Source organism: Sphingobacterium sp. E70, from assembly GCF_019285695.1.
Taxonomy (GTDB): domain Bacteria; phylum Bacteroidota; class Bacteroidia; order Sphingobacteriales; family Sphingobacteriaceae; genus Sphingobacterium; species Sphingobacterium detergens.
In genome coordinates this window covers 776644-831000 of record NZ_CP079104.1, presented here as the reverse complement: position 1 = coordinate 831000, position 54357 = coordinate 776644, and the positions used below count along the sequence as shown (strand labels likewise).

77 protein-coding genes, 1 tRNA gene and 6 pseudogenes (1 of these 84 only partly in view) are annotated in these 54357 nt (G+C 39.4%); 51 read left to right on the top strand and 33 right to left on the bottom strand.

Features of this window, described 5'->3' with window-relative positions:
• Positions 1-433: pseudogene (locus KUH03_RS06085) on the top strand (sigma-54-dependent transcriptional regulator) (it extends 974 nt beyond the left edge of the window).
• Positions 434-661: 228 nt separating this feature from the next.
• On the opposite strand, the pseudogene KUH03_RS06080 reads toward KUH03_RS06085, so the two are convergent.
• The 7 genes and pseudogenes from KUH03_RS06080 to KUH03_RS06050 form a co-directional block, all read right to left on the bottom strand.
• A pseudogene (locus tag KUH03_RS06080) lies at positions 662-1090 on the bottom strand (HAD family hydrolase); the annotation flags it as partial.
• A gap of 190 nt (positions 1091-1280) precedes the next feature.
• Positions 1281-2996 carry a DUF3857 domain-containing transglutaminase family protein gene (locus KUH03_RS06075; RefSeq protein ID WP_257096735.1) on the bottom strand — a complete coding sequence of 572 codons (1716 nt, stop codon included), beginning with the start codon at positions 2994-2996 and terminating at the stop codon, positions 1281-1283.
• The gene (locus KUH03_RS06070; protein WP_257092033.1) at positions 2915-3181 is read right to left on the bottom strand and encodes a hypothetical protein; all 267 of its coding nucleotides are present in this window, start codon (positions 3179-3181) and stop codon (positions 2915-2917) included. Before KUH03_RS06070 ends, KUH03_RS06075 begins: the two co-directional genes overlap by 82 nt.
• Positions 3178-3837, bottom strand: coding sequence for a hypothetical protein (locus KUH03_RS06065; RefSeq protein ID WP_257092032.1), 660 nt, complete (start codon positions 3835-3837; stop codon positions 3178-3180). Before KUH03_RS06065 ends, KUH03_RS06070 begins: the two co-directional genes overlap by 4 nt.
• Positions 3838-4104: 267 nt before the next feature.
• Positions 4105-4509: a hypothetical protein gene (locus tag KUH03_RS06060; RefSeq protein WP_257092031.1), complete on the bottom strand. Its 405-nt coding sequence runs from the start codon at positions 4507-4509 to the stop codon at positions 4105-4107.
• 13 nt (positions 4510-4522) lie between these two features.
• Positions 4523-4843: a DUF3857 domain-containing protein gene (locus KUH03_RS06055; protein WP_257092030.1), complete on the bottom strand. Its 321-nt coding sequence runs from the start codon at positions 4841-4843 to the stop codon at positions 4523-4525.
• Between the two features lie 373 nt (positions 4844-5216).
• Entirely contained in the window at positions 5217-5591 is a 375-nt protein-coding gene (locus KUH03_RS06050) for a hypothetical protein (RefSeq protein ID WP_257092029.1), read from the bottom strand.
• A gap of 436 nt (positions 5592-6027) precedes the next feature.
• On the opposite strand from KUH03_RS06050, the gene KUH03_RS06045 reads away from it, so the two are divergent.
• The 3 genes from KUH03_RS06045 to KUH03_RS06035 all read left to right on the top strand — a co-directional run bounded on the left by KUH03_RS06045 (position 6028) and on the right by KUH03_RS06035 (position 7536).
• Complete coding sequence (locus KUH03_RS06045) at positions 6028-6393, top strand: hypothetical protein (RefSeq protein ID WP_257092028.1); 366 nt, start codon at positions 6028-6030, stop codon at positions 6391-6393.
• Positions 6383-6556 carry a hypothetical protein gene (locus KUH03_RS06040; protein WP_257092027.1) on the top strand — a complete coding sequence of 58 codons (174 nt, stop codon included), beginning with the start codon at positions 6383-6385 and terminating at the stop codon, positions 6554-6556. The genes KUH03_RS06045 and KUH03_RS06040 overlap by 11 nt, the downstream gene beginning before the upstream one ends.
• 122 nt (positions 6557-6678) lie before the next feature.
• On the top strand, positions 6679-7536 hold the full coding sequence (locus KUH03_RS06035) for an OmpA family protein (protein WP_257092026.1): 858 nt from the start codon (positions 6679-6681) through the stop codon (positions 7534-7536).
• 80 nt (positions 7537-7616) lie between these two features.
• On the opposite strand, the gene KUH03_RS06030 is transcribed toward KUH03_RS06035, so the two are convergent.
• The 7 genes from KUH03_RS06030 to KUH03_RS06000 all read right to left on the bottom strand — a co-directional run bounded on the left by KUH03_RS06030 (position 7617) and on the right by KUH03_RS06000 (position 11875).
• The gene (locus tag KUH03_RS06030) at positions 7617-7769 is read right to left on the bottom strand and encodes a gluconate 2-dehydrogenase subunit 3 family protein (protein WP_257092025.1); all 153 of its coding nucleotides are present in this window, start codon (positions 7767-7769) and stop codon (positions 7617-7619) included.
• Complete coding sequence (locus KUH03_RS06025; protein WP_257092024.1) at positions 7766-8248, bottom strand: gluconate 2-dehydrogenase subunit 3 family protein; 483 nt, start codon at positions 8246-8248, stop codon at positions 7766-7768. Before KUH03_RS06025 ends, KUH03_RS06030 begins: the two co-directional genes overlap by 4 nt.
• Positions 8241-9059 carry a GMC family oxidoreductase gene (locus KUH03_RS06020; protein ID WP_257092023.1) on the bottom strand — a complete coding sequence of 273 codons (819 nt, stop codon included), beginning with the start codon at positions 9057-9059 and terminating at the stop codon, positions 8241-8243. The genes KUH03_RS06025 and KUH03_RS06020 overlap by 8 nt, the downstream gene beginning before the upstream one ends.
• A 66-nt stretch (positions 9060-9125) precedes the next feature.
• Positions 9126-9986, bottom strand: a complete 861-nt coding sequence (locus KUH03_RS06015) for a GMC family oxidoreductase N-terminal domain-containing protein (protein ID WP_257092022.1) — start codon at positions 9984-9986, stop codon at positions 9126-9128.
• 297 nt (positions 9987-10283) lie between these two features.
• A complete protein-coding gene (locus KUH03_RS06010) occupies positions 10284-10742 on the bottom strand; it encodes an ATP-binding cassette domain-containing protein (protein ID WP_257092021.1) in 459 nt (152 codons plus the stop codon).
• Entirely contained in the window at positions 10739-10966 is a 228-nt protein-coding gene (locus tag KUH03_RS06005) for a hypothetical protein (protein WP_257092020.1), read from the bottom strand. The genes KUH03_RS06010 and KUH03_RS06005 overlap by 4 nt, the downstream gene beginning before the upstream one ends.
• Positions 10967-11236: 270 nt before the next feature.
• Positions 11237-11875 (bottom strand): ATP-binding cassette domain-containing protein, encoded by a 639-nt coding sequence (locus tag KUH03_RS06000; RefSeq protein ID WP_257092019.1) that lies wholly within the window; start codon positions 11873-11875, stop codon positions 11237-11239.
• Positions 11876-12148: 273 nt separating this feature from the next.
• On the opposite strand from KUH03_RS06000, the gene KUH03_RS05995 reads away from it, so the two are divergent.
• Positions 12149-13489: a sigma-54 dependent transcriptional regulator gene (locus KUH03_RS05995; protein ID WP_257092018.1), complete on the top strand. Its 1341-nt coding sequence runs from the start codon at positions 12149-12151 to the stop codon at positions 13487-13489.
• Between the two features lie 423 nt (positions 13490-13912).
• On the opposite strand, the gene yiaA is transcribed toward KUH03_RS05995, so the two are convergent.
• Positions 13913-14356, bottom strand: coding sequence for an inner membrane protein YiaA (gene yiaA / locus KUH03_RS05990; protein WP_257092017.1), 444 nt, complete (start codon positions 14354-14356; stop codon positions 13913-13915).
• 162 nt (positions 14357-14518) lie between these two features.
• Between yiaA and KUH03_RS05985 the strand changes: the two genes are divergently transcribed.
• The 4 genes from KUH03_RS05985 to KUH03_RS05970 all read left to right on the top strand — a co-directional run bounded on the left by KUH03_RS05985 (position 14519) and on the right by KUH03_RS05970 (position 16022).
• On the top strand, positions 14519-14713 hold the full coding sequence (locus KUH03_RS05985) for a hypothetical protein (protein WP_257092016.1): 195 nt from the start codon (positions 14519-14521) through the stop codon (positions 14711-14713).
• A gap of 26 nt (positions 14714-14739) precedes the next feature.
• Entirely contained in the window at positions 14740-15534 is a 795-nt protein-coding gene (locus KUH03_RS05980) for a hypothetical protein (RefSeq protein WP_257092015.1), read from the top strand.
• Positions 15535-15571: 37 nt separating this feature from the next.
• On the top strand, positions 15572-15823 hold the full coding sequence (locus tag KUH03_RS05975; protein WP_257092014.1) for a hypothetical protein: 252 nt from the start codon (positions 15572-15574) through the stop codon (positions 15821-15823).
• A 61-nt stretch (positions 15824-15884) separates the two neighbouring features.
• Positions 15885-16022, top strand: coding sequence for a hypothetical protein (locus KUH03_RS05970; RefSeq protein WP_257092013.1), 138 nt, complete (start codon positions 15885-15887; stop codon positions 16020-16022).
• On the opposite strand, the gene KUH03_RS05965 is transcribed toward KUH03_RS05970, so the two are convergent.
• Positions 16016-16636, bottom strand: a complete 621-nt coding sequence (locus KUH03_RS05965) for a murein L,D-transpeptidase catalytic domain family protein (protein WP_257092012.1) — start codon at positions 16634-16636, stop codon at positions 16016-16018. The two genes, KUH03_RS05970 and KUH03_RS05965, sit on opposite strands and share 7 nt — an antisense overlap.
• Positions 16637-16698: 62 nt before the next feature.
• Positions 16699-17556, bottom strand: coding sequence for a DUF695 domain-containing protein (locus KUH03_RS05960; protein WP_257092011.1), 858 nt, complete (start codon positions 17554-17556; stop codon positions 16699-16701).
• Between the two features lie 606 nt (positions 17557-18162).
• Between KUH03_RS05960 and KUH03_RS05955 the strand changes: the two genes are divergently transcribed.
• The 19 genes and pseudogenes from KUH03_RS05955 (at position 18163) to KUH03_RS05860 (ending at position 29216) form a co-directional block, all read left to right on the top strand.
• The gene (locus KUH03_RS05955) at positions 18163-18639 is read left to right on the top strand and encodes a BON domain-containing protein (protein ID WP_257092010.1); all 477 of its coding nucleotides are present in this window, start codon (positions 18163-18165) and stop codon (positions 18637-18639) included.
• Positions 18640-18681: 42 nt separating this feature from the next.
• Positions 18682-18807, top strand: a complete 126-nt coding sequence (locus tag KUH03_RS05950) for a hypothetical protein (protein WP_257092009.1) — start codon at positions 18682-18684, stop codon at positions 18805-18807.
• Entirely contained in the window at positions 18804-19100 is a 297-nt protein-coding gene (locus KUH03_RS05945) for an SH3 domain-containing protein (RefSeq protein WP_257092008.1), read from the top strand. The genes KUH03_RS05950 and KUH03_RS05945 overlap by 4 nt, the downstream gene beginning before the upstream one ends.
• A gap of 180 nt (positions 19101-19280) precedes the next feature.
• A complete protein-coding gene (locus KUH03_RS05940) occupies positions 19281-20009 on the top strand; it encodes a hypothetical protein (RefSeq protein ID WP_257092007.1) in 729 nt (242 codons plus the stop codon).
• A 229-nt stretch (positions 20010-20238) separates the two neighbouring features.
• Positions 20239-20391, top strand: coding sequence for a hypothetical protein (locus KUH03_RS05935; protein ID WP_257092006.1), 153 nt, complete (start codon positions 20239-20241; stop codon positions 20389-20391).
• Positions 20392-20463: 72 nt separating this feature from the next.
• A pseudogene (tyrS, locus tag KUH03_RS48205) lies at positions 20464-21634 on the top strand (tyrosine--tRNA ligase).
• 161 nt (positions 21635-21795) lie between these two features.
• Positions 21796-22209 carry a hypothetical protein gene (locus KUH03_RS05920; protein WP_257092003.1) on the top strand — a complete coding sequence of 138 codons (414 nt, stop codon included), beginning with the start codon at positions 21796-21798 and terminating at the stop codon, positions 22207-22209.
• Positions 22155-23552: an aromatic amino acid hydroxylase gene (locus KUH03_RS05915; protein WP_306429704.1), complete on the top strand. Its 1398-nt coding sequence runs from the start codon at positions 22155-22157 to the stop codon at positions 23550-23552. The genes KUH03_RS05920 and KUH03_RS05915 overlap by 55 nt, the downstream gene beginning before the upstream one ends.
• 160 nt (positions 23553-23712) lie before the next feature.
• Positions 23713-23991, top strand: a complete 279-nt coding sequence (locus tag KUH03_RS05910; RefSeq protein WP_306429703.1) for an S-adenosylmethionine decarboxylase family protein — start codon at positions 23713-23715, stop codon at positions 23989-23991.
• Between the two features lie 14 nt (positions 23992-24005).
• Positions 24006-24794 carry a hypothetical protein gene (locus KUH03_RS05905; protein ID WP_257092002.1) on the top strand — a complete coding sequence of 263 codons (789 nt, stop codon included), beginning with the start codon at positions 24006-24008 and terminating at the stop codon, positions 24792-24794.
• Between the two features lie 68 nt (positions 24795-24862).
• Positions 24863-25429 carry a hypothetical protein gene (locus tag KUH03_RS05900; RefSeq protein WP_257092001.1) on the top strand — a complete coding sequence of 189 codons (567 nt, stop codon included), beginning with the start codon at positions 24863-24865 and terminating at the stop codon, positions 25427-25429.
• A gap of 14 nt (positions 25430-25443) precedes the next feature.
• Positions 25444-25662 (top strand): DUF350 domain-containing protein, encoded by a 219-nt coding sequence (locus KUH03_RS05895; protein WP_257092000.1) that lies wholly within the window; start codon positions 25444-25446, stop codon positions 25660-25662.
• 106 nt (positions 25663-25768) lie between these two features.
• Positions 25769-26992, top strand: coding sequence for a polyamine aminopropyltransferase (locus KUH03_RS05890; RefSeq protein WP_306429702.1), 1224 nt, complete (start codon positions 25769-25771; stop codon positions 26990-26992).
• Positions 26989-27165, top strand: a complete 177-nt coding sequence (locus tag KUH03_RS05885) for a hypothetical protein (RefSeq protein ID WP_257091999.1) — start codon at positions 26989-26991, stop codon at positions 27163-27165. Before KUH03_RS05890 ends, KUH03_RS05885 begins: the two co-directional genes overlap by 4 nt.
• Positions 27143-27352 carry a hypothetical protein gene (locus KUH03_RS05880; protein WP_257091998.1) on the top strand — a complete coding sequence of 70 codons (210 nt, stop codon included), beginning with the start codon at positions 27143-27145 and terminating at the stop codon, positions 27350-27352. Before KUH03_RS05885 ends, KUH03_RS05880 begins: the two co-directional genes overlap by 23 nt.
• Positions 27331-27735 carry an FAD/NAD(P)-binding protein gene (locus KUH03_RS05875; RefSeq protein ID WP_257091997.1) on the top strand — a complete coding sequence of 135 codons (405 nt, stop codon included), beginning with the start codon at positions 27331-27333 and terminating at the stop codon, positions 27733-27735. The genes KUH03_RS05880 and KUH03_RS05875 overlap by 22 nt, the downstream gene beginning before the upstream one ends.
• Entirely contained in the window at positions 27687-28412 is a 726-nt protein-coding gene (locus KUH03_RS05870; protein ID WP_257091996.1) for a hypothetical protein, read from the top strand. Before KUH03_RS05875 ends, KUH03_RS05870 begins: the two co-directional genes overlap by 49 nt.
• Positions 28394-28768 carry a hypothetical protein gene (locus KUH03_RS05865; RefSeq protein WP_257091995.1) on the top strand — a complete coding sequence of 125 codons (375 nt, stop codon included), beginning with the start codon at positions 28394-28396 and terminating at the stop codon, positions 28766-28768. The genes KUH03_RS05870 and KUH03_RS05865 overlap by 19 nt, the downstream gene beginning before the upstream one ends.
• A 295-nt stretch (positions 28769-29063) precedes the next feature.
• Positions 29064-29216, top strand: coding sequence for a hypothetical protein (locus KUH03_RS05860; RefSeq protein ID WP_257091994.1), 153 nt, complete (start codon positions 29064-29066; stop codon positions 29214-29216).
• Here KUH03_RS05860 and KUH03_RS05855 read toward each other — a convergent pair.
• Positions 29188-29769 carry a flavin reductase family protein gene (locus KUH03_RS05855; protein WP_257091993.1) on the bottom strand — a complete coding sequence of 194 codons (582 nt, stop codon included), beginning with the start codon at positions 29767-29769 and terminating at the stop codon, positions 29188-29190. The genes KUH03_RS05860 and KUH03_RS05855 overlap by 29 nt on opposite strands.
• 12 nt (positions 29770-29781) lie before the next feature.
• The gene (locus KUH03_RS05850) at positions 29782-30756 is read right to left on the bottom strand and encodes a fumarylacetoacetate hydrolase family protein (protein WP_257091992.1); all 975 of its coding nucleotides are present in this window, start codon (positions 30754-30756) and stop codon (positions 29782-29784) included.
• Between the two features lie 312 nt (positions 30757-31068).
• Between KUH03_RS05850 and KUH03_RS05845 the strand changes: the two genes are divergently transcribed.
• The 16 genes and pseudogenes from KUH03_RS05845 to KUH03_RS05755 all read left to right on the top strand — a co-directional run bounded on the left by KUH03_RS05845 (position 31069) and on the right by KUH03_RS05755 (position 41060).
• On the top strand, positions 31069-31638 hold the full coding sequence (locus KUH03_RS05845) for a hypothetical protein (RefSeq protein WP_257091991.1): 570 nt from the start codon (positions 31069-31071) through the stop codon (positions 31636-31638).
• Positions 31638-32141: a hypothetical protein gene (locus tag KUH03_RS05840; protein ID WP_306429466.1), complete on the top strand. Its 504-nt coding sequence runs from the start codon at positions 31638-31640 to the stop codon at positions 32139-32141. The genes KUH03_RS05845 and KUH03_RS05840 overlap by 1 nt, the downstream gene beginning before the upstream one ends.
• 112 nt (positions 32142-32253) lie before the next feature.
• Positions 32254-33378 (top strand): annotated as a pseudogene (gene hppD, locus KUH03_RS48200) (4-hydroxyphenylpyruvate dioxygenase).
• On the top strand, positions 33350-33736 hold the full coding sequence (locus KUH03_RS05820) for a Glu/Leu/Phe/Val dehydrogenase dimerization domain-containing protein (RefSeq protein ID WP_257091986.1): 387 nt from the start codon (positions 33350-33352) through the stop codon (positions 33734-33736). Before hppD ends, KUH03_RS05820 begins: the two are co-directional and overlap by 29 nt.
• Before the next feature lie 28 nt (positions 33737-33764).
• On the top strand, positions 33765-34082 hold the full coding sequence (locus KUH03_RS05815) for a hypothetical protein (protein ID WP_257091985.1): 318 nt from the start codon (positions 33765-33767) through the stop codon (positions 34080-34082).
• On the top strand, positions 34079-34489 hold the full coding sequence (locus tag KUH03_RS05810; protein WP_257091984.1) for a hypothetical protein: 411 nt from the start codon (positions 34079-34081) through the stop codon (positions 34487-34489). Before KUH03_RS05815 ends, KUH03_RS05810 begins: the two co-directional genes overlap by 4 nt.
• Positions 34482-34616, top strand: coding sequence for a hypothetical protein (locus KUH03_RS05805; protein ID WP_257091983.1), 135 nt, complete (start codon positions 34482-34484; stop codon positions 34614-34616). The genes KUH03_RS05810 and KUH03_RS05805 overlap by 8 nt, the downstream gene beginning before the upstream one ends.
• A 786-nt stretch (positions 34617-35402) precedes the next feature.
• Positions 35403-36182, top strand: a complete 780-nt coding sequence (locus KUH03_RS05800) for an N-formylglutamate amidohydrolase (protein ID WP_257091982.1) — start codon at positions 35403-35405, stop codon at positions 36180-36182.
• A gap of 139 nt (positions 36183-36321) precedes the next feature.
• Positions 36322-36585, top strand: coding sequence for a hypothetical protein (locus tag KUH03_RS05795; protein WP_257091981.1), 264 nt, complete (start codon positions 36322-36324; stop codon positions 36583-36585).
• Positions 36582-36884 carry a hypothetical protein gene (locus tag KUH03_RS05790; protein WP_257091980.1) on the top strand — a complete coding sequence of 101 codons (303 nt, stop codon included), beginning with the start codon at positions 36582-36584 and terminating at the stop codon, positions 36882-36884. Before KUH03_RS05795 ends, KUH03_RS05790 begins: the two co-directional genes overlap by 4 nt.
• A 113-nt stretch (positions 36885-36997) precedes the next feature.
• On the top strand, positions 36998-37999 hold the full coding sequence (locus tag KUH03_RS05785; RefSeq protein ID WP_257091979.1) for a flavohemoglobin expression-modulating QEGLA motif protein: 1002 nt from the start codon (positions 36998-37000) through the stop codon (positions 37997-37999).
• Positions 38000-38012: 13 nt separating this feature from the next.
• On the top strand, positions 38013-38684 hold the full coding sequence (locus tag KUH03_RS05780) for a hypothetical protein (protein ID WP_257091978.1): 672 nt from the start codon (positions 38013-38015) through the stop codon (positions 38682-38684).
• Between the two features lie 130 nt (positions 38685-38814).
• Positions 38815-39006, top strand: a complete 192-nt coding sequence (locus KUH03_RS05775; protein WP_257091977.1) for a hypothetical protein — start codon at positions 38815-38817, stop codon at positions 39004-39006.
• A gap of 263 nt (positions 39007-39269) precedes the next feature.
• Positions 39270-40054, top strand: a pseudogene (locus tag KUH03_RS48195) (biotin/lipoate A/B protein ligase family protein).
• Positions 40018-40251 (top strand): lipoate protein ligase C-terminal domain-containing protein, encoded by a 234-nt coding sequence (locus tag KUH03_RS05760; RefSeq protein WP_306429701.1) that lies wholly within the window; start codon positions 40018-40020, stop codon positions 40249-40251. The pseudogene KUH03_RS48195 and the gene KUH03_RS05760 overlap by 37 nt, the downstream one beginning before the upstream one ends.
• Before the next feature lie 116 nt (positions 40252-40367).
• Positions 40368-41060: a methyltransferase domain-containing protein gene (locus tag KUH03_RS05755; protein ID WP_257096725.1), complete on the top strand. Its 693-nt coding sequence runs from the start codon at positions 40368-40370 to the stop codon at positions 41058-41060.
• Positions 41061-41081: 21 nt separating this feature from the next.
• Here the strand turns inward: KUH03_RS05755 and KUH03_RS05750 are convergent, their stop codons facing one another.
• The 4 genes from KUH03_RS05750 to KUH03_RS45325 form a co-directional block, all read right to left on the bottom strand.
• A complete protein-coding gene (locus KUH03_RS05750) occupies positions 41082-41294 on the bottom strand; it encodes a YbaK/EbsC family protein (RefSeq protein WP_257091974.1) in 213 nt (70 codons plus the stop codon).
• Positions 41291-41557: a YbaK/EbsC family protein gene (locus KUH03_RS05745; protein ID WP_257091973.1), complete on the bottom strand. Its 267-nt coding sequence runs from the start codon at positions 41555-41557 to the stop codon at positions 41291-41293. The genes KUH03_RS05750 and KUH03_RS05745 overlap by 4 nt, the downstream gene beginning before the upstream one ends.
• 11 nt (positions 41558-41568) lie before the next feature.
• Positions 41569-42642 carry a PHP domain-containing protein gene (locus tag KUH03_RS45330; RefSeq protein WP_306429465.1) on the bottom strand — a complete coding sequence of 358 codons (1074 nt, stop codon included), beginning with the start codon at positions 42640-42642 and terminating at the stop codon, positions 41569-41571.
• A gap of 238 nt (positions 42643-42880) precedes the next feature.
• Entirely contained in the window at positions 42881-43225 is a 345-nt protein-coding gene (locus KUH03_RS45325) for a hypothetical protein (RefSeq protein WP_306429464.1), read from the bottom strand.
• A gap of 259 nt (positions 43226-43484) precedes the next feature.
• On the opposite strand from KUH03_RS45325, the gene KUH03_RS05735 reads away from it, so the two are divergent.
• Together KUH03_RS05735 and KUH03_RS05730 are read left to right on the top strand one after the other, a co-directional pair.
• Complete coding sequence (locus KUH03_RS05735) at positions 43485-43673, top strand: hypothetical protein (protein WP_257091972.1); 189 nt, start codon at positions 43485-43487, stop codon at positions 43671-43673.
• A gap of 247 nt (positions 43674-43920) precedes the next feature.
• A complete protein-coding gene (locus tag KUH03_RS05730; RefSeq protein ID WP_257091971.1) occupies positions 43921-44601 on the top strand; it encodes a peptidoglycan bridge formation glycyltransferase FemA/FemB family protein in 681 nt (226 codons plus the stop codon).
• A gap of 8 nt (positions 44602-44609) precedes the next feature.
• Here the strand turns inward: KUH03_RS05730 and KUH03_RS05725 are convergent, their stop codons facing one another.
• Both KUH03_RS05725 and KUH03_RS05720 read right to left on the bottom strand, forming a co-directional pair.
• Complete coding sequence (locus KUH03_RS05725) at positions 44610-45398, bottom strand: hypothetical protein (RefSeq protein ID WP_257091970.1); 789 nt, start codon at positions 45396-45398, stop codon at positions 44610-44612.
• Positions 45389-45802, bottom strand: a complete 414-nt coding sequence (locus tag KUH03_RS05720) for a hypothetical protein (protein ID WP_257091969.1) — start codon at positions 45800-45802, stop codon at positions 45389-45391. The genes KUH03_RS05725 and KUH03_RS05720 overlap by 10 nt, the downstream gene beginning before the upstream one ends.
• Positions 45803-46155: 353 nt before the next feature.
• Between KUH03_RS05720 and KUH03_RS05715 the strand changes: the two genes are divergently transcribed.
• Positions 46156-46584 carry a nuclear transport factor 2 family protein gene (locus KUH03_RS05715; protein WP_120260678.1) on the top strand — a complete coding sequence of 143 codons (429 nt, stop codon included), beginning with the start codon at positions 46156-46158 and terminating at the stop codon, positions 46582-46584.
• Between the two features lie 97 nt (positions 46585-46681).
• Here the strand turns inward: KUH03_RS05715 and KUH03_RS05710 are convergent.
• The 4 genes from KUH03_RS05710 to KUH03_RS05695 all read right to left on the bottom strand — a co-directional run bounded on the left by KUH03_RS05710 (position 46682) and on the right by KUH03_RS05695 (position 47984).
• Positions 46682-46755, bottom strand: a tRNA-Ala gene (locus KUH03_RS05710).
• A gap of 176 nt (positions 46756-46931) precedes the next feature.
• Entirely contained in the window at positions 46932-47195 is a 264-nt protein-coding gene (locus KUH03_RS05705) for a hypothetical protein (RefSeq protein WP_257091968.1), read from the bottom strand.
• A complete protein-coding gene (locus KUH03_RS05700) occupies positions 47192-47578 on the bottom strand; it encodes an MBL fold metallo-hydrolase (protein WP_257091967.1) in 387 nt (128 codons plus the stop codon). The genes KUH03_RS05705 and KUH03_RS05700 overlap by 4 nt, the downstream gene beginning before the upstream one ends.
• Positions 47579-47645: 67 nt before the next feature.
• Entirely contained in the window at positions 47646-47984 is a 339-nt protein-coding gene (locus KUH03_RS05695) for a cupin domain-containing protein (protein WP_257091966.1), read from the bottom strand.
• A 590-nt stretch (positions 47985-48574) separates the two neighbouring features.
• Here KUH03_RS05695 and KUH03_RS05690 point away from each other — a divergent pair.
• Positions 48575-50119 carry an AAA domain-containing protein gene (locus tag KUH03_RS05690; RefSeq protein WP_257091965.1) on the top strand — a complete coding sequence of 515 codons (1545 nt, stop codon included), beginning with the start codon at positions 48575-48577 and terminating at the stop codon, positions 50117-50119.
• A gap of 48 nt (positions 50120-50167) precedes the next feature.
• Here KUH03_RS05690 and KUH03_RS05685 read toward each other — a convergent pair whose 3' ends face one another.
• The 4 genes from KUH03_RS05685 to KUH03_RS05670 form a co-directional block, all read right to left on the bottom strand.
• Positions 50168-50386, bottom strand: a complete 219-nt coding sequence (locus KUH03_RS05685) for a hypothetical protein (RefSeq protein WP_257091964.1) — start codon at positions 50384-50386, stop codon at positions 50168-50170.
• Positions 50387-50421: 35 nt separating this feature from the next.
• The gene (locus tag KUH03_RS05680) at positions 50422-50958 is read right to left on the bottom strand and encodes an acyl-CoA dehydrogenase family protein (RefSeq protein WP_257091963.1); all 537 of its coding nucleotides are present in this window, start codon (positions 50956-50958) and stop codon (positions 50422-50424) included.
• 160 nt (positions 50959-51118) lie between these two features.
• Positions 51119-51526, bottom strand: a complete 408-nt coding sequence (locus tag KUH03_RS05675; RefSeq protein ID WP_257091962.1) for an acyl-CoA dehydrogenase family protein — start codon at positions 51524-51526, stop codon at positions 51119-51121.
• A gap of 340 nt (positions 51527-51866) precedes the next feature.
• A complete protein-coding gene (locus KUH03_RS05670; protein ID WP_077432563.1) occupies positions 51867-52733 on the bottom strand; it encodes an AraC family transcriptional regulator in 867 nt (288 codons plus the stop codon).
• 377 nt (positions 52734-53110) lie between these two features.
• Between KUH03_RS05670 and KUH03_RS48190 the strand changes: the two are divergent.
• The 3 genes and pseudogenes from KUH03_RS48190 to KUH03_RS48180 all read left to right on the top strand — a co-directional run bounded on the left by KUH03_RS48190 (position 53111) and on the right by KUH03_RS48180 (position 54313).
• Positions 53111-53763, top strand: a pseudogene (locus KUH03_RS48190) (exo-beta-N-acetylmuramidase NamZ domain-containing protein).
• 37 nt (positions 53764-53800) lie between these two features.
• On the top strand, positions 53801-53989 hold the full coding sequence (locus tag KUH03_RS48185) for a hypothetical protein (RefSeq protein ID WP_373564647.1): 189 nt from the start codon (positions 53801-53803) through the stop codon (positions 53987-53989).
• A 6-nt stretch (positions 53990-53995) separates the two neighbouring features.
• Positions 53996-54313 (top strand): hypothetical protein, encoded by a 318-nt coding sequence (locus KUH03_RS48180; RefSeq protein WP_373564646.1) that lies wholly within the window; start codon positions 53996-53998, stop codon positions 54311-54313.
• Positions 54314-54357 lie beyond the last annotated feature (44 nt).

Here is a 54357-nt window from a genome sequence, read left to right as displayed (position 1 = left end):
TTGTGAAGAAATATGTATGGAATATGGTATTCCTGTAAAGGAAATTACAAATGCAGCGATGAGAGAATTAAGCCATCTTCCATGGACAGGAAATATTCGTGAATTGCGTAATATGATTGAACGACTTATTATTTTGAGTGATAAATCGATTACCGATAAGGATGTTGTCGCATTTGCTAATCCTTCACGTGAACCGGTAAATGGAATTGCCCAGGAAAAGGGGACGGTGAATTATGGCCTAGATATGGATTCATTTGACTCATTCCAAGATTATAAGGATCATGCGGAAAAAGAATTTATAAAATATAAATTGGAGAAAAATAACTGGAATGTTTCCAAGACTGCAGATGATCTGGATATACAACGGAGTCATCTCTATAGTAAGATTGAAAAGTTTGGTCTCAAAGAGACTAGCAAAAATAAGGGCTTCTAAAAGAAGCCCTTATTTTTTATAACCTTTGTAATAGGTTCTTTGTATTTAATCGAAGAAACACTGTTGAAATGATCCTCGTGTCAATTAAGCGATCATTTTTTTTTAAGCGGAGCTTCTATTGCAATATTGCTTTCACATTAGCTACTGAAATTTCAGTATAGTTTCTAATATATGTGTCGCTAACAGGGAGTTCTTCTTTTTTGTGGGTTGATAACACAGCAACGACCTTCATTCCTGCATTTTTGGCCGCCGTAATGCCCGAAAAGAATCTTCAAACACAATGCATTTTTCAATTGGCATACCTAGGTTTTCCGCTGATTTCAAATAAACTTCGGGATGAGGTTTGTGAAGTTTGACATCTTCACTGCTCAAAGTTGATGAGAAAAGATCCCGTATCTTTAGTTCATCCAAAATCAGATCCATATTTTCTTTAGGAGCCGATGTTGCCACCGCAAGTTTGAAGCCCTTGTCTTTTAAGTCTTTCAGAAATTCGATCAAGCCTTTAATAGGAGCAACATGTTCTTTATAGATTACTCTAAAAAGCTGCTCTTTTTCAAATTCAAGCGTACGCAATTCTTCAGGAGAGATCGGACGTTGAAAAAAATGTTGCATGATATAGCTGTTGTGTTTGCCATACATATGCTGTTCGAATTCTTCTTCAGTAGCCTGCTGTACGTTATGGTTTTTAAAAAAGCTCTGAAAGCTTCTGCATGAAAGGGATTTGTGTGGCTTATAACCCCGTCCATATCAAAATTGCCGCGTATTCTGTCATTTGGCTAATATACAATAATTGCTTTATTTGATTGTTTGGCAACTTTCATATTCCGGTAAATATTTTAAGATGATATTACAATATGCTCAGATTATAACGTCCTTTATCGGAACCACTCACTTCTTTATGAAACTGAAAGAAATCCTCATAGTTGCTTGCAGGATAATTTCCTTCGAAGAACTCCAATTTTCTATAGGTGAAAAGTTTATTTCCTTTTATCTCCGACTTAAATTCATATTTACCAAATGGTTTTTCGATCACCTTTTGTTCGGGAGTTATTGTTTTTAAAATGTTATTTGGCAGTGCAATGCTAATGCTGTCAATGTCTACAAATCCACGTTCTATAAAAATATCTTCTGTACGGTTTTTATTCTCAGATATGCTGGATTGTGTATTGAAAATATTGGGCTGAATCAGCATCTTATTGCCGTTTTTTACCGCATAGTTTTTAATGGAAATTGACAAATTCTCTTCAATAAATGGTTTATCTTGTTTGTGTTCGGTGTATTTTACCTGTTCAAAATTAATGTTGTCGATATTATAATATTCTGCCAGCAGTTTAGTTTTCTCATTATTGCTTGCCAAAAGAATTTCCATATGATTTTCATACTGCGTACCATAAAATTTGGTGTTTAAGGAGCCTTTTATACTCCCATCATCGGATAGGCTAAGCTCGGCGTTACGGAGCTGGAGATTGATGGCATTGCTATATTTGGGCGTATGCATAATCACGCCGCCATTTTCGGTACAGGCAATGACATCTCTGTCATCTGTAAAATTGCTTAGGAATCCAAAAGGGAGGTTCTGGCTGGTACATTCGAGCCAGGTCGTATCATTTTTGAATGGCAGGCATAGGATTGCATGGTTTCCATCTTGTACATTTGCAAATGTTTTATGAAAATTCTCCTTACGTTTACCCGCCTCAACCATACAGTAGTAAGATGGTATACCTACAGCAGATAACATGCTTCCCATATAATTGACCAAGGCTTTACAGTCACCATAACCTAAACGGTCAACCTCAGAGGCCGGGAAAGGCTCAAGTCCACCAATTCCAATCTGAATACTGATGTATCTCGTGTTTTTTTGCAAATAGTCATAGAGGATCTTCGCTTTTTCTTGATCCGATGAGGCGTTCTTTGTAAGTGATATGAACTTCTGCTTTGAGGCTTCAGTAAGATCTTGCTTTTTGCTTAATAATTTAGTTGAAAACCAGTCACCGTACTCTTTCCAGTCGCTAAAATTGCCTTCTTTTCCATAATAGACAAAGTTTTTGGGAACGATCAATACACTTGTTCTTTTCAGATTGGGATTGGGACTATAAGATTCCTCTTTTTTAGCTGGAATTTGTTCTGCATTCCATGTTTTACTGACTGTTTTGTCGGTTTTCTCCTCTTTGATATTACCTTTATAGTTTTTTGACTCGATACGGAATTCGCTACCGATCGGAGTGATAAATTGGTAACTGCTTTTTTCAACGGATACATTGTTTGAAACTTCAGGAGTCCATGAAGGAATGATTAAGTTTTGTTTATGCCTTACTTCGTATTGATATTCGATGGTATAGGGGTAGCTATGATAATCCGGGATATAGACCTTCATCCTCGAATCAGCAAACATTGTACTGTTGTCGACTGCACTTACATCTTTAAAATCCTTGGTTGCAATTTTTTTCTGCAATATCCCCATTTCATTATAGATCGCACCCTTTATGCTTTTGATCTCATTTGATTTGTTATAATGTATCGGAAGAGCGGCATAGTAATCCCCGTTTTTATTATAAACGGTAATGACACGTGTAACGGTTTCAGTGACCTGCTCAGGGATTTTACTTCTACTACAGTTTTATCATTTCTTACTGTTGCTACTGCCCGACTTTTTAGTGCGCCCGGAATCTGGGCAATATCGTAGTTTTCCTGAGCAATTGAAGCAATTGGAATCAGGAAATAGGCTAAATTGGCAAATAACGTTTTCATTTTTTTGTGGTTAATCTAATGTCTAATTTCTGCTGTTGTATAATACGTGAATAAAGCTCTTTTAAAGAGAAATATTCGTCTACCGTAAATATTGGTTTATTAAAACTAAGACTCCCCATAACCTCTAGTTTGGTGCCTGTTAGCTGTGTGATGTATTTATATCTTGCAGCGGACTCCGGAAGAGCCAAAGATACATTTTGTGGTTTATCGGTTACCTCGTATTGTTCGGGGATTTCCAGTTGGATATTGTATTGGAGCTTAGACTTAAATCCCATATCTACCGGATAAGTGCGGTCTTGAATTTTGAACGGATTATAGGAAATGCGATCGATGACGTTTGGAGCAAGCGATAATATGTTGTTTTCTTGCTGTTTATTAACATCTAACGTAATATCATACGTCTCGTTTAGTACCTGATCGAGTTCGTTAAGATGTTCAATTTTGGCATTGGTAAAACTGATGTTGGGCATCTCTTCATCCAGTTTTTCCCAATATTCTTCGAGTGAGTTGAATTTGGCTATATGTTGCCTTTTTAAGAGCGCTTTATTACCTTGACTACTGATGATCAGTGTACCCTTAATTTGACCTTTGTCATTCAGTACGCCCGTCAGCGTATAGTATTGTTCGGATATCTCCTCGGAGGCTAGGGGAACCAATCTGAACTCTTTTTGGAGTATATGATTCTGCCACGCTCATTGAGACATTGCAATGGCAATGAGCCAAAGGGAAGATAGCTATTCGATGCGTCCAATTTGTATTTGATTCCATCGATGTCCACGCAGGCGATTACATAGTCAAAATCAGATAATACAGGAAATAGCGAATTTGGGTTACCATTTCGTCTTGTCGATAAAATAATTGGATAAGCATCTAAATCCGCAGCCTGTAGGGCAGTAATCAGCGATAAATTTATATCACCAATATTACCAGTTCTTTTTTTCTAAGGCTTTTTCTATTCCATTTTCCGAATATTTTCCAAGATAGTTATTCCATTTTATCTGTTTCTTGATGTAATCGTAGATTTTGTTGGCCTTTACCAATTTTGAATCATTCGGAGATAAAAGCGTTGACAACGTAGTTTTGAATAGATCTGTTTTTTTGAATTGTCCACCAAAGGTCTTTTCATTCATTAATTCTGTGTCAACATCTTTCCATGTTTTACTAAATGTTTTTTTGACACCAGTGCTTGGATAAAATATGGACTCGAGTTCGTAATATATGGCGGATTTAAAATTTTTGGGAGAAGTCATAAAGTCTTCTTCAACAAAAGCCGGAATATTGGACATCGTATAGGTGAGCTTTGAACAATCCATTCTTACTCCATCCAAAAAAGATATTCCTTCAAAACTTCTCCCTTTTTTGGTCATCAAGTCTATAGGGGCCACGTAATACCACATTATAGGTAAAAGATGCTGGTATGATAGCGATATATTGGCTTTGTAATTTGGGGATATCATCCTGAAATTCCCATGTCTTAAAATTAAATAGATCCTGTTCGAGGGTTCGATAAGAAACTTCTATGATGGATCCTTCTTTAATATTTGGAAGCGTGAATTTGTTCAGATCGAGGTAAGTAGAGTAATTTTCTTTAAAAACCTTTTTATTTTCAAGTTCTGTTCGAATGATCTGTCCGTTTTCCAAATTGTAAGTAACAGCCTTCAATTCGTCTAAGTAGTCACGGATATAACTTCCTCTTTTATAGGACGGGATCTCGAAATTAGCTTTTTAAAACCCTCCTTATTATTTATACGAATGAGGACATGGTATTCGTGCATTAATTTTATGCGATGATCATAGTCATCAACGAAAACTGAGCTTTGCCCAAATTCTTTTAGCACAATAGCATTTGCATTGCTATCGAGTGCTGTAGTCGAGAAATCTGAAATAGCGACCTTACCAAAATCGAAATTCTGTCCGAAGATGTTCGAACAAAAACAAAATATTAAAAATAGCGTTAAAAATGGCGCATAACTTAGGCGTAATTTGTATACGAATATAAGTTTTTAGCCAAAATTAAACGATACCTCTAAAAATATTATTTGTCTATTTGTAGTAGATTTTCAATGACTTCGGTAATATTATCAATATCCTCACCATCTTCTAACATTGAAAATGCGAGGTAGGTTGCGTAGATCTCAGGGCTAAACTTAACATGTTTGTCTGCAATGAACTTATCAATCTGTTGTTCATTGCATTCAAAATTGATGCTTTGCAATTCATTGAACAAGTTTGTTGAGATAGTCTGGTGATTTTCTCCACAGGCAAATCCTGCGATAATATGGAATAGAAATTTATCGGTTATTTCATCATCTTCCTTTTTGAACATAGCACGAATATGCTTATAATCGAATTTAGTTTTTGCACTATTGACGATAGTGTCCCAAATCTGATACTCCGCTTTTGTCTCCATAGCTCACTTTAAATTTATATTGGTATAAGCAATATACTAAAAATAATTCTATTCTAAGCAAGGATGACGACAAGATTTCTCTGAAAAAGACATACAGGTTGTAGGTCTTTTCCTTTGTCCCAGCTGAGTGTAGGTTAAGACTGTAGAAGTTTGAAAACCATTTCACCCAAGAGACAACCCAATAGAATTCCAAAAAGAATGGATAGACTTACTTTGAACCATACGGGGCTTGTTTTTAATGCTAATTTCATGGCGCAAAATGGGTTAAAAATATCCTTTTGTAAAGAAATTTAGCGAGGAAAAAGCCTCCTGTAGTGATATGATGACAAGAGATTTTAGGCTTTGTGGTATGATAATTGAAAATTAATATTTGAATTCGATTTTTTTAGTAATTTAAGTCGGAAAATGAATTTTTGAAAAAGCCTGATTTATAATTATGATGACACGAATAGTATTGACAGTATTTCTATTTACCATAGCAAAGATGGGACTGGGACAGCAGCTGAATATTGATAAGATCCGGAAAGATTATGCGGAGGCAGTAAAGGACGAGGATCTGTGTGAACGTAATTTTGAAGTACTCGATGACGGGGCTAAATCCACTACAGAGAAGGTCTATCGTGCCGCCTATGAGATATTAATAGCAAAACACATGGGCAATCCATTTAAAAAAGTAAGCCAATTTAAAGAAGGTAAAAAGCATCTGGAGGAGTTGATCAAAGATAACCCCAATCATATCGAAGCAAGGTTTATTCGATGGAGTGTACAGGTCCATGCGCCGTCTTTTTTTTTTGGGTTATAAAGATAATATCATAGAAGACAAAAACTTCTTGGTCAAAAACCTGCATAAGTTGCCCAATGAAGAGGCGAAATCAATTATTTACAATTATCTGAAAGGAGCTAATCCTTATTTGAAAGGTGAGCAGATATTCACTAATGTAGAATTAAAGGAGTTGGCACAATAGACGTTAAAGGATGTTAATTCGATAGGATCCTATTTTTTTGGCTGAAATATTGCTTTATCTTGGTTCAACGAATTAATTCAACATCTACAAAATTAGAATGCTATGAAGAATATAGTTTTCCGATGTCCATACTGACCGCAAGCTTATTTTTTACGGGATGTGGTGTCAGTAAAAAAACATATATAGGTTTGCAGACAGAGTATAAAAATCTGCAGACACAATATCAGGATAGTCAGCTTCAATTGACTGAAAGTCGGACAAGAATTAAGAGTTTGGAAGATCAGTTAGCTTCAGAACGGCAAAATAATGCTGATCTTAAAGCTGCTTATGCTGCGTTGCAGGGTTCTTTGGATAAGAGTATCAATCAAAACTCACAGGGAAATGTCAATATTTCCAAGCTTGTTGATGAAATCAATGCTTCAAATAAATACATTAAACACCTTGTTGAGACCAAGAACAAGTCTGACTCGTTGAATTTGGTATTGACAAATAATCTGACCCGCTCACTGAGTCGTGAGGAATTACAGGAGGTTGATGTGCAGGTGTTAAAAGGTGTCGTTTATATTTCACTTGCAGATAATATGCTATACAAGTCTGGAAGTTATGAAATCAGTGATCGTGCTGATATGACTTTAAGCAAAATAGCGAAGATTATTCAAGATTATAGAGATTATGAAGTGCTGATAGAAGGTAATACGGATACAGACCCGATTTCGAAACCAAATATTCGGAATAATTGGGATTTAAGTACATTGCGGGCGTCTTCTGTCGTTCAGGCGTTACAGACCAAGTACGGTGTTGATCCGAAGCGACTGACAGCCGGTGGTAGGGGAGAGTATAATCCTGTAGCTGACAATTCAACGGCTCTTGGAAAACAACGCAACCGGAGAACACAGATTATTATTACACCTAAGTTGGATCAATTTATGGAATTGATCGACAAAGCTCCAGAGCCGACTGAGGTTACACCCGTACAATAATGAAAATTGGATAAATAGCTGTCACTTCGATATTGTGTACAGGATAAAAAAATCCTTTCCAAAAGCTGGAAAGGATTTTTTTATCCAAAGAATTTAGTTGGATCAAAACCATGTTCTTTCAGTACATCGTCCGGAACACCATTCCATACGCCTGGTTTGTTGCCGGCATATCCGATATCTTTGATGCCAATTTCGCTGGTATAGAATCCAGAAGACGTCAGGTTGCGTATCAATGAAAAAAGGCTGCTCCTTGCTGCATTTCAGGTTTTGCCAACTCAGGATAGGCAATTTCATCAATGAGCGCAAGCTGATCCTTTGTGTCGCATTTTATAAATACATTACCATGTCGTCTTTTGGTCTGAAGATCGAGCCAGCGTAGTCCACCGCGCATCGGGATTTTATTGTCGGGCAAATCCTTTACTATAAACTCGATAAAATCCGGAACACCTGCCTCGGAAGCGCTGCCTGATTTGCTGTCCTTTGGAATAATGATGTCGGCTAAAACGGTAATTGTTGCCATTTCATGTTCATCAAAAAACTTTTCCTCTTTTAGCCGTGCTGTCCGTTCATATTCAAAATCTTGGACACCGGGTAGTTTATCTGCATTTGCGGCTGTTGTATTTTTTGCGTCTTTTGTGTTACAAGCTGCGGTTAAAAGACCTGATCCAGCAGCAATAAAGCCTAATGCTTTTAGCGATTCTCTTCTATTCATGCTTTAACCATTTAATTTTTTTCTTTTCCTGCAATATATATTCTGCGGTACGCATTGATAGCGCTAAAATTGTCCATGTCAGGTTTTTATCCCCTTGTTGTACAAATGGGCCCGCATCGACCACATAGAGGTTTTTACAGTCATGTGCCTGCCCCCATTTGTTTAATACCGAGGTTTTCGGATCGTTACCCATTCTAGTGGTGCCACCTTCGTGAATAATTTTTCCGGGAGCCTCCAAACCATATAAGGTGTCCGCACCTGGAATCTTTGATGTGATGACAGCACCCATTTCATGCATAATAGATTGGAATGTCTCCTGCATATGCTTTGCTTGGGCGATTTCTTCATTTGCCCATTTATAATTGAAACGGAGTACAGGGATACCAAATTTATCAACTTGGCTCGGGTCGATTTCACAGTAGTTATCTTTTCTTGCCAATGCAGTGCCACGTCCAGCCATACCAACATTTGCGCCATAGTAACTACGGTAGTCTTCTTTAAGCGCTGAGCCATATCCACCCTTTGGTTTTGTTTTTCCATCGCCACCTTTTCCGGCGTCATTTACCTTTGGTACCCAATTTAGGAATCCATAAGAAGGCATATGCAGACCGCCACCATATTCAATATGGTATCCTCTCGGGAAATTCAGTTTCGCGTTGTCTTCCCACCAGGGCGAATAGATATGGACACTTCCAACGCCGTCTTCGTTATATCTTTTGCGGTCGAGTAATTGTGGCAAATAACCAGAGAGACTGGCTCCAGTGGTCATGGAGGTACCTACCGACCAAGCCGCTGCTGTTACCCACACCACCCGGATGTGCTTTAGATTTTGAATTTAACATAATCCGGGCGCTTTCACAGGCGCTGGCTCCAAGAATTACAGTTTTCCTTTTACCGTATATTCCTGTAAATCTTTTGTGTCAACATAGGACACACCGATAGCCAACCCTTCGTCGTTGGTCAATACTTCCCGTACCATTGCATTGTCGATTACCTTTAAATTCCCTGTTTTCATCGCAGGAATGACCAAGCAGGATGAGGATGAGAAATCACCATATACTTTACATGCACGACCACATTGGCCACAGTAGAAACAAGTGCCTCGGTCTTTAATATCTTTGGATACTTCGGTTAGCACGGCACCCCGTCCCGGAATGACAGGTACACCCGCTTTCTTAGCCCCTTTTGCAATATATAGTTCATTAAGACGAGGCTTAGGAGGTTTCATAAAAATACCATCAGGTTCATTATGGATACCCTCGGCTGTACCATAAATACCGATCATACGGTCCACGCGATCATAAAATGGTTTGACTTCATCATAAGTGATAGGCCATTCATCGGTGGTACCATCTTTCGGTTTGAAATCATCTGGACCCATACGTAATGAAATGCGGCCCCAGTGATTGGTTCTACCACCAAGCATCCTTGCTCTGAACCATTCGAATTCGGTTCCACTAACTTTACTGTAAGGTTCTCCTTCGATTTGCCAGCCACCAAAGGCCGCATCGAAATCGCCAAAAGGTCGTGTGGTACCAGCTCCTCTCCGGGGTGATTCCCAAGGCCAACGTAACTGCAACGAATCTTTTGCGGGATCGTAAAATGGGCCAGCCTCCAGCATCAATACTTTGAGACCCGCATGTGCGAGGATATATCCGGCCATACCTCCACCTGCACCTGAGCCTACGACGATAGCGTCAAACAATTCGGGATTCTCTTTAATTTGATAATTTGACATAATTAAATTGAGTAATTAATTGAAAAGTCTGCGAGATACATTTTTTGAGAAATGCTATATCTGCGGGAAGGTTCAACTAATTGATGGTTATTGTTTCATGTTTAAAATCATCGTGAATATATTGATAAAATTTTATTTTTTTCAATTTAATTTATCGTTTTAGCATTATTCCAAATAAAGAATAGGAGATTGTTACAAAACAATGTGTAGTTCGCTGGAATGAGACTCGATTGGTTGAGTATGCTGAGATAAAAATTGAGCCGATATCAGTGCATCAGAAATATCGGCTTTTTTGTTTTACCTAATTTTTAAGCTGATCGTTCTGTCTATGCCGATATCATCTTGAAACACTTCATCATGGGAGATGACAAGAAGCGTGCCTTTATAATGTTGAATCGCTCGGGTAAGGATACGAATGTTTTGAATATCCAGATTATTGGTCGGTTCATCTAATACAATAAGATCCGGAGCCTGTTGTCTAATCGTTAAGCAGCATAGGATCAGGCGCATTTTTTCGCCACCACTTAAAAGTCGACAAGGCTTGTCCCAGTCATCCTTCCCAAATAAAAAGCGGTTGAGTCTGATTTTGATCTCATGTTCTGGTAGCGATTCACTATTATAATATTGAGCCTGCTCATAAACACTCAACCGGAGATCAATAAGCGAATACTCCTGGTCGAGATAGATAGCGCTAAAGCGCTGTCGCTCAACCTGACCTTGAGAGGGGGAGAGCTGACCTAACAGAATTTTGATCAATGTGGTTTTACCGGAACCGTTTTTTCCTGCAAGATAATACGCTCCCCGCTGAATATTTGCAGATCGATATTTTCCTGCCAAAGCTCATCTGTATTGTATTTGAAATTGATTTTGGTCGCTTTTATCATACTTTTTCCGCGTGGGAAGTCGCTGTTTCCTAAATCAATTTTCATTTCATCTAAGGCCGCTTTCGTACCTCTAAGTTCTTGCAGATTGGATTTCATGTCTCCAATTTTGTCCTGATGGACACTTTTGATTTTGGCCGTACTTTTTCGGCATTATTCCGTAGTGTATTCATCATGATCCGGGCAACACCTGCTTTTTCCTGTTTTTTTGACCACGATTGTTTAATCTGTTTTGCCGTTCAATCGTCTCTCTTTCTTTCTCTTTGGCTATTTTGATCGCTTTTTCCTGATGATGGATATCCTGTTCTAGTGCATAGCGTTCTATTTCTTTTTGAGATTCATAAAATGCATAGTTTCCACCGTATCGTTTTATACCCTCGGCGTCATTTCTAGTGTGTCCTCCAATAGATTGAGCAGTGTTCGGTCATGGCTGACAACAACGATGGTTTGTTTTGAAGACTGTATCCATTGATAAAGCAGCTTTTTACTGTCAATATCCAGGTGATTGCTGGGCTCATCCAACAGGATAAGCTCACATTCGTGAATTTGGATCCCTGCCAACAAAACTTTTGCCTTTTGGCCACCACTGAGATCCGACATTTTCTGCGTCAAATGAATTTCAGGCAAATTCCAATATCCAAAAGCCTCTTGGCAGCGTTCTTCCAGCGTCCAGTCATCTTGAAGGATATTAAAATTTTCCTCAGAGGCATTGCCCGCTAAGATGGCATAAAAAGCATTTAGTTTTTTGTCAATACCAAGAGCCTGTGCGACCGTTAAATCATTGTATTGTCCGGTAATTTGTGGCACATAAAAAGGGCGGGTATCACTATGCATACCGCCTGTTGTGGGTAATAGATCTCCGGCGATCAGGCGTAATAATGTTGATTTACCAACACCGTTGTTGCCAATTAATGCTATTTTCTCGTGTGAGTTGATTGTTAGACTTATGTTTTCAAACAATAAATCTTTATTCGGATGTATATAGGATATCTGTTGTAATGAAATCATGCTAAAATTCTTTATAATGTTAAAAACAGGCCATTTCGGTAAGTTATTTACCGTTGGTATTTATTACGCTCTAAAGAATCTTAATCTTACATACAGTTTTTATTCGAGTTTAAGAGCCACAAATATACCAGTTTATTTCTAATCTCAAAACAACTGTTTTTATCTATAGTCAAATCCCTTAATGTTTAAACATATATTTGTGTAATAGTGCCCCAAATTTTGAATGTAAATTATTGCTATTTGCGTTGAACAAATCGTAATTTTGAAAAAAACATGGTGAATAAAATACTTATTATTGATGACGAAGAGAAGCTTCGTAAACTGCTTGCTAAGATCATCAGCTTGGAGGGTTTTGAAGTAATCGAAGCTGCTGATATCAAATCTGGTTTGAAAAAGCTTGATATTTTCGACGTCGATGTAGTATTATGCGATGTTAAGTTGCCTGATGGCAACGGTGTGGAGACTGCGAAATTGATTAAGGAGCGCTATCCAATTGTTGAAATCATATTATTGACTGCCTATGGTAATATTCCGGATGGAGTTCAGGCGATTAAAAATGGTGCTTTTGAGTACATTACCAAAGGTGATGACAACAACCGGATTATTCCTTTACTCTATAAAGCCTGTGAGAAAGTAGCATTAGCGCGCAGGGTAAGACAGTTGGAAAAGCAATTAGGTAATAGGCTTTCATTTGACAAAATTATAGGAAGTTCTGTTGCGATTAAATCGGCTATTGCGCTTGCGCAAAAGGTATCCGTAACAAGTACGACGGTCCTGTTAACAGGGGAAACAGGGACAGGTAAAGAGGTATTTGCACAAGCGATTCATCAGGCCAGCCCACGCAAGGAGCGTAGTTTTGTCGCTATTAATTGTGCGGCTTTCACAAAAGATCTGTTGGAAAATGAACTGTTTGGACATAAAGCAGGGGCTTTTACAGGAGCGACAAAGGACCAGCGTGGTCTATTCGAAGAGGCTCATTTGGGAACTATTTTTTTGGATGAGATCGGTGAGATGGCGATTGAACTCCAAGCCAAAATTCTGCGTGTACTGGAGACCGGTGAATTTTTAAAAGTAGGTGATTCCAAGCCGACGAAAGTGGATGTCCGTATTATCGCTGCAACAAATCGAGACCTTGAAGCTGAAATCGATTCAGAACATTTTAGAAGCGATTTATTTTATAGATTGTCCGTATTTACAATTCAACTACCACCCCTACGTGAGCGTATTGAGGATATTCGCTTGCTGGCTCAATATTACGCAGATATTTTTGCGGTAAAATCGAATATCAAACCGCTAAAAATGACGGCTGAATTTGTTGCTGCTCTTGAACGAAATCCTTGGCGGGGAAATATCCGTGAATTGAAAAATGTGATTGAACGTAGTGTCATACTGAGTGAAGATGGGCAGCTTGATCTGAGCAGTCTTCCTTTTGGAATGAATAGTTTGAAATCGGAACAAGCGCTGTCTTCCGGTTTCTCTATGGCAAATATAGAACGTCAACACATTCAGCGTGTATTGCAACACACAAATGGGAATAAAGCCGAAGCTGCACGATTGCTGGAGATCGGTGTAGCAACATTGTACCGGAAAATTGAGGAGTATAAAATGCAATAAAACAAGACTAAACACAATTCGTCTTGTTGCATTTGTTTTCTTGACTTTGAGGCTGTTTTGTCGGTATTCCTTACACCTTGCTGGGACCAGCATGCTACTTGGCTTGCTATTTCTTTGCCGTTTGAAGCCTGTTTTATTGCCATTATAGCAGAGAAACACCAAAGAAACACCAAAGAAACACCAAAGAAACAGCAAAGAAACGGCAAAGAAAACCCAAGGAAAGTCCCTAGAAAGCCCAAAGAAGCTTCGAAGAAACGGCCTAGAATAAGCAAAGAAATAGCAATAAATAAGCAAAGGAAAAGGGACATATATCTTAGCTTCATTTGTCAAATCTGCTTTTCAATACAGTCCCTTTTGTTCCCTTTAATGATTTACAATAGATCCTGCGGCATGGCAGCCAGCGGCCACAGGATCGGCAAACCGCTAAAGTTTTATCTCGTTGTCATCAATAAGTTTAGCATCCCGTGTATTTTTCTGAACGGCGATCGCAGAGAATATACTTAGTGAAAAAGACATGGCGTAGAATCCTTTTTCGCTCAGTAGCAGATCAGCATTCCATAATCCGATAATCAATAAGACTACCGCAGCAATTGTTGCGAACCAACTTAGACCATAGTAAAGTTCGGTGACAGCAAGCCCTTCAGCTTTATCTCTTACACTTTTTTGAACAGAAATAACAGCAAATAGGGCAAACAATAGAATGGTAAAATAATATCCCTTTTCATTGAGCGCCATAGTCGCATTCCATAACCCCACACAGTAACCAATAGTTCCTACCAATAGCGCTGTCCACGATGCGCCAATGAAGGCTCCTGTAGGTTTGAAAGGATTTCTTGTGTTCGAATCCTTTTTGAAATTTTTCTTCAATCATGTTTTTTAGCGGTTCCATAATTTTAATTTTTTATTGTTGTTTTTGTTATTTGTTGATTCAAATATCAGGAGTATTCAATAGGATATAAAATCAATTTGTAAAAATACTGATGATATATTTTTATTTATTAAATTTGATTTTCTGCTAAATTTGGCGATATGGATTCAATTGTAGAGCTTATTAGTGTATTAGATAATGATGATATTAAGGACTTTAAAAGCTTCCTGAAAAGGAAAAATAAGCGGAATGATGTCAAGAATATCAGGTTGCTCGAAATTTTAGAAACTGATGATATAAATAGGTTAAAAAAACTCTATGGATCTTCAAAAATAAAGACGCTTATCATGCATTAAGGAAAAGATTACATGATAGCCTACTATTGTTTATTTCAAATAAAACCTTTGAACGGGATAACAGTGAGGCGCATGAAGCCCTGAGACTGCTTATTGTTGGACGTTTTTTGTTGGAGAATGATCTGATAAAACCTGGATTTAAATGCCTTCAACGGGCCGAACAAAAGGCTTTACTTCTGGAGCAGTTTAGCTTGCTCAATGAAATCCTGCAATTGAGGTTGCAATATGCATATGTGGAATCCAGACCTAATTTAGAATTGCTGATTGATCGTTTGATGGCAAATCAACATAAAATGCAGCAAGAGGTGAAATTCCAAATTGCCTATGCATTTCTAAGGGTCGAATTGCAAGATATTCATTTGAAAGGGAAGATCGTTGATCTAAATCGGTTGGTGATCGATACAATTGGCAAGTATGATATTTCATTACGGCAACTATTGTCTTTTAAGTCGCTATATCAGCTATTGTTTATCGCCAATGAATATGCTACGATACATCAGAATTATGCCTTAGTTCTGTCGTTTTTGAAAACAAGTGATGAGTTTATAACAAAGCAAAAGGTAAATTCGGTGCACCACCTGTTTTACTATCTGCATATTCTCTATTACCTCGCTAATTTCAATTTGCGGAATAGATTATTTCACGAAAGTTTAGCGTATTTGGAGCAGCTGATTGCTGGTTGTTCTCCGGGAGTGTTCATCGGGTTCAGTTTCATTTACGTTATTATTTGCTCAAGGCACTCAATTACCATTACATGGGGAAGGGGCAAAGGCACTTGCTATTTTACGTTTAGGGATCCAACAATCAACATTAAAGTCTAACGAGACCGATATTGCAGACCTGCAATTATGCCTGGTTATGTTTCTGACACAATTTCAAGATAAACTTGCATTAGCAGAATTAAGAAAGTTGATTCGAACGGATGCTTGGTATGAGAAGAAAATGGGGATGTTATGGACGATTCGTAAGGGCTTGTTGGAGATATTGATACATATTCAGTTTGCGGATATTGATCTAGCAATTTCACGCGTAAAAAGCTTTAAACGTCGGTACAAAAATACCTGGAAACCGTGCGGGAAGGTCGGGTTGTTAATTTTTAAGACTGGTTGAAAAGTATCTGCAAAATCCATCGGTCGTAAAGAATGCTGTTTTTATAACCGATATCGAGGTGATGGCCGATCATGCAGAAAATCAGGATTTATTTGTGCTGGGGTTCATCGCTTGGTTAAAATCCCTAGTCACATCGGAAAGCCCCTATCAGGCTTTATTGAGTTTGGTTAGGAAATCGGAGCTGAAAAAGGATCAATAATATATGTTTAAGATAATTTGTGTTGGAGAGGAATCAATAATAGGTTGCAGTCTTTCGTAGAATTTTACGCTTACCATTGGGCAACCCTGACTTAAACATATGGGAGCAATCTGTTCATCATCGGGCATCCTATCGTATTTATGTAAAACGATGTTTCTGCTGTAGGCGTTGCTATTGGATTCTTCAAGCCCATATAACTTATAAGCTTTTCCAAAACTGCCGTTATATGCTGTACCGATGGAGTACATGCCCAATGAGGTTGCATAGGAGTTGTCTTGATTGCTGAATTTTAATCTGCCGGCTTTTCCGGTTTCCGAACCCGAACCATGGGCTACCAAACCTTGATCCAGGATCCGGTTGTTGTGGAGATCAACAACGAAAAATCGATTCCTTCCGGAAAGCTTCTTCATGTCGAGAAGAAAAGCGATGTTCTTATTGTATTTTTTATCCTTTTTAATGAGATCTTTGACCCGATCGAATGCGCTAATATACCGCGCTGAGTCTGATGCCATAGTGTTTTCGGTATTGTCTGCAGCAAATGTGTGCTTTCGGGAAACTTTGAAAGCAATCAGACCTATCCCGATCACGATAATGAGTAGAATGAACTTATTCATTTATTAGGTTGGTTTTTTTGTTCAGCGAAGTATGCACAATTATTTTTCAATCGCCTATTTTGTTATTCTATTGTTTTATTAAATCGCGCAAAGGATTTCCAATATTTATCTTTATAGATCGCATAGTCGATTTCAAGCCTATTTCGATATTGCGCAATTAACTGATCTATTATTTGGGATGATTTTCTGAATTCTGTACAGGCCAGGTAAACTTCCCGTATGTTGTCCGCAGTTTCTCGCCCAATATTGAGATAGCCAATATCATGTGGAAGTCTAGCCATTAAGTCGTCTTCGAATTTATCCATTAAATCGTATGTCGTCTGGTCAGGCATACCATTGGTTGAAGTTCCATCGTAATTGATCCGCAACGTTACGATCCAGGGGTGTGATGCCTTTCCGTCCCAGTCCAAAAGTGTTGTGTTTATTATGGCCAAGATAGGTAGATCGTTTTGCATCATGCCCTCAAAAGCAGTGTAGGAATCATTTTCGGTCTCATGCCTGACATCTGTATATTTTTCGACAAATTCTTTTTCCCGCCATATTAAATAGTCTTTTAATTTGATCAATGGAATGAGCTCTCCTGCTGCCTGGTCAGTGGAGGTGACATTTAAACTGTCAATGGTGATGATCGAGTTTAGCTCGCCGATATAATTATCTAAGAATATTTCAACTCCATGAGCGATGTTGGCTTTGTCTTCTTCCGTGTAATTGGGGTGTACAATTACAATATCGACATCATCCGGGCGGTATTTGTGTTCAATGGGGTAAAAATACATGTCATTAATGTCAAAGGAAAATCCATACATCGTTATTTTGAATTTTTCCATGTCTTCGATCGCCGGCTTTAAGGCGGTAAACTTCCAATTTGGGAGCGTTGGAGCTGAGCCGACCAAGGTTTCGACGAACGCGATATTTTTCACAACCCCATCGGGGGTAATAACAAGCTCAGCAATATCGTCGCTGTACATTCCAGTTAAAAAATAGAGTTCTTTTCGAAGCGCGTCAATTTTTGGGGAGAGCTTGCTGAAAAATTCTGATCAATCTGATCCCCATTTTTTACAATTTGAAAAAGTTTTGTTCGTTTTTTGCAAACCAATTCCAAAAATCCTGTATGCTATCTTTTTGTTTTCTTTCTTTCCAAAAATATTGTTAAAAAACCCCATAGTTACTATTTATTCGATTGGAACCCTATATCGTATGTAAGCCCTGTTACACCTTTGCTTTTAAAATTAATGATATAATTATGATCCAACAAGTGATTTGCTGTTTAAAAATTATGTGACAAACAATTGGTCTAGCAGTTTGTTAAGGATAGTATTGGAAAATATAAATTAAGATGGAGCAGCTGAAATAGCCATGACTGATAGCAAACAGATTTGCGCGAATAATCAGGATATTCTATTTGATAAAAAAACAAACCAGGGGTATCGCGTTCGGATATAGCAATGAGAATAGATCCTTATACCGCGTAGAGTTCGTGAATACTTTAATCAGAAAATAATTGATGAACAAATAATTATTTAAATATGAAATTTAACAAATTAACATTTTGCCTTTTGGCAACATCTGCAGTACTTTCTTTTTCTGCATGTAAATCGGGGTTATCGGATGATAAATTAGAGGAAAAGATCGAAAATGCACTTACGGGACGTAAAACTGTTGATGTTGAGGTGGAAAAAGGAAAAGTAATCCTTAGCGGCACTGTAGCGTCCGAGGAAGAAAAGCAACAAATTGAATCGATCGCAAAAACAGCAGGGGATAAGGATGTCAAATCTATTCAAAATGATATTGTTGTGAGTGCACCTGTTGCAACAACACCGGCACCTATTACAGTATCAAATAATGATGCTACACTTGGAGCAGCTGTAAATACGTTTATGAAAGATTTTCCATCCGTTCAGGCGAGTGTTAAAGATGGAATTATCTCGGTAACAGGAACGTTGGAACAGGCAAAGATTGTTACGTTGAAACAAGGTTTGGATAATCTAAATCCAAAAAAGTAGATTTGAGTGGTATTGTTGTAAAAAAATAAAATAGCAAAAATTATGTCATTACAAGAAAAATATAAAGTTCTTTTGGATACTGCGCAATCTTCAGGAGTTAACGATCTGAATTACGCTGAAATGGATGGTGTGCTTCAGATTAGGGTACTGCACCGACCGCTGATGTGAAAAATAAATTGTGGGAAATTTATGGAAATATAGATCCCAACTTCCAGACCGGTGATGTTGTCTTAAATGTTGATGTGGCTACAGAGGTGCCCGGAAGCCAGGTAAAGGTAATCACAGAGAATAGCAACTTAAATATTCGAAAAGGCCCCGGAACTGACCAGCCTATTGTAGGAAAAGCAGCGAAGGGTGAAATTATCACATTGATCAGCAAAGCTAATGAGCAATGGTGGTTAGTTCGGACCAACGATAATGAAGAAGGGTATTGCTATGCGCAATACCTTGAGTCTGTCTAATACGATCAGTCCCTGAATAAAATATGAGGAGATCTATCTTAAGGATATTTCTCCTTTTTTTTTGTCTGTATGCCATTGTTTTAAGGTTTTAATATATCCTGTTTGAATTTAGTTTTATCTGGACTTGCGGTTTTTGGTGTAATAATTGTAATATATGTTTTGCAACAAACTTATTACAATATGTTGAAATTGAAATTTTTCTTGTTCCCATGTATTGCTTTGCTGGGACAGATAGCCGTAGCCCAGGAGTATGTCCGATTGGATAAAGACAGGTATCAGTTACATTTATCAGAATCTCCAAAAGACACTATTAACATCGTTGAACAAGGACAAGTCACTAAATTGAAGCAAGGAAAATATATTGTGCAACAAAATCAATTTATGGGCCCCTCTAATGCCTTTATTGCGGTCAACAAAGATGGTTTAGTGGATGGAAATTTTAAGATTGAAAAGGAAGGGAAGCGTGCTGTAGTTCAGGTCAGGCATGGTGTGATGCAGCAAATGGATGTGCAGACTGATGCGACATTGGATTTTCAGTATACAATTACGGATACTTCAAGTGTACAGCGTGATTTCCGAAACGGTAAAATCAGTCAGGAAAAGATCGTGATTTATCAACCTAATATCGGAAAGAAGAAAGTATTAAAGACTTTTTTTGACAGCTACTATACGATTGAAAATGAGTTTGACCACAGTAAATCGGAGTATGGCCTGGATAACAAGTTACTTTATAAAGCGAAGTTGGATTGTGTCGGCCAGGTCGTCGAATCGAAGTCTTTCAATAGGGACGGCCAACTACTTAAACATACCTATAAAAAGATAACATCAATTATACCGACTTATATCAGCATAATAATCTTGTCGAACGGCTGTACAAATCCAATGGTTCGAGCTATAGGAATATTTTAAGAACCAATTATTATTGAAGAAAATTGTTGAGAAAAAACGAAATGGCCAAGTTGAGAGATATGTATATAATGCCGAGGGTAAATTACTGGAGAAAAGCAATGGTAGTGGATCGAAAAAGGAGATGAGAATAACGTGTAGTTGAGTTTTTAATAGGAGAGGATAAAGTGTAATTGGGCGGCTGATAAGAGCTGATTGGAGTCAGCTATCATGTGGTATTGAATAAGAGGGGATGGTATTACTATATTATCGTGGCTTTTTTGATTTTTGGAAATATAGCGTTAACTTTGTTGAGGCAATGAAGAAAATGAACAACATATTACGTCTTCCATTTTTCTTTAATTATTATCTCCCGATAGTAGTTCGGGAACCTTATGCCTATTAAAATTTAGAAAAATTAATTATTTATATAGCTAAGCCCGAACATAACGTTCGGGCTTTTTTGTTTTATAGCATTATGTTAACAGATTTAGAAGAGAACATTGAAATTATGTTGCCAAAGGATGGGCTGAGGTCCAAATTGCAACAATCCAAAGAAACTCGGCGTCCGCTGATTATTAAACTCGGGTTTGATCCTACGGCTCCAGACCTTCATTTGGGGCATGCTGTGGTGTTGAAAAAGCTTAAGCAATTTCAGGAACTGGGCCATCAAATCGTTGTTTTGGTTGGGAGTTTTACCGCGCGGATAGGGGATCCAACGGGTAAAAATAAAGCGCGCAAACCTTTGAATCAGGAAAAAATAGCTGAGAATGCTGCAACCTATATTGCGCAATTAGCTAAAATTATTGATATGTCAAAGACAAAAATTGTCTTTAATGGTGATTGGTTGGATCAATTGGATTTTGCGGAGGTTATTCAGCTTGTTTCCAAAGTGACGGTCGCGCAGCTTATGCAGCGGCATGATTTTCATAAGCGCTTTACAGATAATCAGCCGATCGCAATGCATGAACTTATCTATCCGATATTGCAGGGGTTTGATTCCGTACAAATCAAAAGCGATATTGAAATGGGGGACAGACCAATTGTTTAATTGTACAATGGGACGCCAGCTTCAGGAATCTTTTAATCTCGATCCTCAGCTTGTCTTATGTATGCCGCTGCTCAGAGGATTGGACGGTAAGGAGAAAATGAGCAAATCGCTGCATAATACCATTGGGCTGTTGGATGAACCGAATGAAATGTTTGGCAAAGCGATGTCTATTCCCGATGGCTTAATCCCAGATTATATAGACCTAACGACAGACTTTACCCCGACGGAAAAGAAGGTTCTAAAATCACGGCTGGAAATAGGCGAAAACCCGATGGAAGTCAAAAAGCTTATTGCGCATAATCTCGTAGTCCAATACCACGATCCGCAGGCAGCTGCAGAGGCATTGGATTTTTTTGCTAAACAGTTCCAGCAAAAATCATTTGATGATAAAAGTTTTGAAGAGGTATCCTTGCAACATGTTCATGCGCAATTGGGTTCTGTTGCAAAGCTCGTCGACCTTTGTCACTTTTTAAAGAAAGATCTGAGCAAGTCCGCTATTCGCAGACTCATTGCTGAGGGGCAGTACAGATTGATTCGAACAAATGGCTGGATGCTGATCTGCCCGTTGATCTGGAAACTGGTTTTAGAATTAAATTAGGAAAAAGAAGTTTTTTTAGATTTGTTTAGGAAGGTTTTGTGAGTTATACCTTTGATATATTTTGTAAAAAAGTGCGAGAATGTAAGGTTGGCCTTTTGGAAACCATAAATATTTTCTACCTTCATACAAAGTCTCACACTTTATTTTGATACCGATTATAAATGGAAACATATAATAATGTTGTTTTGGAGCAGTTGCCCAAACATTTAAAGCGCTATGTAGTCGCCCAGCAATACGAACGTTATACGGCTTTGGATCAAGCCTTGTGGCGGTATGTCATGCGTCAGAATTATTCCTTTTTAAAAGATGTTGCTTATTACCCATACATACCGGGATTGAAGAAAGCGGGGCTCTCTATTGCACATATACCGGATCTGCAACAGATGAACGATAGTTTGAAATTAATTGGTTGGGGAGCAGTAACGGTCGATGGATTTATACCACCTGCAGCTTTTATGGAATTTCAGGCACATCGGGTATTGGTTATAGCCGCAGATATCCGACAATTAGAACATATTGAATATACCCCGCACCAGATATCATTCATGAATCTTCTGGCCATGCACCGATCATAGGTGAGCCCGATTATGCGGTTTATTTGCAGTACTTTGGTGAAATTGGAACAAAAGCATTGTCGTCACGGAAGGATTTCGAACTGTATGAGGCTATTCGCCATTTATCAATTTTAAAAGAGCACGCAGGTACAACCGAAGCCGAATTGGCGGAAGCTGAAAACAAGTTGAAGACCGTTCAGGACAATATGGGCGAACCTTCGGAAATGGCTTTGCTGAGTAGGTTGCATTGGTGGACCGTGGAGTATGGTCTGATTGGTAGCCTTGATGATCCTAAGATTTATGGTGCAGGTTTACTGTCTTCCATTGGCGAAAGTGCCAGTTGTATGCAAAAATCGGTGCCAAAGCTACCTTATGATTTAAATACTGTCGCATATACCTATGACATTACTAAGCCACAGCCGCAATTGTTTGTCACACCCGATTTTGAACATTTAATGGATGTCCTGAATCAGTTTGCAGATACCATGGCTTTCCGGCTTGGAGGTAAGCAGAGTTTGGAGAAAGCGATTGACTGTCAGGCTGTATGTACTGCAGTTTATAGTTCTGGATTGCAGGTGTCAGGTATTTTTAAAGCGGCGAATAATGATCAATCTATTTCCTATATACAGACAACAGGCCCCACGGCACTGGCGTTTTCAGGGGAGCAATTAGAAGGACATGGCATAAGTTATCATCGGGAGGGATTTGGATCTCCGGTTGGTTACCTGACAGGCAACAACAAAGACCTGGCCGACTTTTCAGATGAAGAATTGAGTGCTTATGGCATTAGTCAAGGAAAGCGATGTTCTTTGCGTTATTCTTCAGGGATCGTGGTTGAGGGCGTTGTTTTGGAGGTTGTGCGTCAAGCGGGCAAAGTTGTATTGATTTCGTTTGAAGATTGCGAAGTCTACCGAAATGACCGGAAGGAAATTTATTTTAAACCGGAGTGGGGAACTTACGACATGGCTGTTGGTACGGAGATTATTTCAGTCTTTGCAGGTGCAGTTGATAAAGATGCTTATGAGTCCATTGGCGAAGAGATCGCAGAACCATCGACTTTATTGTATACACAAAATGAAGACTCAAAATTGCTGTCCTTGCATGCGCTGATCGGAACACTGCGGTCGGGGACATTTGATACGGAACATTGGACGAATATCTTTGATCAGTTGTCTGCTGAAATAACAGATAACTGGCTCGCTCTAATAGAACTTTATGAGATCGCCTGGGCGAATCATGCCTACGATTTAGCTGAAAGTGCACAAGGTAAGCTTAAAACTATTATTACAATTCGACCCAGCCTGAAAAAACTGATAGATGATGGTCTACGGGTGGCAAAAGAAGAGCCGTTAAATAATCACTGAGTGAAATGATTGATTCCCGTAGTATAAAAATCTGGTAAAACTTTTTATATTTGGAACGTTTAATTTATCCAGTTATTTCTGATGAACGAAAAGTATACTCCCGGAAAACATCTGCTGATGACATTGCAGGTCGAGGAGGCATCATTATTGACTACTATAGATCCTTTTTGGAGTTTACAAAAAGCAGATCAATATCCATAATTTACAAATTGTAGGTATTTCCACCCATTCTTTTGAGGGTGGTGGATTTACCGCTGCAATTTGTTTAATGGAATCCCATATCTGTATCCATACCTGGCCGGAATTTGGACAATTGACATTAGATGTTTATCTCTGTAATTATCTAAAAGATAACAGTGAAAAAGTTTTGCATTTGGGTAAGCTCTTTAAAACTTATTTTAATGCAATAGTTATTAACGAAACTGTGGTTAATCGGTAGTTTATGGATGTGATATGCAAAAATGTGGCCATGCACACCGCTTTAAGATCGAGGTAACCGATTTTTCAGGTTTCGTTTGTGCAAACTGTCATAGTTATTTTAAAGGTAAGACGGTCGAAACCTTAACTTATGTGAAGGAGTTTTCGGCTCCCTTAGTCATGCAATGGGCTACTTTGGGCGAGTCTGTTCAATTCAAGAGAAATAGCTATTATATTATCTCCAAGATACAGCGCTTTACAAAAAGTGGCGAATATGGAAATGAGTTTGTGGGGTTAAACGCGAATCAAGACGATATCTACTTCAGCGATGGCGTGGACTATACTTGTGCCTTACACACCATTGATCGGGAACAGGTGACGCTTTTACCGAAAAGCAACTCATGTAAGTTTGGTAATAGACACTATGACCTGGAGTATACGGATGAACAAACTGTTGTCTATGCAGAGGGCTTTATATTTGAAGATCTGGAATCGACGTCAACGACCCTGACCTACATTCAAACAGTTAATGAGGATCGTTTTATTTCTCAGGAATTTATTGATAATGACGTACAGTACTACCAGGGGATTTACCTGGAGGATGAGGGCTATTATAAAATTTTTGACACTTATAACGACTACATTGCCCGAAAGGAGGGGGTAGGGACGAAGCTGAGAAATATTGGTGTCTTTGCTGTTTTGCTGCTAGCAGTTCTATTCTGGGTTTTAAATTGGGGACAGATCGGTAAGGATACCTATAAGTTTGATGAAAAATTCCCCGCAAAAAGGCCAACTCGGAATTTGTCGGCGCCTCTTTTGAATTAAAAGGCAATAAACCCAAGAAGCTGGTACTGGAGGGAATATCGGAATCTAAAAGCCATCCCATCCAGCTGATGATTAAATTGGTCAATGAAAAGACAAATGAGATTATTGAGTCTGGTACAGCTGTGCACGAGAATAATGACGTTAATTATGCAAGTGGATTGACCGTCGATTTTTGTCGTATCCAACCGGGGATCTATCACCTTGTTTTTGTAACCTCTTCAACCAATGGTGCGGCCGATATGGATGTTAATTTTGAACTCACAGAGGATTATAAATTAACATACGGAGGTACCAGTTATACCTTTTTAATTCTTTGTTTAGTGGGTATTGTTGTCCTTGTGGGGATTTTTAGAAGCAAGATTCTCGCGATTAAAAATAAAGATTTTGTTGCTCGGGCTGAAGGTTTAGGTTATTTCGATATCTTAAAATTTGATCGGTTGGGTGTAGCTTTAGTTGCATTTTTTTGCCTTTTTGTTGCAGTTAATCTATTTGTAAATTCCTCCACAGATTGCAGGACTACAATGCGGACAAGCAACTTGGAAGACCATACTTATACAGGGTCAAGATCGCATTATCGTCGATCCTTTTATGGTAGCGGTGGCAGTTATAGTGGATATGGTTCAGGTCATAAATAAAAATTAATATAAAAATGAATTACGAATTGTTTTATAAAGGAATTGCAGCATCATTGATTTATTCGTTTATTGGAATTGCTGTATTGTTATTGGCCTATTGGCTTATCGAGCGACTGACACCAGAAAAGTCTTGGCAAGAGATCGTACAGAATAAAAACATGGCTTTGGCAATTGTTTTTGCGGCTTTTATATTAGGCATATCGATTATAATAGCTGCGGCAATACATGGGTAAAAAGAGCAATCTGCCCATTTTCTCTTATTTGCGGTATTTGTTATTGCTACTTGCGGGCTTATCTACGAACTGGTTGCAGGTGCATTGGCGAGCTATTTATTAGGAGATTCAGTCAAGCAGTTTTCATTTATTATCGGTACCTACCTGTTCTCGATGGGGTGGGATCTTTTTAGCGAAGTACATCACCAAAAACCTTTTTGACCGGTTTATTGATATCGAACTGTTGATCGGCGTCATTGGTGGTTGCAGTTCTGTCGTTTTATTTTTACTGTTTCAGCAGGTTGAACACTTTCAATTTGTACTCTATTTCTTTGTTTTTCTGACGGGCTGTCTCTGCGGTATGGAGATACCCTTATTGATGAATATTCTAAAAGATAGGGTTCAGTTTAGGGAATTGGTTTCCAATGTGTTTGCTTTTGATTATATCGGCGCATTGATCGCTTCGGTCTTGTTTCCTATCCTGTTGATTCCCCGGCTGGGTGTGATGGGAACATCGCTGTTTTTTGGGATCATTAATATTTTGGTAGGCGTTTTTCTATCATTCTATCTCGCTAAAAGACTTAAAAATCCCAACTGGATTAAAGCCAAATCAATAATTTGTCTGGTATTGCTTTCGGTTGTGTTTTTTTATTCCGATGATTTGCTTAAATATTCCGAAAGTCAATTATATGGGAATAATATTGTCTATAAACATTCTACACCCTATCAGCGTATTGTTCTAACAGAGAGCAAGGGTGAATATCAATTGTTTCTGAACAATAATTTACAGTTCAACACCAAAGATGAATATCGGTATCATGAGGTTTTGGTGCATCCGGCGATGTCTATGGCCAAAGATGTATCGAATGTATTGGTCTTGGGTGGTGGAGACGGGCTCGCTGTCCGGGAGGTTCTGAAATATCCAGGTGTAAAAAAGGTTACATTGGTGGATCTGGACGAAGGTATGACCAAATTGTTCCAGACAAATGAACTACTGGTCAGTCACAACAAGGGCTCGCTGAACGACGCAAGGGTAAAAGTGATCAATCAGGACGCATTTATCTGGGCAAAATCTGCAAAGGAAAAATACGATGTCATGATTATCGATTTTCCGGATCCATCAAACTATAGTCTTGGAAAATTATACACGACAAGTTTTTATCAAAGTCTACTGCCGCTGATGACACCCTATACCATGGTGTCCGTACAGACAACTTCGCCTTATTTTGCACCCAAATCTTACTGGTGTATCCATGAGACAATCAGCACGGTTTTTCCAAATACTGTCGCCTATCACACCTATGTACCATCCTTCGGCGAATGGGGTTTTGTCTATTTTCAGCGAATATGACACAACAATTTAAGCATATCGTCCGACGGGTGGATAAGCTGCGGTATTACAATTATCATTTTAGAGAACTGACTGAGTTTCCGGCTGACATGCGTGCGGATCATGTAGAAATAAACCGTTTGGACAATCAGATTTTAGTGCGGTATTTTGATGAAGAATGGAGTAAGATTTAATCCCTCGCGGCGTGGTTTTCTCAAGCTTGCATTCTTGGGGGCAATCGGCCTGCAGTTTGCTCAGGCCTGTAAGAAAAAGGTGAACCGTATTTTTTTGCGCCTGACGGGGACAGATCATATTTTGGGGCATCGTCTGCGATTCCAAAATTTCCCAAATCTACAGCAGTGGTTGAAATACCTATTCTGATTCTAGGTGCTGGTGTAACCGGACTATCGGCTGCCTATCGTTTGCAACAACGGGGAATGAACGATTTTCTGCTTTTGGACATGGAGTCTGAAGTAGGAGGCAATGCGCGTCATGGCGAGAATGCTTATAGTCGTTATCCCCTGGGAGCACATTATCTTCCTATTCCGAATGCTTCCAATAAGGAGTTGCTGCGGTTTTTGGAAGAATCGAAAATTATCGTCGGCTGGACGGAGGGGGTGTTCCATTATTTGATGAGGAACAATTGTCCTTTGCTCCGCAGGAACGACTTTTCATCCATAACATCTGGCAGGAAGGCATTGTTCCCAGCTATGGAGTGTCCCAGCAGGAGGCGGCTGAAATTGATCGTTTTATGGCGCAGATGAGTCAGTTTAAGCAATTGAAAGGTAGCGATGGAAAGTACGTTTTTGATATCCCGATGCGCAATGCTTCGCAGTCGGATGATCTCAAAAGATTGGATGTCCTGACGATGCGTTCATGGATGGAATCAGAGGGGTATAAGACGGAACCTGTTTTTAGTTATGTGAACTACTGTTGTCGTGACGATTATGGTACCGGTATCGCAGCCACTTCTGCTTTTGCTGCTATACATTACTTTGCGAGCCGAAAGCACGATTGGTCTGCCTACCAGGATCTGGTGCTCACCTGGCAGGAAGGGAATGGGCGATTGGTCAGCCATTTAAAAAAATATGCGGATGGTAGGGTATTGAATAAACATCTGGCTTATCAGATACATGTTGGGCAAGATGCTGTGGAAGTGTCAGTCTTCGACGATAAAGCGAAATTGTCAAAGACCATCAGAGCCCAGAAGGTGATCAATTGTTGCCCACAGTTTGTCAATCAGTATCTATTGCCAAACCGTACGGCATTGACGAAAAAATTTCATTATGCACCTTGGATCGTGGCGACTATTGTCTTGCATCGTTTCCCTTTACAGATGGTGCGACACTTTCCTGGGAAAATATTATTTATAACGGAAAGGGATTGGGTTATGTTTATGATCAGCACCAGAGCCTCAATCAGTTGCAAAGCCCTTTTGTGATTACCTATTATCATAGTCTGGGAGATGGGGACCTCAACGGAAACCGGAAGCAACTATATCAGTGGACAGACCAGCAATGGAAAGAGTTTATTATGGAAGATCTGGAGAAGGCACATTATGGAATAGAAAATGAAGTCATCAGTATAGAAATTTTTCGACACGGGCATGGCATGATCAGCCCTGTCAGTGGTTTTCTATCAGACGAAGCGCGTATCGAACTGACAAAACCTATTGCTGATAAAGTCTATTTTGCACATTCTGATTTAAGTGGTATATCTATCTTTGAGGAAGCCTTTTATCAGGGAATCACCATAACCGATCAGGTTCTAGCTGACCTTGGTCAAAAGGAAGCATAGCTGTCGGCCTATGCCTCCGGATTTCTGTTTGTGTGCAATAGGTATTGCGGTCCCCGATATTTAACAGGTTTGTCTATCTGTAGTATTGTGGATCGAAGTTCTTATAGGCTCAATAGTACCTGCCATGCTTTGTCTAATTGCTCGGTATCCAACAATTGCGCCGCGTATTCATGTACTTTTTTGTCATTTGTGCTGAATCTTGCTGAAAGTTCAGTCGGAGATAGTTTAAATATTTATCCTCCTGGGAGGCCTGCTCTAAAACCGGCAAGGATTCTACATTGGCCAGTAACCCGAGATGGTTTCCAGTAAGTACTTTGGAAAGGCGAATACCTTCGGGCAGCTGATCTACGCCAATACCCAGACTGCGGAGTGGTTTAGGAACAATAAAGAGGTTTTTATTGGTTACACGGCAGTACCAGTCACCGCCGAGACGGGCGACCAGATCTAGTTCCTCTTGTTTTATCGTATTGTTTTTGTGTAAGAGTTCTTTGTGTACATGCATATAGAGTATTTCTGCAATAACGAGATTTCCTGCGCCGGGTTCGTCGCTCAGGGCGATCACTTCTCTCACGACATTCCAGTTGAACCGGAGATTCCGCTACCCGCGGTGGGCGAACGTGTAAGGATGGGATCGGTGTAAATCCAGATTTGTCAAATTCATTTACCTCCTTGCCGTACTCAGTACTGGCCAGTGACTGTTGCTGTACCATCGCATAGTTTACGATATTGATGACGACCTCATTGACTTCCTGAATATTGTCCAGTGTATGCTTGGTACTGCCATCACGCATACGACGCAAGGGCGAGAACACGCATATTGGTGGTTGGTGTGACATCAGATTGAAGTAGCTGAAAGGACTCAGGTTGACATTGCCCGCTGTATCGATTGTACTCGCAAAACAAATGGGACGAGGTGCAATAGCATATTTGATTAAATTATCAATGATGGCTTTATCAGCCGAGGACTCAAAAGTAACTGTATCGAAAGAAGAAGAATTCATTTTTGTATAGATTTATTGGTGGTATAATACAACGGAATTGGAAAGCTTGCCCAAGCCTGTTACTTCCAGCTCGATCTGGTCGCCTACCTGCAACCATTGATCCTGATAAGCAGGATTCTCCATGCGTCCAGTGCCGTTGAGTTCTAAAAAACATCCTGTTCCAACTGTTCCGGAACCGATCACATCTCCCGGAAAGAGACGTACACCATAGGAGACGCGTTCGATAATTTCGGCAAATGTCCAGTGCATCGTAGCAAAATTACCGGAAGAAACCTGTTGACCATTCACGCGACATGACATGTCGAGATTGTATCTGTCACCAATATGATCTCCTGAAGAATTAATTTTATAAGGTTCCAATTCGTCTTTGGTGACTAGCCATGGGCCAATTGCTGTAGCAAAATCCTTTCCTTTGGCTGGGCCCAAGCTTAATTTCATCTCGTCCATCTGGAGTTTTCGAGCGCTAAAATCATTCATGATCATGTATCCGGCAATATATTTATCAGCCTCTGAGGCAGGGATATTTATACCTGTTTTATTGATTACGATGGCTACCTCAAGTTCAAAATCCAGTTGCTCAAGATGCAGTGGCATACATTGTATCGGGCCTGGGCCTTGTATGGCCTGATGATTGGAGAAGTAAAAAACAGGAAATTCATCGAATTCCGGAATCATATCCAGTCCGCGGTTTCTTCTTGAGGTCGCTACGTGCTGCCGAAAAGCATAGGCATCACGCACTGATGTCGGATGCGGTATTGGTGCAACAAGCTGAATATCTTGCAATAACTGGTGAGGTCTGGATATCCGTCCCTCCAGCAATGCACTGTGATAATACTTTAAATCATTTATGGCTTCATCTCCACGGATCAAAAAATCAGCCATATCGGTCGGAAGGGAAGGAGCTATCTCCGAGCAGTTGTATACCCGGTCATTGATTATAATACCTAATTCATGTTGGCCATTTTTCGTGCACGTAACAATTCTCATATCGGAATATTCTATTGGTTATTCAATCTTTGAATGCGACACAAATATATCGTATAAGTTTTGAAAAAATATTTCTTCCCTTGAAAATAGAAAAATATTCTTACCTTTATTATAACATTATAAACTAGTAAAAATGATCAATCGTGGAATACATCGCTTTGCGTCATCCATGCCCTATATTGCTTTTAATAGAGCAATTATAGCTGATATCGTTTTCGCCCAATACTAATCCCCTCGAATTTTTTGCCAATCGATGCTATTGGCAACGTTGATATTCATTTATTTTTTATAACCGTTTTAAATCGTAGAATTATGCCATTTTATGTTAAACAAGGGCAAATTCCAGCACAGCGACATACTGTTTTTAGAAAGCCCGATCATACGCTCTATGCTGAAGAATTGGTTTCTACCCATGGCTTTTCCAGTCTTTATTCGCTCGTGTATCATTGCCACCCGCCTACGTTGGTCAAGCAGATCCGTGAACCTTATGATGTTACTCCAAAGATTGCCCGTGAAAAACATCTTAAACATACCAGTTTAAAAGGATTTCAGGTTCAGGCCAAAGATGATTACCTAGAAAGCCGTACACCTGTTCTGGTCAACCAGGACCTACACATTTCACTGGCTGCTCCCCGTCAGTCCATGACGGATTATTTTTATAAAAATAGTCAGGCTGATGAGATTATTTTCGTGCACCAGGGAACAGGGAAACTCAAGACGGGCTACGGAAGTATTCCTTTTCAGTATGGTGATTATCTGGTTGTGCCCAGGGTACAATTTACCAGATGGAATTTGATCAGACAGACAACCGATTGTTTATTGTTGAGTCGTTTTCGCCGGTACGTACGCCAAAGCGGTATCGTAATGAATTTGGCCAGCTGATGGAGCATGCTCCCTTTTTTGAGCGGGATATCCGTGTACCACAGGATCTGGAAACTTTTGACCAGCTTGGTGATTTTGAGGTGAAAATCAAGAAACAGGGATTGATTTATCCTTACATCTATGGAAGCCACCCTTTTGATTTTATTGGTTGGGATGGCTATCATTTCCCTTGGGCATTTTCCATTCATGACTTTATGCCAATTACCGGAAAATTGCATCAGCCACCACCTGTTCATCAGACTTTTGAGACTGATACCTTTGTGTTGTGCAGTTTTTGTCCACGTCTGTATGACTATCATCCAAAAGCCGTACCCGCACCTTATAACCACAGCAATGTAGACTCGGATGAAGTGCTATATTATGTGGATGGTGATTTTATGAGTCGGAAATCGGTTGAAAGAGGACAGATTACATTACACCCGGGCGGTATCCCGCATGGACCACATCCCGGTACGGTCGAAAAAGTATTGGACAAGTTAAAACCGAGGAACTGGCGGTCATGATCGACCCTTTCCGTCCCCTGATGTTGACCGAAGAGGCGCTAAAAATTGAAGATCCCGATTACTTTAAATCCTGGATGAGTTAAATTAAATACGAATAACCTTTATATAAATTATGGCAAATACATTTGCAGAGAAGATTGCCCAAGCGCAAGATTTTCTACCTATTAATGGAACCGATTACATTGAATTTTATGTGGGGAATGCGAAGCAGGCCGCGCATTATTACAAAACTGCCTTTGGTTTTCAGTCGGAGGCTTATGCAGGGCCAGAGACCGGTATTAGAGACCGTGCATCTTATGTCTTAAAGCAAGATAAAATACGGCTGGTCCTGACCACAGCCCTTAAATCAGACCATCCTATCGCTGAGCATGTCAAAAACATGGCGATGGCGTCAAAATATTGGCTTTATGGGTTGATGATGCCCGCAAATCATTTGAGGAAACAACCAAAAGGGGAGCAAAAGTCTATCAGGAACCGCAACTTCTCAAAGATGAACAAGGGGAAGTCTGGACTGCAGGATATACACTTATGGAGAAACGGTGCACCTTTTTGTGGAGCGAAAGAACTACAATGGTTTATTTATGCCCGGATATGAAAAATGGGAAAGCGACTATAACCCAGCAGAGACCGGTTTGCTCTATGTCGATCATTGCGTAGGCAATGTAGGCTGGAATAAAATGAATGAAACAGTTCAATGGTATCAGGATGTGATGGGCTTTGTCAACATCCTGTCCTTTGATGATAAGCAGATCAATACCGAATATTCGGCATTGATGAGTAAGGTGATGAGTAATGGCAATGGCTATGTAAAATTTCCGATCAACGAACCTGCTGAGGGAAAAAGAAATCTCAAATTGAGGAATATCTTGAATTTTATGAGGGCGAAGGTGTGCAGCATGCGGCATTGGCAACGAAGGATATTGTACGTACGGTGCGTGAACTTAAATCCAGAGGGGTTGAATTTCTAGGAGCTCCTCCAGAAGCATATTATGACATGCTACCGGAAAGGGTTGGAGCAATAGATGAGGAAATCCGGATTATCCAAGAACTGGGTATTTTGGTGGATCGTGACGAAGAGGGGTATCTCCTTCAGATTTTTACCAAACCTGTAGAAGATAGACCAACTTTATTCTATGAGATTATTCAGCGAAAAGGCGCGCAGAGTTTTGGCGCCGGCAATTTTAAGGCACTTTTTGAAGCAATCGAACGTGAACAGGAACGCAGAGGTAATCTATAAGGATATGTTGGGTATGAAAGAATTATTGCGTGCATTTGAGCACCGGAGTCCGGAAATCGTATTTGAGTGGAAAGATAGTGAAACTGATGCAAAAGGATGGATTGTTATCAATTCGTTGCGGGGCGGTGCAGCGGGCGGAGGCACACGGATGCGTGCAAGCTTGGATCGGCATGAAGTAGAGTCCCTTGCCAAAACAATGGAAGTAAAGTTTACAGTTTCAGGCCCCGCTATCGGTGGTGCCAAATCTGGTATCGACTTTGATCCACATGATCCACGCAAAAATGAGGTTTTAGACCGTTGGTTTAAGGTGGTGACACCGTTATTAAAAAAATTACTATGGGACAGGAGGGGATCTTAATATCGATGAAATCCATGATGTCATTCCATTGACCGAAGAATATGGTCTATGGCATCCACAGGAAGGTATCTTGAATGGACATTTTAAGGTAAATGAGAGCAACCGTATCCACCAAATAGGACAGTTGCGCTATGGAGTGTCCAAAGTATTGGAAGATAATACCTACAGTCCGGATTTAAAGCGTAAATATAAGGTTGCAGACATGATAACAGGCTATGGAGTTTCTGAATCTATCCGCCATTATTATCAACTTTTTGGAAGTGACTGTATAGGAAAACGTGCAGTGATCCAAGGCTGGGAAATGTTGCCGCCGCCGCGGCTTTCTACCTCTCTAAGCTGGGTGTGAAAATTGTCGGAATTATCGACCGGGCTGGTGGTTTAATCAATCGGGAAGGTTTCAGCGAAGCGGAAATTACACAATTATTCCTGGATCGCAAGGGAAATGAGCTTAATTCACCGGATTTGATGTCTTTTGAGCAGATTCAGAAAGAAATATGGGGATTGAAGACCGATATTTTTGTTCCAGCAGCAGCATCACGTTTGGTTTCAAAAGATCAGATCCAGCAGCTCCTTGAAAATGGGCTTGAAGTCATTGCTTCTGGTGCAAATGTCCCTTTTGCTGATCAGGAAATATTCTATGGACCAGTGATGGAGTTTGCTGATCAGCATGTTGCGGTGATCCCTGATTTTATTGCTAATTGTGGTATGGCAAGGGTTTGCTTATTTAATGCAGCGAAATATAGAAATGAGTGATGATGCGATCTTCTCTGATGTTTCAAAGGTGATTTTTGAAGCTTTGAAAAAAATAAGAGATTCTTCCGCAGACCGTACACAGATCTCTTCGAGAGCGTATGAAATCGCATTGAAACAATTGGTCTGATTCTTTTACAAGAGTCGTTAAACGAAAAACACTTGAAGCGGGGAACTTCAAGTGTTTTAACTAACCAATTATTAACCTAAATTTATGAATGCTTAAAACAGTGCAATACCTGTGCCAAAACTTATTTACCTAAGATGAATAAATTGTCATTTTTTTGTTAACTTATAATTTCGCTTCTATTTTGGATAAACACCTGATTTTGCAGATTTCCAAAACTGATTCTCGAATGAATCGTCGTAGGTGGCGGATGTGTTAAAGTATGCGGATACACCAAGGGTTATTACTGTTGATTTTTTTGTAAACTATTGATAAACAGAAACTCCTGAAGCGGGGAGCAACAGGAGTTTTCCTAACCAATTATTAACCTAAATTTATGAAAAGTACAGGTATAACGTGATCTGGACATAAAATGTTTCAACTATTTTTACTTTTTGCATTTTTAACATTTTTTAGTATTTCTATATTGATTTTCAGTAAAATATTCTAGTATTAACATTCTTTTCGTATTAGAAAATAAAAAACCTGTTAGCGGGGACTAACAGGTTTTTTATAAACTAACTAATTATTAACCTAAATTTATGAAACTAGTAAATAACTTTCAATAAGAATGCCAGGGCATAAATCAATCAGTCAGTTTAACGATTTTTAACGCTTTCTATGGCCAGCAGGTCTGTATTCCATTGTACCAAGGCTGTCGTATTTTATTTTTCAAACCTTTTATCGCTTGTAAATGTTTACTTAAGCAGAGTGAGCAAATAATCAGTGAAACTGTTTAATATAAAGTACATGTCCTTATCCTATCTTTATCAATTCGAAAATTATAGAAGCCCTTTTTGGGCTTTTGCTATCCACGATGGTCATCATATCGATGCGGATTTAGAATCGTATTTACATATTGCTCCCGAAGATCGTTTACGTGAGGAGGATCCATATACAGCAATTTTGGCAGAATTGCCCTTTAATCGATTTGTTTGTGGCACATCGAGGTTCCAACTGGATTTAAATCGGAGTAAGGATGGAGCGATTTATCTGACTCCCGAACAGTCCTGGGGAATTCAGGTCTGGAGGTCAGCGTTGCCGCAACAAATAAAAGATCAATTATACGAATCTTATGACATGTTGTACCGGAAGATAACGCAGCAGATTCAAAACACCATTGACCGCTATGGTTATTTTGTTGTTTATGATATTCATAGCTATAATGCGCTCCGAGATGGGCCGACGGCTATGATTGACAAAGTAAACAATCCACAGATTAATATTGGAACAGCAAACAATCACAGCAAATGGCGGGAATTGACCAGCTCATTGATGGATGTGCTTCGTACGGGTAAAGATGGGCAGGTCTATGACGTGCGTGAGAATGTTAAATTTAAGGGTGGCTTTTTGTCATCTTATTTAAATGAGCAATTTGGCGATAAGGGTTGTGTGTTTTCTATTGAGTTTCGCAAGGACTTTATGAATGAATGGACCGGAGAGGTCTACCCTCAAAAGTTACAGGAATATAAGCAACTTTTAATGCAAACCACTGACACCCTCGAATCCTATTTTGCCTATGAAAGATAATGCGAAGCAGTTAGCGGCTATCCTAAAAAAATCAAAAATAAGGAGGTTTTTCATACGCAGATACCACCAAAAATAAAATGGTATTCAATCAGGTTGTGCCTTATTTATTTTTGTATCGACAGTTTTTAGTCCGGATCCGATGCTGGCGGAACTGGTAAAATCCGAACCTGCGTATTTTAGAGTTAAGGACCCAGAAATGAATGTATCGGACTGGATCGCACCGATACTTAACCAGTTCGTCGAAGAATTTGGTGCATGTCTAATTATTGAAGCTTGGACGGCAAGCCCGGGGCAGCAAGAAGATATTCAGATCCATATTGCCCGGAAAATGTACAATCCATTGCACAATATCTTGGAAAGCAATTGGAAACGGAGGAATCTATTGCAAAAGTCGAAATTGTGACCGACACGAAAACCAATGCGACACAGAGTCTCTCTCCAGCGAGTATACAATTGGATAAACTAAATAGTAATATCTTGTATATGGGATTAGAAATCAAACCGAAGTATCTGCTGGGGCCAACCAACAAATACTTCCCATTGATCTTCGCCATTTTCGTGAGGCTATATCCCGAAGTTTATCCAAAACATTTTTTGAATTTATTCGCATACATACCCTGTCAAAGCCAACATCATTTAAAATTAGTCATCCCAAAAGATGCTTCCTTTGGCTTGGGAAATCGATCAAAAATTGGCCCGTGAAAGCCAGCGGTTTGATTTTCTATTGTTGGTAACACCGACAAATTCCTATGACGCCTGGTTGCAGTTCAAAAAAGGGAAACTATCGCAGGGTTCCTGTTTTTCATTATAGACCCATGCCGATTGATCCCGATATTATTAAACGTAACCTCTATAATCTACATATTGAAGACCTTTATGACCCTTCCATAGCTTATTTGTTTCGGGATAAACGCAAAGAGCTCGATCAGATGATGAGCATGCTGAGCGAAAGGGGAAAAGAGGGATTTTTACTGGGCAGCATGCAAGTGTTTGGTACCGTCAACGAAAAGCTGTTGGAAAAAGCGCAGGCCATATTAACAATTACAGCGACTGACAGGGAGCATCAAACAAAGGAAGAGGATGTCGTCTATGCAGAAGAGTTTGCGAAACTAGCACAGGAAGAACTGGATTATTTAAAAAGCCAAGATCCTAATTTTGGTACGACTGTACGGCTTCGGGATGATATCTATGGAGTGATGGTGAATCAAGGGGTGCTAAATATCAGTAAACAATATAGTCTGCCCCGACATCGGGTACAGGCATTGATCCAACACGAAGTTGGGACTCATATTGTCACCTACTATAATGGCAAGCAACAGCCCTTCAGTCTTTTTAGATTGGGAGTTCCAGGATATGAGAAGCTTCAGGAGGGATTGGCCGTACTCGCCGAATACTTGGTTGGAGGCTTGACAAATAATCGATTACGCATATTAGCCGGTAGGGTGGTGGCGGTATATCACATGCAACAGGGAAATACTTTTTTAGACACATTCGCGCTGTTGGTGGACAAATATCAGTTTCTGCCAGAGACGGCTTTTCAGATGACCATGCGTGTTTTTAGAAGCGGAGGGCTCACAAAAGATGCGTTGTATCTCAGTGGTTTGATCGAATTGATAAATTATATAAAAAGTGGTCGGGATCTCACCTTGCTGACTATGGGCAAGATCAGGGAAGATTATATCCCGATAGTCGAAGAATTAATGCTTAAGGGGATTCTGAATGCTCCTGTTTTGACACCCAAATACTTGACCTCACCCTATAAAGATGCATTAACCAATCTCAAGAAAAGTAAAGGAATATTTCAGATGATACAATAATCAGCGACACTATATGAAGATAGCATTTGTTATTAATCAGACCCATAAAGAAACTGAACGTTTCACGACAACCCTGCTCGCATTGAAAGCACATCAGCTAGGGCATGCAATTTATTACATCGGACTGGCCGATTTTTATTATGAATCTGCCCATATTGCCGCTCATGTTCGTGAGGTGCTTCCTACACAACAGATTACCTCTGCAAAGCAGTTGATGGAGGTATTGAGAGCTACAGCAAAGACAAAAATGGAATTGGAGAAGATGGATGTGATCTGGCTTAGATTCGATCCTGTTTTGGATATGGTGAATCGGCCCTGGGCAGCTTCATCTGCGCTGCAGTTCGCCTCTTTATTAAAAGAAAAAGGTGTACAGGTCATTAACGATCCCGATAGTTTGGGCCGGGCAAGTAACAAATTGTATCTCGAGGGTTTTGACGAGTCTATCCGACCCAAAACAATTGTAACCAGAAATTATGCTGATGTTGTTGAGTTTTTTGAGCAACAAAATAAATTGATTATTTTAAAACCTTTAAAGGGGTCTGGTGGGAAGAATGTGTTTTTGATCAATAAAGATAATCAACAGAATTTAAAGCAAACGGTCGAGGCGATTGCCAGGGATGGCTATGTGATTGGACAGGAGTATCTGCCAGAAGCAGCTGCTGGGGATATCCGTTTTTTCTGTTGAATGGTGAACCCGTCTCCATCAATGGAAAATATGCTGCTGTTCACCGTGTGCAGCAGGGGAATGAGATCCGGAGCAACGTGCACCAAGGGGCAAAACCCAAGCCGCGATAATCTCGCCGGAGCTGCTACTTATGGTTGATAAAATCAAAGACAAATTGATACAGGATGGAATGTATTTTGTCGGTTTGGATATTGTGGGCGATCGTATTATGGAGATAAATGTTTTTAGTCCGGGAGCTTTATGCCAAACAGAAGAGATTGTGAAAGAAGATTTTTCCGCATTGATTATCAAAACCTTGAAGAAAAAAAATAAGATCTGCTAGAAATTCATCGGGTGTATAGTAAGGCGGTTATATGTAATTGATTTTATAATAAGGGGCCAAAGATCAATAATCGCGTGGGCTGTCTAAAAACATACCTGATCCCGAGAACTAAGTTGTTTTTTGGCGTCATTTGAAATCTTTTAGCGGCAATTAGGATTGTTGTAATAGGAAGCTGACAAAACGCGGGATTGATGGAAATTATGAGTTTGAGATGAATCAAGGCATTTAAATTCTTGTTAATTTTAAGAAAATATAAAAATACGATGTTTATTATTGATTCACCTTCCCATGATGCTTATTTCAATATTGCTTCTGAGGAATACCTGCTCACGAAATATCCGGAAGAACCCATTTTCTTATTGTACATGAATGATCCGTCAATTATTATCGGCAAATTTCAGAATACTTTGGCCGAAATTAACCTTGATTACGTGAATGATAATAAGATTAAGGTTGTTAGGAGAATGTCTGGTGGTGGTGCCGTATATCATGATTTAGGAAATCTCAATTTTCCTTTCACACCTTATTGGGAAATCTTGATTTTATGGATTTTTCGACTTTCACGCAACCTATTGTTTCTGTTTTGAACAAATTGAATATTCCGGCAAAACTGGAAGGAAGGAATGACCTGCTGGTGGATGGAAAGAAGTTTAGTGGAAATGCTAAGCTCGCAAAAAATGGTAAAATGGTTCAGCATGGTACTATTTTAATTGATTCACAGATGCAGATATTGAGCGATGCATTGAAGGTAAACCCGCTTAAATTTGTCGATAAAGCTGTTAAGTCCAACCGTGCGAGGGTAACAAATCTGATCGGTTATCTACCTCAGGGTTTTACAACGGTAAAATTTAAGGAACTATTGATCGCAGAAATGCAGCGAGAAAATCCTGATGCGGAGATCGTTCATTTCTCTGCAACTGATATCCAGCATATCGAACATCTTGTGAAGGAAAAATATGAAACCTGGGACTGGAATTTCGGTTTCTCTCCGAATTATAATTTTAAAAGGCAATCAAGATCCCCGCCGGTTTTATCGAATTACATTTAGATGTACATAGAGGTTCTATTGAGCATGCTAAGATTTTCGGGGATTTTTTTGCTTCTGAATCTATTCATGAACTGGAGCAACTATTGATTGGAAAAAAACATCAGTTGGAAGAAATCAGAGCGCTGTTGGAAGCCATAGATCTAACTTCGTATTTTGGAAAAGTTGATGTAGTTGAAATTTTGGAGCTATTTAAATAATAGCTATTGTATTATCCCATTGGGACTTAAATAAAAAATATTATGCCTTGGAATCCAGATATCTATAATAAGTTTAAAGACATCCGTTTCAAACCTTTTTTGATCTATCCGAACTAATAGCTTCGGAAACAACGATGAAAGCGGTAGATCTCGGATGTGGAACCGGAGAGCAAACCGCTATTTTAAGCGATAAATTTCCACAGGCTACATTCCTTGGAATAGATGCATCTCCAGAAATGTTATCGATGAGCCGTAAGCTTGAACATGAACACCTAAAATTTGAAAATAGTAGTGTTGAAAAATTTCTGGAGACAGCGGGTTCCTGGGATTTGATATTCAGTAATGCGGCATTGCAATGGCTGGATGGTCACCAACTGCTTTTTCCGCATCTCATTTCCAAATTGAGTAGTGGTGGGCAATTGGCCGTTCAGATGCCTTACCAGCCGGAAAATGTCTTAAATAAACTGCTATCTGAGCTGGCTGGTGAAGAACCTTACCGCAGCTATTTGGATGGTTGGAATAGGGCTTCATCGGTGCTAAGTATAGATGACTATGCACAGATTTTGTTTCATTCGGGCTTGGAGGAATTGGATCTCTCGCTTCGTATATACCCAATTATAGCTGCCGAAGCGGAAGTACTTTATGACTTTATTTCCGGATCGGCATTGATCCCTTATATTGAGCGACTGGACGAAGATAAACGATCTGTTTTTATTGAGGCTTTTAAGGCACGTATTAAACAGCATTTTTCCAGATTTCCTGCGATATATCCATTTAAACGTATTTTATTGTATGGGCGAAAGAGCTGAAATCGAGCGAGAATGTTCGTGTTAAATGCTGATCAAATCGGACCAGATCGCTTTGGTCAGCGTTGCTAAATCGTTGGGATTTAATATCATTTGAAGGCCTCGTTTTCCTGCGCTGACAGAAATTTCCGTTTCCAATTGAGCTGCTTCCTCGATAAATGTTGGAAATAGTTTTTTCATGCCAATAGGTGAGCAGCCCCCACGGATATAGCCTGTTACAGCTAACAGATCCTTCATGGGGAGCATTTCACAATTTTATTACCTGATGCTTTAGCGATCTTTTTTAAGTCAAGTTGGGCATTTCCGGGAATTACAGCAACAATGTAAGGATCTATATTTCCTTTCAATACTAAAGTCTTATAAAGTGTTTCAGGTAATAGACCTAAGGACAAGGCAACATGCTCCGCGCTGACATCATGATCATCCACCTCGTATTCTCTTAATTCATAGTTTACTTTTGCCGTATCCAACAAGCGGACTGCATTGGTTTTATGCGACATGATAAGCTTTTTTAAGATTTACGATTGGAAAAATAGTTTGTAATCTCTGTCAAGGAGTATGTATTCAGACAATTTTTTGCTTCCAGACCACCTTTTTGTGCAACAAAAATACCATACTGCATGTCCAACAGCCCTTCGGTGCGATGCGCATCAGGGTTAATGGACAACAATACGCCCTTTTCCACAGCATAACGATGCCATCTCCAATCTAAATCTAGCCTTAAAGGATTTGCATTAATTTCGATGACAACCCTATTCGCGGCGCAGGCATCAATTATTTTTTTAAAGTCAAGTGGATAGCCCGATCTGCTTAATAAAAGGCGGCCTGTTGGATGTCCCAAAATTGTTGTATATGGGTTTTCAATTGCTTTAATCAATCTAGCAGTTGCTTTTTCCGCATCCATTTTTAAGTTGGAGTGGACAGAGGCGACAACAAAGTCAAATTGTGCTAATATTTCATCAGGGTAGTCCAGTGATCCGTCGCTTAGGATATCGGATTCTATTCCTTTAAAGATTTTAAAAGGGGCTAGTTTTTCATTTAAGCTGGCAATTTCTTTCCATTGCTCTTCCAATCTTTCGATGGAAAGACCATTTGCATAAACTGCCGTTCTGGAGTGATCACATATTCCGAGATATTCGAGACCTAATGCATCTTTACAATGAAGAGCCATTTGCTCCAAGGTATGAACGCCATCACTATAAGTTGAGTGGTTGTGCAGTGTCCCTTTGAGATCCTTAAATTGGATTAATTGAGGTAAAGTATGGTTCTGTGCGCGTTCAATTTCGTCGAGACCCTCGCGCAATTCAGGTTCAATATAATCAAGCCTTAAGTTACGATAGATAGCCTCTTCACTGGAAAGTGAAGGTAAGTCAGGAAGAATATTGAATAAAAGATCCAAGTGTGCGGTCGATCCTGTGCTGAGAATAAGGTCCCGATAAAAATCATTGATATTCGTACTGAAAACCTTGAATGTAAAACCTAATTCATCGGTAATTTCCAGTGAATTCTCTGTTTTCTCCACCAATGTATAATCACCTAGGAATTTCTCCACCGCTTCTATACTTTCGGAAATGAGTAGGTCCACTGTGCTTAACACTTCGCATTTTCTTCTAAAGTCTCCGGTAAAGGATAGAAGAGACGAGGGGAATGTGTTTTTAAAATAGCATAAAATCTATCAGCCTGGGACAATACTTTGGCGTATAGGAACCATCCCTGATTGGATATTGAAAATTCGATGGATTTCTTTATTTCTTCCTGCGTTTTTAAGCCAAATCCTTTGGCTTCAACTAGACGGTTTTCATTGCAGGCATACAGTAGTTCGCCTACACTTTCAATACCAAGGTCTTGCCAGATAATCTGAACCTTTTTAGGCCCAGGCCCTTTATGTTTAACATTTCAACAACTCCTGATGGCGTATTCGCCAATAGGTCCTGGAGTTCCTTAAACGTTCCGGTTTGTGCGACCTCTTTCGCTTTCTCGGCGGTACTTTTTCCTATGCCCGGCTGTGCGCTCAATTCTTCAAGCGAAGCGTCATCAATGCGAAAGGGCAATTTGTCCAATTTAAAAGATGCACTAGCCATGGCCTTTGTTCGGAATGGATTTTCGTTGTGAAGTTCCATTAATTGGCTACACAATTTAAAAATTTTAGAGATCGCTTTATTGTCCATCGTTGTCGGTGAGTTGTTAGGCTACAAATATCCTAAATTTTGAACCAAAATACCAACCAAGTCGATAATAAAATGCCGTTAAATAATGTGAAAAAGCTGATTTTGGCCAAAATCATGTGCTGTTTTTTAAAATTAACAACAAAGTGACAAATGACGACTCACTTAATCGGTCATTTTGGCTAAGTTTGCCGTTTTTGGATGTTGAAATCGATAAGGTTTATCGTGTTTTTTGAAAATATTCGACAACAATAGGAATGTTATGATAGCAGATATAAATGACAAAGAAGTAAGTGGTCTCTACAAGACAGGCATTATTCAACAGACAGCCTATTGGTCTGCTGTGAAAAAGATGCAAGGGATAGAATCGAAGGCTTTTAATTTCAAATCGAAACACTCTGATCTTTATATCGGAGTGGAAGACGATACCTATTTTGTGGGGATCTATTGATTATTATTCAGGCGGTAGATCATGAGCATAGCATCGCGTATGTACCATATGGTCCTGAAATAGAGCCATCGGAAGAAAATCAAGGGGCGTTTTTAGAACAGCTTTCGGAGAGTTTACGTGCTTATTTGCCGCCCAATTGCATTATGATACGCTATGATCTCTCCTGGGAATCCCATTGGGCAAAAGAAGATGACTGTTATGACCTCTATGGCAATTGGCTAGGTGTCCCTGAAAACGTATTCAGGAAATGCGCTTTAATTTTAATACGGAAAACTGGAATTTTCATAAAGCGAATACAGATATTCTTCCTTCTAATACCATTTTTATGAACCTTAGAAAAGAGGAGGATCTCCTCTTGGCCAATATGAAATCAAAGACGCGTTATAATATTCATTTGGCTGAAAGGAAAGGCGTAAAGGTTCATTCTCTCGGCTTAGAGAGCCTGGAGATCTGGTATGAGTTATATCGTCAGACTGCGCTTCGGAATAATTTTTTCTTGCACGATATCAACTATTTCAAGATTGTACTATCTGCCAAGGCAAATGATACGTTGTCTCCAGCAGATGTTTATTTATTGGTTGCAGCGATAGACAATCAACCTCTGGCTGCAATGTTTCTGGTGATTGCTGCAAATCGGGGAACCTATCTCTATGGTGCCTCCGCTTCCGAAAATCGCAATTATATGGCGACTTATGCCTTGCAATGGCGTGCCATGCAGGTTGCAAAGGAAAAAGGCTGTACGGAATATGATTTCTTTGGTGTATCACCTCAGGCTGATCCATCCCATCCATTATACGGACTTTATAGATTTAAAACTGGTTTTGGGGTGAGATCTATCACCGAATGGGCTGTTGGGATTATCCGTTGGATAACGAGAAGTATCGATATTATGCCTCCATGGAATTTAAAAATCAAAGTTATCATTTGAGTTAAGTATTAAAATACTTCACCCAGGGTCAATCTTACTCCACGGTGATTGGTGCTAACACCATAATCTATGCCGATGTTGGTGCCCGAGTTTTTGTTAAATTTAATTCTGGCGCCGGCACCGGTACCGATGTTCCAATCTGCAAACATGCTATTTTTGGGGCCGTTCACCGTGGTGAAATTTATAAAAGCCACAAAGCCGAATAAACCATCGCTGCTGATGTCGCGGCGGTATTCTGTTTCCAGATAATATAACGATTTGCCACGGAACCGACTTACTGGGAACCCTCTTCCGGAACTGTTGTAAGGGTCCCAACCCAAATTAGGTAAATCAAGGTACGGTGCTTTGCTATTGAAAACAGTCCAGAAAAAGCTACGCACAGCAATCATATTCTGCTTATTCGGATCCTGGGTCAAGCGATGGTATCTCCTGATTTCGAGGAATAAGGACTTCCAATTCTGATCACTTCCCATGAAAACCGGGTTAAGGCGGAACTGTAGATTGGCATAATTGCCGGACCAGGTATTAATAGAATTCGCACGTGTATCATAAATGAGATTGACACTAAGTCCCGAAGAAACAGTATGATCTTTTAAATCCGTGCCATAGGGGTAGGAGGTGTACTCGTCAAGTGGGATCGCACTCGTGGATTTGATATTCATACGGTAATCCAGATCATAGCCAATGCCCATAAACAACCCGCCGTGGATTCTTTTCAACGCATGTTGATATAGTCTAAAATAAGTATAATCCAAATTGATCTGTTGATCACCGTGATGCTCTTTGCCTATTCCCAAGTCTCATGTGGGTATTTTAATAACCTGATATCACCATCGATAACCCAAGTATTATCTTTTAACCAGACATAAGAGCGGATGGGGAGGCCGAATCGCTTTCCAAAATTGGTATATGGCGTGAAAGTAACCTTAGACATATAGGTGCTATTTCGCTCACCAAGATAAAACCCCGCTGTGGTACTCGTAATTAAAGCGTGCCCTCCTCCAGGGACATTTGTCGAAAATGGCAGAAATGAAAAGTAAAACTTTTTGCCGGTACTATCGACAGATTGCGGAGGCTTGATTTTGAGAATCTCCTTTCCGATATCGATCAGATCCCTTTGTTTACTCGTATCTGCAATATGCTCGGTGATTTCTATTTCATTGACGGGGCGCTGTGCATAGAGCTCAGATCGAAATATCACCAATGAAAATGTTAAAGTAGCAAGCTGATATAAAAAAGATGCCGTCTGTTGTAGTGTGTCATGAACGCCTGCAATCTAAGAGGAATTGTACAGAATTACAATATTGTAAAGAAGATTTTATCTATTCTGTCGCGTTTTGTCTATAGATAGAATAAATCAAAATTTCATTCACCTAGAAAAAAATAGCGTTTACCGATTTTAATGTAATGTTAATCTAAATGTAATAGAATCAACACATCAGTTGTCTTAAATTTGAATCAGAAAATAAATAAGAAAAAAAAGTGCAACAAATTTAGATTGTCTCCGACAATAGGATAAGAAAATATACTAATACATTATAAAATAGAAAAGATATGAAAACTTTAGTAAAAACATTTGTAGCGGCAGCAATGATAGCGATTTCTACTTGCTCAATGGCTTCGGTTAAACCAGAAGAACGTAATTTAATTACAGCTGATTTAGCGATTGATGAATATGTTGGCGCGATGACCGAAGGTCAGGTAGCGAATTTAGATAAGCTATTCACTTCTGATTTTAACCAGAAAATCTGTGGTAAACAGGATTTAAATCACAGTCGTTCGGAGATGATCGAGTTCTTGAAAAAACAAAAAGGAATAAAAATGAACTGCAAAACAACAACGCAGATCGTTGAAGAATTACCAGATTACGCTATTGCGAAAGTAACCATGCAATTTGATGGTTTCTCTAAGACCGATTTGATCACACTTGTGAAGGAAAATGGTGCATGGAAAGTTTCTAAATCAGTTAATTCTTACAAATAGGAATTACTGCCACAAATTGAAATGATGTTTCGGGAAAACTGATCAATGTATAAAAACAACAAAGAGGCTACTTGTGAAAAGTAGCCTCTTTTGTTTGTGGAGCATATCAGGATCGAACTGATCACCTCTTCACTGCCAGCGAAGCGCTCTAGCCAGATGAGCTAATGCCCCTTGTTTTTTCTGTCGCTAAGATAGTACCTTTTTCTAAAAACAAAATTGCTTTTTTATTTTTTTAAATATTATTATTTATTGCTTCTCAGTAAGTAGTTCCTCAGTACGTTTTATCTGCTGATTGTCCTTCCATGCGTCATGTCCAGGAATAACCATTTTTATCTGTGGATACTTCGCTAACAATCTTGCCAATGCAGGCTTCCAGGCTTTGACATCACCATCACCGACAAAGCCCAGGTTTTTGGCTTCCGAACTTTTGATAAAGCAACCCCATCCAGAATTTGATAGTCTGGAAACCAGACAACGACATTATCCAAAGAATGTCCTGCTCCAAAAAAGTTCAAAACGAAGGACTGACCACCCACATTATAGGTCTTGTTGATTTTAACGAGATGTGTAGCTTGGGCTTTATGATTTGCCTTAAGCAGATCGTTGGTCATTTTGTCGCATAGGTTGGAATTCCCATACGATTATAATATGCAAAGCCTCCCGCGCGATCCTCGTGCCAATGTGTGGCATATACCGCAATGACAGGTAGCTGATGCTTTTGTTTGATACTGTCCAAAAGCGGTTGATATTGTGTCGAGTCCCAAGGCGTATCAAATAGAATAACACCTTTCTTGGTGATTAGATAGACCGCATTAGCGGCATATTTGGTACCCTCAAAGGTATTGTAAGTCGTGTAAAGATATAGCTGTGAATTGATCTTTTCAATGGATAATGGTTTTTCCTGTGCACGCAAAGATGGCAATACACAGCCAGAAAGACCGAGAAGTAACGTGGCTACTTTGGCGGAGAAGAGCGAAATAGTATTTTTGAACATAAGTAAATAAACGATTGTTCGGAATGAATATTGTTGTGATGGACCAGTAAAATTCCTTTTTTTTTGGCTACAACGATGTAATGAAATCTTCTCGATGCGGTGTGAAAGAATCTATCAACTCGCCTTCTTCAAGACATTCACAGCCGTGGATTAAATTTGGGTAAATGATACAGGAATCACCTACAGTTAAAATTTGATCTGCGCCATCAATGTGGTAGCTGAACTTTCCGGCGCTGACATAAGATATTTGTGTATGTGGGTGTTGATGTAGGGCACCGATTGCACCTTTTTGAAAACGTACTTTCATTAACATCAATTCATCGTTATAAACTAATATTTTACGTTGTACACCATCGCCGAGATCCGTCCAGCTCTGCGCATTATCGTGTAGGAATATTTCGCTCATTTTAATCGCTTTTATTTTGAAAAATTAACCAACAAATCTTTATCACCAATGATAGGAAATAATTATGACTTTTGTAGCTCAGCTTGAGAAGTTCTTGATAAGTGTACTGCGTTGATGAGAGAATACCCTGATTTTCTTAAGAAAAATAGAAGAACATGGATGACTGAAAGGTAAAGTATTGAAAAAACTGTTACTTTGTGTCTGATCAAAGTGAATGTACTAATATGAATTATTTCGACGAACTTATTACGCTATTACACGAAGAACAGCAATATGATAAGATGCAGCATGAAGCATTATTATTGAAAAGCAGTTTAAATGAAAGAAGAATGCAGGGGTGACCTGGTTTCCTGTTCAGATCACGGATAGCGAACTGGGGCGGGGAGATTATCTGTCAGTTAGTTTAAAAAAACAAATCACCTCGATGTAGATCATCGATTTCGTTTTGGGATGCCTGTTTCTCTATTTTCAAACCACGACCCAAATGTGGACAGAATAGACGGCATTATATCTTCGGTTAATAAGGAAAGTATGCGGATTTCATTTCGTGTAGATGAGCTGCCGGATTGGAGTAGAAGGGGAAACTTGGTGTGGACTTATTATTTGATGAACACTCATACCGTGAAATGGCGAATGCATTGCGACAGGCAAAGGAGCTTGCGACTGATCCACGACAAGGCAAATTGATCAGAAAGCTTATTGGTGGAGAACAATTATATACTGGAGAAAAAGATAAATTTTTTGAACATCCAGATCTCAATGTCAGCCAAAATAGCGCTGTTCAACAGGTCTTAGCTACAACAGATATCGCACTTGTACATGGCCCTCCGGGGACTGGGAAAACGACAACATTAATCAAGGCAATAGCTGCTTTGTCAAAGAGCAATAACAAGCAAATATTGGTCGTGGCTCCGAGTAATACTGCGGTTGACTTATTGACTGAGCGTTTAGATGCGGCAGGAATATCTGTCACTCGGATAGGTAATCCGGTTAAAGTATCTGAACATCTACAGGAGTTAACCCTTGATAGCAGAATAGACCGTCATAGCGCGAATAAGGATATAAAGTCCTTGCAAAAGCAAGTTCGGACCTATACGGATATGGCCCAAAAATATAAACGCAATTTTGGCAAGGCCGAGCGCGAACAAAGGAAAGCATTGTTCGACGAAGCTTACAGAATTCGAAAAGATGTTGATAAGATTCAGGATTTTATCGTAGCGGATATTCTCGATCGCTCTCAGGTAATAACCGCGACGCTCGTAGGGGCAAATCAAGATGTTATACGAAACCGAAGATATGAGACGGTTGTTATTGACGAGGCTGCTCAGGCACTGGAGCCTGCCTGCTGGATTCCGATATTAAAGGCAGACAAATTGGTGTTGGCCGGGGATCATTGCCAACTCTCACCAACAGTGAAATCAAATAAAGGTATGGACAATAAGCTTAGCTATACGCTGTTTGAAAAACTCATCAATCTTTATCCCCAAGCGGTTTCGCTGCTCGATATCCAATATCGAATGAACGAACAGATCATGAATTATCCGTCCTTAGCTTTGTATGGAGGTCTCTTGAAAGCTGATTGTTCAGTTGCGCATTGGACAATAGCGAACGATTCGGAACCGATTGTTTATATTGATACGGCTGGGGCAGGTTTTGAGGAAACTGAAAGTGATGGTGCGATCTATAATCTTGGGGAGGCCAGTTTTCTGAGATCTCATTTAAAGGCAGCCATCGCAACTTGGGTAGAGTCTTCTCCAAGCGAACAATGGCCAAGTATTGGGATAATAGCACCTTACCGGAAGCAAGTGTCTGTATTAAAGGAAATGTTGGAGCAGGATGAAGAATTACGGCCGTATGCTGCTATTATTAAAGTACAGACCATTGATAGTTTTCAGGGGCAAGAGAAAGATATTATTTATATCAGTTTGACGCGTAGTAATAACGAACAACAGATTGGGTTTTTATCCGATGTGAGACGGATGAATGTCGCCATGACAAGGGCCAAAAAGAAGTTGGTCGTTATTGGCGATAGTGCCACGATAGGGGTTCATTCGTTCTACCAGAAATTTATTGATTACGCAGAAAATCTTGGCCACTACCATAGTGTTTGGGAATGGGATATTGCGGAGATGTAATAGAAAAAGGGACTGCGATGAAATTCCTTTCGCAGTCCCTCTCAATTTTTATAAAGAGGTGAAATTCATCCAATCAGCCTTTTCGTCATAATGTATAAGCGGTTCGGCATTATTGTTATTGGAGAGTTGACCGACCAACATGTACAGATCCATACTAACATGCTGACGGGCAATTTCTGTCATTTTATCATTAAAACCAGCGTTATTGATTTGCAGGACATATTGGAAGCAAACAACACGTGCAATTATTTTCCCTAAAGTGACCATCTCGCGCTGTTTAGGTTGAAGCGGGAAGTCGAAATTCAAAATAGAAGAGAAAATGGAGCCGCAAGTTCGGTTGCCGGATTTATTTTCAGGAACGAAAGCAGATTGCTTTCTTTGCTTTTGCGCATCAGTTTAGCAATTGCTTCCGCTACTTGCGAATAGAGCATCTCGTTCGATCCTTCAAAAATTTGGAAAGGTCTACTATCTACTAAACCACGACCAGCAACATGATCCAATCTATAACCGTTTGCTCCAGATAATTGTACACAGATCTGTGCAGATTCGTGCATCAGGTCTGTCACGAGTGCCTTGACACTATTGGCATCCACACTGTGGCCAGAAAGATCATTTTGAATTGAACTGATCGAGCTACTGTATGCACACATCGCTGAACATATCGTAAAAGCAGCCTGCAAACGAGATAATTGAAACTTAACAGAATCTAGTTCGTTCAACGGAATTCCACTAACACGTCTTTCCGTGCAATGCTTCATGGCTTCATCCAGCATACGTTTTATGAACCCCATTCCCATGCCAGGAAACTGAAGTCTGCTCCGGTGTAAAGTATCCAACATCAGTTTTATACCAGTGCTTTCTGGTGTTAACCTATTGTCGACGGGTACTTCGATGTTTATTTTATTGATACCATAAGGAATAGCATATAATCCTAAGCTATTGTATTTTTTGTTACTTCAATCTTTTGTTCTTCGATGGAATTGTCGGTAACAAAGAAATCTATATCACGTACAAGTTCACCATTCTCATTTTCTTTCGGGCAGTAACGAGCCAAAAGTCAGCAGCACCTGTTAAACCTTGCCAATGTTTTTCTCCGTTAATACGGTATTTATCTCCATCTTGTTGGTAGGAGGTACGCATATTGAGGGCATCACTACCATAGGCTTGCTCGGTAATCATCAGCCCACCCATGGCTTTATTTTCTAGAAATTGATGGAAAACTTTTTCCTGAAGTAAGGTATTGCCGTATTTAGCAAAAGGCTCCAAGAATAAAGCGATATTGATCCCGAAGATCAAAGACAGTGAAAGTGATTCATAAGACGCCGCCGCAAGCACTCCTAAACATTCTTTTACATGTAGGCCACGGCCTCCGTGATGCTCCGGAATAGCAACAGACAATGGTCTCATTGCCATGATTTCGCTTAAAAACTGAGGGGTAAACCACGTGTTAAACTCAGGTTATTATAGTCGTATTCGGTATGGAATAAGTTTGATAATCTTTCTTTAAAGTTTCCGATAAATAAATCGAAATTTTGGGCTTTGTTCGTGTGATCTAAAACGTTAGACATCGCTATATTAATTAAATGATGAAACATTTGCAATAGTAGATGTATACGATAAAGCCTCAAAAGATAGCTGTGAATTTTGCTTACATCCTAATCGCTATACAAAAATAATCCATATCGTTGTGATTGGTCTGTCCACTTCAGTATAAAAGATAGGACAAATCGTGCATATCTGAAAAATATTAAGTTGCCTTGTTACGATAAGAAGTAGGGGAAATTCCTACGATTTTTTTGAATAAACGGGAGAAATAGGAGGGATCAGAAAAATCCAGCTCATAACAGATATCGGCAATACTTTTATTTGATTCAAAAAGAAGAAATTGACTATGCATGATAAGTACTTCTAAGATCAGTTCTTTCGAAGACTTTTTGAACACCGAAAATACGCAGCGGTTTAGGTAATTGGTTGACACCGCGAGCCGGTCAGCATAAAAGCCGATATGTTTTTGTTTTTTGAAGTTTTTGTGCACAAGCTGTTTGAACATCATTGCAATTTCCTGCCTTCGGTTGAGTGCTTGATTGGAAGATGATAGCTTGATAATCTTTAGCAAAAGGGATTTTAGTAAACTTTCGAAGAGTTCTTTATAAGGAGACTCAGAAAGCAATTCATTATAGAGCAATTTGAATAGCTCGTTAAGGTCGGTACTATCCTGTGAAGCTAAGTTGAGCAGTGGTGAAATGTTAAAGATATTCAGGATCTCCTGTTCCCGAAAAATCGATGTCATCGCGTTATCGTTGATCAGTACACAATGTCCTTTTGCCGATTTGTCCACAGATTTGATCGTCGAAATATTTCCGTAGTTGCTAATCAGAATCGCTGGCGCTTTTACCACATATTCTTTTGCACCAATCTTGTGTTTAAAATGGCCTTCTGTTATATGTACAAGGAGATTGTATCCCAAAAAAATGGGCGGTGTAGGGAATTTAATATATGGAGCGATTTCACTAAGCTGGAAGATTTTGACGGGAGATTGCTGGTACCTCAGGTGTTCCAGACTACCAGTCATAAATCTATCTACAAATTCACCTGCATTTACCTGCTTTTCCATTTTTGTCCATTATGTTTTTGCAAAAACATCAAATTCTCCTATTTTCCGATTATTGCTATTCGTTGCAAACGGATTTAACGTAATATCAGGATAATATTTCAAAGGTAACGGATAAAATAGGTTTGTCAATATAAAATATATGATGATTTTCAAAAATAGGTGCAATATACTACCATTGTCACTAATAACTAAACTCCATGATCACTTCTATGTAGGGGTGGAAAAGTAATCGGATTTTCTATCTATATAAAGCCGAGGTGGTAGTAATGACCGATGAGAATAATTTGGGAAAATGAAGGTTTATCATTAGCTTTAATACTTAGCAAAAGCTGAATCGTTTGTTTCTCAACGATTTCTTTATTATAAACCGAGCGAGTATGAAAATTGTATTTGTTTTTATATCCTTATTTTTTTCTGTTGTTGCTATTCGGGCACAGGACCGGATGAATTACTGTAATGATTACATCCAAACCGGTGCAGAGCGAACTGAGCAATATATACCTTACCTCAATGGTAAGCGGGTTGCTATTTTAGGTAACCCATCTACCGTGATCAAGAAAAAACATCTTGTGGATAGCCTACTCGCCAGAGGAATTAAAATCGTAAAAATATTTGGGCCTGAACATGGATTTCGTGGAAATGCCAGCAACGGAACAAAAGTGCGGGATGAAGTCGATCCAGCAACCAAAATTCCGGTGATCTCGCTCTATGGAAGTAAAAAAAACCTTCAGCGAAAGACCTAAAAGATATTGATGTGTTCATCTTTGATGTACAAGATATGGGGGTAAGATTTTACACGAATATTAACACACTTCGGGACATCATGGAAGCCTGTGCCGAAAATGAGAAGGAACTCTTGATTTTAGATCGCCCTAATCCAAATGCGTATTTGGTCGATGGCCCTATATTGGATATGAAATATAAATCGGGTATCGGTCAGTTTCCGGTTCCGATTGCTCATGGGATGACAATCGCTGAATTTGCCCAGATGATTAACGGGAAGGCTGGATGGCGACGACAAAAAATGTAAGCTAAAGATCATACCCGTAGCGGCATATAATCATCAAATGTTATACAAACTTCCGGTTAATCCTTCTCCAAATTTAAATACCGAACAAAGTATTCTCCTCTATCCCAGTACTTGCCTTTTTGAAGGTGTAAAGATCAATCATGGAAGGGGACGGATTATCCCTTTACCGTTTTTGGAAGTCCAGCCTATAAAGATGTATATCGTTTTCGTTTACACCAGTGAGTAAAAAGGAATGAGTGAGACACCACTCTTTATGAATGAAGTATGTTATGGTTTAGATCTACGTGAATATGATTTGCAGAAGCTGGTGGACAGTAAGAAAATAAATCTTTCCTGGATGCAGGAGCTCTATCGGAATTCTCCAGAAAAAGATAAATTCTTTGATCAGTCATTTTCCAAGCAGATTGGCAGTATAGAAAAATTGGTTGGTGTTGATTCCTTTCGACGACAGATAACTGAAGGTGTTTCAGAAGAAGAAATCCGGAAAAGCTGGGAGCCTGGATTAACGCGTTATAAGGAAATGAGAAAGAAATATCTTATTTATCCATAATCTATTTATGTGGCACAAGATTTTGTATGGAATTGTGGTTGTCC

Excerpts from the sequence above, each read along its gene's own strand:
- KUH03_RS06070 (WP_257092033.1), bottom strand. The coding sequence starts at position 3,181 with ATGAAAACGTTATTTGCCAATTTAGCCTATTTCCTGATTCCAATTGCT.
- KUH03_RS06050 (WP_257092029.1), bottom strand. The coding sequence starts at position 5,591 with ATGGAGACAAAAGCGGAGTATCAGATTTGGGACACTATCGTCAATAGT.
- KUH03_RS06045 (WP_257092028.1), top strand. The coding sequence starts at position 6,028 with ATGATGACACGAATAGTATTGACAGTATTTCTATTTACCATAGCAAAG.
- KUH03_RS06035 (WP_257092026.1), top strand. The coding sequence starts at position 6,679 with ATGTCCATACTGACCGCAAGCTTATTTTTTACGGGATGTGGTGTCAGT.
- KUH03_RS06025 (WP_257092024.1), bottom strand. The coding sequence starts at position 8,248 with ATGAATAGAAGAGAATCGCTAAAAGCATTAGGCTTTATTGCTGCTGGA.
- KUH03_RS06015 (WP_257092022.1), bottom strand. The coding sequence starts at position 9,986 with ATGTCAAATTATCAAATTAAAGAGAATCCCGAATTGTTTGACGCTATC.
- KUH03_RS06005 (WP_257092020.1), bottom strand. The coding sequence starts at position 10,966 with ATGAAATCCAATCTGCAAGAACTTAGAGGTACGAAAGCGGCCTTAGAT.
- KUH03_RS06000 (WP_257092019.1), bottom strand. The coding sequence starts at position 11,875 with ATGATTTCATTACAACAGATATCCTATATACATCCGAATAAAGATTTA.
- KUH03_RS05995 (WP_257092018.1), top strand. The coding sequence starts at position 12,149 with ATGGTGAATAAAATACTTATTATTGATGACGAAGAGAAGCTTCGTAAA.
- KUH03_RS05985 (WP_257092016.1), top strand. The coding sequence starts at position 14,519 with ATGGATTCAATTGTAGAGCTTATTAGTGTATTAGATAATGATGATATT.
- KUH03_RS05975 (WP_257092014.1), top strand. The coding sequence starts at position 15,572 with ATGTTTCTGACACAATTTCAAGATAAACTTGCATTAGCAGAATTAAGA.
- KUH03_RS05970 (WP_257092013.1), top strand. The coding sequence starts at position 15,885 with ATGGCCGATCATGCAGAAAATCAGGATTTATTTGTGCTGGGGTTCATC.
- KUH03_RS05965 (WP_257092012.1), bottom strand. The coding sequence starts at position 16,636 with ATGAATAAGTTCATTCTACTCATTATCGTGATCGGGATAGGTCTGATT.
- KUH03_RS05955 (WP_257092010.1), top strand. The coding sequence starts at position 18,163 with ATGAAATTTAACAAATTAACATTTTGCCTTTTGGCAACATCTGCAGTA.
- KUH03_RS05950 (WP_257092009.1), top strand. The coding sequence starts at position 18,682 with ATGTCATTACAAGAAAAATATAAAGTTCTTTTGGATACTGCGCAATCT.
- KUH03_RS05940 (WP_257092007.1), top strand. The coding sequence starts at position 19,281 with ATGTTGAAATTGAAATTTTTCTTGTTCCCATGTATTGCTTTGCTGGGA.
- KUH03_RS05935 (WP_257092006.1), top strand. The coding sequence starts at position 20,239 with ATGGTATTACTATATTATCGTGGCTTTTTTGATTTTTGGAAATATAGC.
- KUH03_RS05920 (WP_257092003.1), top strand. The coding sequence starts at position 21,796 with ATGGAAACATATAATAATGTTGTTTTGGAGCAGTTGCCCAAACATTTA.
- KUH03_RS05905 (WP_257092002.1), top strand. The coding sequence starts at position 24,006 with ATGCAAAAATGTGGCCATGCACACCGCTTTAAGATCGAGGTAACCGAT.
- KUH03_RS05900 (WP_257092001.1), top strand. The coding sequence starts at position 24,863 with ATGATTAAATTGGTCAATGAAAAGACAAATGAGATTATTGAGTCTGGT.
- KUH03_RS05895 (WP_257092000.1), top strand. The coding sequence starts at position 25,444 with ATGAATTACGAATTGTTTTATAAAGGAATTGCAGCATCATTGATTTAT.
- KUH03_RS05885 (WP_257091999.1), top strand. The coding sequence starts at position 26,989 with ATGACACAACAATTTAAGCATATCGTCCGACGGGTGGATAAGCTGCGG.
- KUH03_RS05880 (WP_257091998.1), top strand. The coding sequence starts at position 27,143 with ATGAAGAATGGAGTAAGATTTAATCCCTCGCGGCGTGGTTTTCTCAAG.
- KUH03_RS05860 (WP_257091994.1), top strand. The coding sequence starts at position 29,064 with ATGGTTTCCAGTAAGTACTTTGGAAAGGCGAATACCTTCGGGCAGCTG.
- KUH03_RS05855 (WP_257091993.1), bottom strand. The coding sequence starts at position 29,769 with ATGAATTCTTCTTCTTTCGATACAGTTACTTTTGAGTCCTCGGCTGAT.
- KUH03_RS05850 (WP_257091992.1), bottom strand. The coding sequence starts at position 30,756 with ATGAGAATTGTTACGTGCACGAAAAATGGCCAACATGAATTAGGTATT.
- KUH03_RS05845 (WP_257091991.1), top strand. The coding sequence starts at position 31,069 with ATGCCATTTTATGTTAAACAAGGGCAAATTCCAGCACAGCGACATACT.
- KUH03_RS05840 (WP_306429466.1), top strand. The coding sequence starts at position 31,638 with ATGGAGCATGCTCCCTTTTTTGAGCGGGATATCCGTGTACCACAGGAT.
- KUH03_RS05805 (WP_257091983.1), top strand. The coding sequence starts at position 34,482 with ATGAGTGATGATGCGATCTTCTCTGATGTTTCAAAGGTGATTTTTGAA.
- KUH03_RS05800 (WP_257091982.1), top strand. The coding sequence starts at position 35,403 with ATGTCCTTATCCTATCTTTATCAATTCGAAAATTATAGAAGCCCTTTT.
- KUH03_RS05795 (WP_257091981.1), top strand. The coding sequence starts at position 36,322 with ATGCTGGCGGAACTGGTAAAATCCGAACCTGCGTATTTTAGAGTTAAG.
- KUH03_RS05785 (WP_257091979.1), top strand. The coding sequence starts at position 36,998 with ATGCCGATTGATCCCGATATTATTAAACGTAACCTCTATAATCTACAT.
- KUH03_RS05780 (WP_257091978.1), top strand. The coding sequence starts at position 38,013 with ATGAAGATAGCATTTGTTATTAATCAGACCCATAAAGAAACTGAACGT.
- KUH03_RS05775 (WP_257091977.1), top strand. The coding sequence starts at position 38,815 with ATGGTTGATAAAATCAAAGACAAATTGATACAGGATGGAATGTATTTT.
- KUH03_RS05750 (WP_257091974.1), bottom strand. The coding sequence starts at position 41,294 with ATGAAGGATCTGTTAGCTGTAACAGGCTATATCCGTGGGGGCTGCTCA.
- KUH03_RS05745 (WP_257091973.1), bottom strand. The coding sequence starts at position 41,557 with ATGTCGCATAAAACCAATGCAGTCCGCTTGTTGGATACGGCAAAAGTA.
- KUH03_RS45325 (WP_306429464.1), bottom strand. The coding sequence starts at position 43,225 with ATGGACAATAAAGCGATCTCTAAAATTTTTAAATTGTGTAGCCAATTA.
- KUH03_RS05735 (WP_257091972.1), top strand. The coding sequence starts at position 43,485 with ATGATAGCAGATATAAATGACAAAGAAGTAAGTGGTCTCTACAAGACA.
- KUH03_RS05730 (WP_257091971.1), top strand. The coding sequence starts at position 43,921 with ATGCGCTTTAATTTTAATACGGAAAACTGGAATTTTCATAAAGCGAAT.
- KUH03_RS05715 (WP_120260678.1), top strand. The coding sequence starts at position 46,156 with ATGAAAACTTTAGTAAAAACATTTGTAGCGGCAGCAATGATAGCGATT.
- KUH03_RS05705 (WP_257091968.1), bottom strand. The coding sequence starts at position 47,195 with ATGACCAACGATCTGCTTAAGGCAAATCATAAAGCCCAAGCTACACAT.
- KUH03_RS05700 (WP_257091967.1), bottom strand. The coding sequence starts at position 47,578 with ATGTTCAAAAATACTATTTCGCTCTTCTCCGCCAAAGTAGCCACGTTA.
- KUH03_RS05695 (WP_257091966.1), bottom strand. The coding sequence starts at position 47,984 with ATGAGCGAAATATTCCTACACGATAATGCGCAGAGCTGGACGGATCTC.
- KUH03_RS05685 (WP_257091964.1), bottom strand. The coding sequence starts at position 50,386 with ATGGTCACTTTAGGGAAAATAATTGCACGTGTTGTTTGCTTCCAATAT.
- KUH03_RS05680 (WP_257091963.1), bottom strand. The coding sequence starts at position 50,958 with ATGTTGGATACTTTACACCGGAGCAGACTTCAGTTTCCTGGCATGGGA.
- KUH03_RS05675 (WP_257091962.1), bottom strand. The coding sequence starts at position 51,526 with ATGAGACCATTGTCTGTTGCTATTCCGGAGCATCACGGAGGCCGTGGC.
- KUH03_RS05670 (WP_077432563.1), bottom strand. The coding sequence starts at position 52,733 with ATGGAAAAGCAGGTAAATGCAGGTGAATTTGTAGATAGATTTATGACT.
- KUH03_RS48185 (WP_373564647.1), top strand. The coding sequence starts at position 53,801 with ATGTTATACAAACTTCCGGTTAATCCTTCTCCAAATTTAAATACCGAA.
- KUH03_RS48180 (WP_373564646.1), top strand. The coding sequence starts at position 53,996 with ATGAGTGAGACACCACTCTTTATGAATGAAGTATGTTATGGTTTAGAT.